The organism is Pseudomonas sp. B19125 (assembly GCF_044218855.1).
In the GTDB taxonomy this organism is placed as follows: domain Bacteria; phylum Pseudomonadota; class Gammaproteobacteria; order Pseudomonadales; family Pseudomonadaceae; genus Aquipseudomonas; species Aquipseudomonas edaphica.
In genome coordinates, this window is the sequence record NZ_CP162589.1 from 4419155 (window position 1) to 4475040 (window position 55886).

General features: G+C 57.9%; 57 protein-coding genes (2 of these 57 running past the window's edge). 28 read left to right on the top strand and 29 right to left on the bottom strand.

The window, feature by feature from the left end:
* Both AB4P96_RS19770 and AB4P96_RS19775 read right to left on the bottom strand, forming a co-directional pair.
* On the bottom strand, positions 1 to 127 hold the 5' end (the start) of the coding sequence (locus tag AB4P96_RS19770) for a putative natural product biosynthesis protein (protein ID WP_017134492.1). Its footprint begins 416 nt before the window's first position; 127 of the gene's 543 nt are visible here — the first part of the coding sequence; the start codon lies at positions 125 to 127; its stop codon lies off the left edge, out of view.
* A gap of 62 nt (positions 128 to 189) precedes the next feature.
* Positions 190 to 573 (bottom strand): DUF2946 domain-containing protein, encoded by a 384-nt coding sequence (locus tag AB4P96_RS19775; RefSeq protein WP_017134493.1) that lies wholly within the window; start codon positions 571 to 573, stop codon positions 190 to 192.
* A gap of 180 nt (positions 574 to 753) precedes the next feature.
* Between AB4P96_RS19775 and AB4P96_RS19780 the strand changes: the two genes are divergently transcribed.
* From AB4P96_RS19780 to AB4P96_RS19795, 4 genes are all read left to right on the top strand, one after another.
* On the top strand, positions 754 to 1362 hold the full coding sequence (locus tag AB4P96_RS19780) for an SCO family protein (protein WP_017134494.1): 609 nt from the start codon (positions 754 to 756) through the stop codon (positions 1360 to 1362).
* Positions 1362 to 1838, top strand: a complete 477-nt coding sequence (locus AB4P96_RS19785) for a copper chaperone PCu(A)C (protein ID WP_395599964.1) — start codon at positions 1362 to 1364, stop codon at positions 1836 to 1838. Before AB4P96_RS19780 ends, AB4P96_RS19785 begins: the two co-directional genes overlap by 1 nt.
* A gap of 281 nt (positions 1839 to 2119) precedes the next feature.
* A complete protein-coding gene (locus AB4P96_RS19790) occupies positions 2120 to 3748 on the top strand; it encodes an argininosuccinate lyase (protein WP_395599965.1) in 1629 nt (542 codons plus the stop codon).
* A gap of 91 nt (positions 3749 to 3839) precedes the next feature.
* A complete protein-coding gene (locus tag AB4P96_RS19795) occupies positions 3840 to 4754 on the top strand; it encodes a LysR substrate-binding domain-containing protein (RefSeq protein ID WP_395599966.1) in 915 nt (304 codons plus the stop codon).
* Here the strand turns inward: AB4P96_RS19795 and AB4P96_RS19800 are convergent.
* Positions 4708 to 5643, bottom strand: a complete 936-nt coding sequence (locus AB4P96_RS19800; protein WP_395599967.1) for a LysR family transcriptional regulator — start codon at positions 5641 to 5643, stop codon at positions 4708 to 4710. The genes AB4P96_RS19795 and AB4P96_RS19800 overlap by 47 nt on opposite strands.
* A gap of 86 nt (positions 5644 to 5729) precedes the next feature.
* Between AB4P96_RS19800 and AB4P96_RS19805 the strand changes: the two genes are divergently transcribed.
* Complete coding sequence (locus AB4P96_RS19805; RefSeq protein WP_395599968.1) at positions 5730 to 6761, top strand: NADP-dependent oxidoreductase; 1032 nt, start codon at positions 5730 to 5732, stop codon at positions 6759 to 6761.
* Here AB4P96_RS19805 and AB4P96_RS19810 read toward each other — a convergent pair.
* A complete protein-coding gene (locus AB4P96_RS19810; protein ID WP_017134500.1) occupies positions 6748 to 7077 on the bottom strand; it encodes a DHCW motif cupin fold protein in 330 nt (109 codons plus the stop codon). The two genes, AB4P96_RS19805 and AB4P96_RS19810, sit on opposite strands and share 14 nt — an antisense overlap.
* 140 nt (positions 7078 to 7217) lie before the next feature.
* Between AB4P96_RS19810 and AB4P96_RS19815 the strand changes: the two genes are divergently transcribed.
* Positions 7218 to 7700 (top strand): HIT family protein, encoded by a 483-nt coding sequence (locus AB4P96_RS19815; protein ID WP_395599969.1) that lies wholly within the window; start codon positions 7218 to 7220, stop codon positions 7698 to 7700.
* A gap of 1903 nt (positions 7701 to 9603) precedes the next feature.
* Here the strand turns inward: AB4P96_RS19815 and AB4P96_RS19820 are convergent.
* A complete protein-coding gene (locus tag AB4P96_RS19820) occupies positions 9604 to 10068 on the bottom strand; it encodes a GNAT family N-acetyltransferase (protein WP_017134556.1) in 465 nt (154 codons plus the stop codon).
* 176 nt (positions 10069 to 10244) lie between these two features.
* Here AB4P96_RS19820 and AB4P96_RS19825 point away from each other — a divergent pair, with 176 nt between their 5' ends.
* Positions 10245 to 10580 (top strand): hypothetical protein, encoded by a 336-nt coding sequence (locus AB4P96_RS19825; RefSeq protein ID WP_017134555.1) that lies wholly within the window; start codon positions 10245 to 10247, stop codon positions 10578 to 10580.
* On the opposite strand, the gene AB4P96_RS19830 is transcribed toward AB4P96_RS19825, so the two are convergent.
* Positions 10570 to 12183: a hybrid sensor histidine kinase/response regulator gene (locus AB4P96_RS19830; protein ID WP_170038491.1), complete on the bottom strand. Its 1614-nt coding sequence runs from the start codon at positions 12181 to 12183 to the stop codon at positions 10570 to 10572. The two genes, AB4P96_RS19825 and AB4P96_RS19830, sit on opposite strands and share 11 nt — an antisense overlap.
* A 114-nt stretch (positions 12184 to 12297) precedes the next feature.
* Here AB4P96_RS19830 and AB4P96_RS19835 point away from each other — a divergent pair, with 114 nt between their 5' ends.
* Positions 12298 to 12900: a LuxR C-terminal-related transcriptional regulator gene (locus tag AB4P96_RS19835; protein WP_395599970.1), complete on the top strand. Its 603-nt coding sequence runs from the start codon at positions 12298 to 12300 to the stop codon at positions 12898 to 12900.
* 116 nt (positions 12901 to 13016) lie between these two features.
* On the opposite strand, the gene AB4P96_RS19840 is transcribed toward AB4P96_RS19835, so the two are convergent.
* From AB4P96_RS19840 to AB4P96_RS19855, 4 genes are all read right to left on the bottom strand, one after another.
* The gene (locus AB4P96_RS19840) at positions 13017 to 14507 is read right to left on the bottom strand and encodes an aldehyde dehydrogenase (RefSeq protein WP_236462669.1); all 1491 of its coding nucleotides are present in this window, start codon (positions 14505 to 14507) and stop codon (positions 13017 to 13019) included.
* A 39-nt stretch (positions 14508 to 14546) separates the two neighbouring features.
* Complete coding sequence (locus AB4P96_RS19845) at positions 14547 to 15926, bottom strand: APC family permease (RefSeq protein ID WP_395599971.1); 1380 nt, start codon at positions 15924 to 15926, stop codon at positions 14547 to 14549.
* Between the two features lie 120 nt (positions 15927 to 16046).
* Complete coding sequence (locus AB4P96_RS19850) at positions 16047 to 17429, bottom strand: aspartate aminotransferase family protein (RefSeq protein WP_099548717.1); 1383 nt, start codon at positions 17427 to 17429, stop codon at positions 16047 to 16049.
* Between the two features lie 45 nt (positions 17430 to 17474).
* Entirely contained in the window at positions 17475 to 18314 is an 840-nt protein-coding gene (locus AB4P96_RS19855; protein ID WP_026013485.1) for a helix-turn-helix transcriptional regulator, read from the bottom strand.
* Between the two features lie 153 nt (positions 18315 to 18467).
* On the opposite strand from AB4P96_RS19855, the gene AB4P96_RS19860 reads away from it, so the two are divergent.
* From AB4P96_RS19860 to argE, 4 genes are read left to right on the top strand one after another with little or no spacing between them, the layout of a single operon-like run.
* Positions 18468 to 19799 carry a flavin-containing monooxygenase gene (locus tag AB4P96_RS19860; protein ID WP_395599972.1) on the top strand — a complete coding sequence of 444 codons (1332 nt, stop codon included), beginning with the start codon at positions 18468 to 18470 and terminating at the stop codon, positions 19797 to 19799.
* A 23-nt stretch (positions 19800 to 19822) separates the two neighbouring features.
* Entirely contained in the window at positions 19823 to 20233 is a 411-nt protein-coding gene (locus AB4P96_RS19865) for a RidA family protein (protein ID WP_003207327.1), read from the top strand.
* Positions 20234 to 20243: 10 nt separating this feature from the next.
* Complete coding sequence (locus tag AB4P96_RS19870; protein WP_056859544.1) at positions 20244 to 20921, top strand: DUF1028 domain-containing protein; 678 nt, start codon at positions 20244 to 20246, stop codon at positions 20919 to 20921.
* On the top strand, positions 20918 to 22063 hold the full coding sequence (gene argE, locus AB4P96_RS19875; RefSeq protein ID WP_395599973.1) for an acetylornithine deacetylase: 1146 nt from the start codon (positions 20918 to 20920) through the stop codon (positions 22061 to 22063). The genes AB4P96_RS19870 and argE overlap by 4 nt, the downstream gene beginning before the upstream one ends.
* 1046 nt (positions 22064 to 23109) lie before the next feature.
* Here the strand turns inward: argE and AB4P96_RS19880 are convergent.
* Positions 23110 to 24021, bottom strand: coding sequence for a LysR substrate-binding domain-containing protein (locus AB4P96_RS19880; protein WP_010171799.1), 912 nt, complete (start codon positions 24019 to 24021; stop codon positions 23110 to 23112).
* A gap of 250 nt (positions 24022 to 24271) precedes the next feature.
* On the opposite strand from AB4P96_RS19880, the gene AB4P96_RS19885 reads away from it, so the two are divergent.
* Entirely contained in the window at positions 24272 to 25687 is a 1416-nt protein-coding gene (locus AB4P96_RS19885) for a cytosine permease (protein WP_017139661.1), read from the top strand.
* A 29-nt stretch (positions 25688 to 25716) separates the two neighbouring features.
* Here AB4P96_RS19885 and AB4P96_RS19890 read toward each other — a convergent pair whose 3' ends face one another.
* The gene (locus tag AB4P96_RS19890; RefSeq protein ID WP_099548759.1) at positions 25717 to 27249 is read right to left on the bottom strand and encodes a sensor domain-containing diguanylate cyclase; all 1533 of its coding nucleotides are present in this window, start codon (positions 27247 to 27249) and stop codon (positions 25717 to 25719) included.
* 181 nt (positions 27250 to 27430) lie between these two features.
* Complete coding sequence (locus AB4P96_RS19895) at positions 27431 to 28324, bottom strand: LysR family transcriptional regulator (protein ID WP_395599974.1); 894 nt, start codon at positions 28322 to 28324, stop codon at positions 27431 to 27433.
* Between the two features lie 94 nt (positions 28325 to 28418).
* Here AB4P96_RS19895 and AB4P96_RS19900 point away from each other — a divergent pair, with 94 nt between their 5' ends.
* Positions 28419 to 29600 (top strand): MFS transporter, encoded by a 1182-nt coding sequence (locus AB4P96_RS19900; RefSeq protein WP_017139664.1) that lies wholly within the window; start codon positions 28419 to 28421, stop codon positions 29598 to 29600.
* Here AB4P96_RS19900 and AB4P96_RS19905 read toward each other — a convergent pair.
* The 5 genes from AB4P96_RS19905 to AB4P96_RS19925 all read right to left on the bottom strand — a co-directional run bounded on the left by AB4P96_RS19905 (position 29597) and on the right by AB4P96_RS19925 (position 32527).
* On the bottom strand, positions 29597 to 30079 hold the full coding sequence (locus AB4P96_RS19905; RefSeq protein WP_017139665.1) for a GNAT family N-acetyltransferase: 483 nt from the start codon (positions 30077 to 30079) through the stop codon (positions 29597 to 29599). The two genes, AB4P96_RS19900 and AB4P96_RS19905, sit on opposite strands and share 4 nt — an antisense overlap.
* An 82-nt stretch (positions 30080 to 30161) precedes the next feature.
* Entirely contained in the window at positions 30162 to 30521 is a 360-nt protein-coding gene (locus tag AB4P96_RS19910; RefSeq protein WP_017139666.1) for a hypothetical protein, read from the bottom strand.
* Positions 30522 to 31496 (bottom strand): hypothetical protein, encoded by a 975-nt coding sequence (locus AB4P96_RS19915; RefSeq protein WP_017139667.1) that lies wholly within the window; start codon positions 31494 to 31496, stop codon positions 30522 to 30524.
* Between the two features lie 314 nt (positions 31497 to 31810).
* Positions 31811 to 32185 (bottom strand): tautomerase family protein, encoded by a 375-nt coding sequence (locus tag AB4P96_RS19920; RefSeq protein WP_176991120.1) that lies wholly within the window; start codon positions 32183 to 32185, stop codon positions 31811 to 31813.
* 6 nt (positions 32186 to 32191) lie between these two features.
* Complete coding sequence (locus AB4P96_RS19925) at positions 32192 to 32527, bottom strand: carboxymuconolactone decarboxylase family protein (RefSeq protein WP_395599975.1); 336 nt, start codon at positions 32525 to 32527, stop codon at positions 32192 to 32194.
* Positions 32528 to 32636: 109 nt separating this feature from the next.
* Between AB4P96_RS19925 and AB4P96_RS19930 the strand changes: the two genes are divergently transcribed.
* The 4 genes from AB4P96_RS19930 to AB4P96_RS19945 all read left to right on the top strand — a co-directional run bounded on the left by AB4P96_RS19930 (position 32637) and on the right by AB4P96_RS19945 (position 36212).
* A complete protein-coding gene (locus AB4P96_RS19930; RefSeq protein WP_395599976.1) occupies positions 32637 to 33524 on the top strand; it encodes a LysR substrate-binding domain-containing protein in 888 nt (295 codons plus the stop codon).
* A gap of 138 nt (positions 33525 to 33662) precedes the next feature.
* A complete protein-coding gene (locus AB4P96_RS19935) occupies positions 33663 to 34457 on the top strand; it encodes an aminoglycoside phosphotransferase family protein (protein WP_395599977.1) in 795 nt (264 codons plus the stop codon).
* An 86-nt stretch (positions 34458 to 34543) separates the two neighbouring features.
* Positions 34544 to 35509, top strand: coding sequence for a tetratricopeptide repeat protein (locus tag AB4P96_RS19940; protein WP_236462178.1), 966 nt, complete (start codon positions 34544 to 34546; stop codon positions 35507 to 35509).
* Between the two features lie 217 nt (positions 35510 to 35726).
* Entirely contained in the window at positions 35727 to 36212 is a 486-nt protein-coding gene (locus tag AB4P96_RS19945; protein WP_395599978.1) for a MarR family winged helix-turn-helix transcriptional regulator, read from the top strand.
* Here AB4P96_RS19945 and AB4P96_RS19950 read toward each other — a convergent pair.
* From AB4P96_RS19950 to AB4P96_RS19965, 4 genes are all read right to left on the bottom strand, one after another.
* Positions 36204 to 36614: an ester cyclase gene (locus tag AB4P96_RS19950; protein WP_017139675.1), complete on the bottom strand. Its 411-nt coding sequence runs from the start codon at positions 36612 to 36614 to the stop codon at positions 36204 to 36206. The genes AB4P96_RS19945 and AB4P96_RS19950 overlap by 9 nt on opposite strands.
* Before the next feature lie 231 nt (positions 36615 to 36845).
* Positions 36846 to 38060: an aldose 1-epimerase family protein gene (locus AB4P96_RS19955; protein ID WP_186618315.1), complete on the bottom strand. Its 1215-nt coding sequence runs from the start codon at positions 38058 to 38060 to the stop codon at positions 36846 to 36848.
* A 280-nt stretch (positions 38061 to 38340) separates the two neighbouring features.
* Positions 38341 to 39414, bottom strand: a complete 1074-nt coding sequence (locus tag AB4P96_RS19960; protein WP_395599979.1) for a hypothetical protein — start codon at positions 39412 to 39414, stop codon at positions 38341 to 38343.
* A gap of 134 nt (positions 39415 to 39548) precedes the next feature.
* Entirely contained in the window at positions 39549 to 40439 is an 891-nt protein-coding gene (locus AB4P96_RS19965; RefSeq protein ID WP_219268428.1) for a hypothetical protein, read from the bottom strand.
* An 857-nt stretch (positions 40440 to 41296) separates the two neighbouring features.
* Between AB4P96_RS19965 and AB4P96_RS19970 the strand changes: the two genes are divergently transcribed.
* Positions 41297 to 41881: a hypothetical protein gene (locus tag AB4P96_RS19970; protein WP_219268429.1), complete on the top strand. Its 585-nt coding sequence runs from the start codon at positions 41297 to 41299 to the stop codon at positions 41879 to 41881.
* Positions 41882 to 42294: 413 nt separating this feature from the next.
* On the top strand, positions 42295 to 43779 hold the full coding sequence (locus AB4P96_RS19975; protein WP_395599980.1) for a hypothetical protein: 1485 nt from the start codon (positions 42295 to 42297) through the stop codon (positions 43777 to 43779).
* Here the strand turns inward: AB4P96_RS19975 and AB4P96_RS19980 are convergent.
* A complete protein-coding gene (locus AB4P96_RS19980) occupies positions 43771 to 44706 on the bottom strand; it encodes a reverse transcriptase family protein (protein ID WP_395599981.1) in 936 nt (311 codons plus the stop codon). The two genes, AB4P96_RS19975 and AB4P96_RS19980, sit on opposite strands and share 9 nt — an antisense overlap.
* A 312-nt stretch (positions 44707 to 45018) precedes the next feature.
* Here AB4P96_RS19980 and AB4P96_RS19985 point away from each other — a divergent pair, with 312 nt between their 5' ends.
* Positions 45019 to 45975, top strand: a complete 957-nt coding sequence (locus AB4P96_RS19985) for an endonuclease domain-containing protein (RefSeq protein WP_256344534.1) — start codon at positions 45019 to 45021, stop codon at positions 45973 to 45975.
* Between the two features lie 305 nt (positions 45976 to 46280).
* Positions 46281 to 46811: a hypothetical protein gene (locus tag AB4P96_RS19990; protein WP_395599982.1), complete on the top strand. Its 531-nt coding sequence runs from the start codon at positions 46281 to 46283 to the stop codon at positions 46809 to 46811.
* 203 nt (positions 46812 to 47014) lie between these two features.
* On the opposite strand, the gene AB4P96_RS19995 is transcribed toward AB4P96_RS19990, so the two are convergent.
* The 3 genes from AB4P96_RS19995 to AB4P96_RS20005 all read right to left on the bottom strand — a co-directional run bounded on the left by AB4P96_RS19995 (position 47015) and on the right by AB4P96_RS20005 (position 48397).
* Positions 47015 to 47320: a hypothetical protein gene (locus tag AB4P96_RS19995; protein ID WP_039011496.1), complete on the bottom strand. Its 306-nt coding sequence runs from the start codon at positions 47318 to 47320 to the stop codon at positions 47015 to 47017.
* Between the two features lie 116 nt (positions 47321 to 47436).
* Positions 47437 to 47985 (bottom strand): hypothetical protein, encoded by a 549-nt coding sequence (locus tag AB4P96_RS20000; RefSeq protein ID WP_395599983.1) that lies wholly within the window; start codon positions 47983 to 47985, stop codon positions 47437 to 47439.
* The gene (locus tag AB4P96_RS20005; RefSeq protein ID WP_395599984.1) at positions 47942 to 48397 is read right to left on the bottom strand and encodes a hypothetical protein; all 456 of its coding nucleotides are present in this window, start codon (positions 48395 to 48397) and stop codon (positions 47942 to 47944) included. The genes AB4P96_RS20000 and AB4P96_RS20005 overlap by 44 nt, the downstream gene beginning before the upstream one ends.
* A 598-nt stretch (positions 48398 to 48995) precedes the next feature.
* On the opposite strand from AB4P96_RS20005, the gene AB4P96_RS20010 reads away from it, so the two are divergent.
* From AB4P96_RS20010 to AB4P96_RS20030, 5 genes are all read left to right on the top strand, one after another.
* Complete coding sequence (locus AB4P96_RS20010) at positions 48996 to 49289, top strand: hypothetical protein (protein ID WP_056859523.1); 294 nt, start codon at positions 48996 to 48998, stop codon at positions 49287 to 49289.
* A 445-nt stretch (positions 49290 to 49734) separates the two neighbouring features.
* Positions 49735 to 50226, top strand: a complete 492-nt coding sequence (locus AB4P96_RS20015; protein ID WP_395599985.1) for a GNAT family N-acetyltransferase — start codon at positions 49735 to 49737, stop codon at positions 50224 to 50226.
* Positions 50227 to 50401: 175 nt separating this feature from the next.
* Positions 50402 to 50947, top strand: a complete 546-nt coding sequence (locus AB4P96_RS20020; RefSeq protein WP_395599986.1) for a hypothetical protein — start codon at positions 50402 to 50404, stop codon at positions 50945 to 50947.
* 193 nt (positions 50948 to 51140) lie between these two features.
* Entirely contained in the window at positions 51141 to 51560 is a 420-nt protein-coding gene (locus AB4P96_RS20025) for a GNAT family N-acetyltransferase (protein WP_177034989.1), read from the top strand.
* Between the two features lie 63 nt (positions 51561 to 51623).
* Positions 51624 to 52517 (top strand): AraC family ligand binding domain-containing protein, encoded by an 894-nt coding sequence (locus AB4P96_RS20030; protein ID WP_017139682.1) that lies wholly within the window; start codon positions 51624 to 51626, stop codon positions 52515 to 52517.
* On the opposite strand, the gene AB4P96_RS20035 is transcribed toward AB4P96_RS20030, so the two are convergent.
* Both AB4P96_RS20035 and AB4P96_RS20040 read right to left on the bottom strand, forming a co-directional pair.
* Positions 52459 to 53046 (bottom strand): LysE family translocator, encoded by a 588-nt coding sequence (locus AB4P96_RS20035; protein ID WP_017139683.1) that lies wholly within the window; start codon positions 53044 to 53046, stop codon positions 52459 to 52461. The genes AB4P96_RS20030 and AB4P96_RS20035 overlap by 59 nt on opposite strands.
* 321 nt (positions 53047 to 53367) lie before the next feature.
* Positions 53368 to 53802, bottom strand: coding sequence for a helix-turn-helix domain-containing protein (locus AB4P96_RS20040; protein WP_138453489.1), 435 nt, complete (start codon positions 53800 to 53802; stop codon positions 53368 to 53370).
* 107 nt (positions 53803 to 53909) lie between these two features.
* On the opposite strand from AB4P96_RS20040, the gene AB4P96_RS20045 reads away from it, so the two are divergent.
* On the top strand, positions 53910 to 54608 hold the full coding sequence (locus AB4P96_RS20045) for an SDR family oxidoreductase (RefSeq protein ID WP_170038540.1): 699 nt from the start codon (positions 53910 to 53912) through the stop codon (positions 54606 to 54608).
* Positions 54609 to 54798: 190 nt separating this feature from the next.
* Here the strand turns inward: AB4P96_RS20045 and AB4P96_RS20050 are convergent, their stop codons facing one another.
* On the bottom strand, positions 54799 to 55886 hold the 3' portion of the coding sequence (locus AB4P96_RS20050) for a mechanosensitive ion channel domain-containing protein (RefSeq protein WP_395599987.1). The gene runs 358 nt beyond the window's last position; only the last 1088 of its 1446 coding nucleotides appear in the window; its start codon lies off the right edge, out of view; it ends in the stop codon at positions 54799 to 54801.

The window sequence follows — 55886 nt, forward strand, 5'->3', positions numbered from 1 at the left end:
GACGTGCATCCAGGTGCACGAAGCAGCGCGAATTGCTTGGGTATTCGGGGCGCAAGGGTTCGGCGCGCAAACGCCGGGATGCCTTGCTGACCAGGCGGCTGGCGCCTGCTGGCAAAGGTGGGTTCATGAAACGCACTCACAGTCGTGACGATAGAACGCCTCCTGATCACAGGAAGCCCAAGGCACACGTCAGAAAGTGGGGGAAGCGCGAGGGTTGGCCGACGGCCAGCAATAGCGTGGCGGTGCCTTGTTGCGCCGTTCATGGGCCGGGCGCGGGGTTTGCCCAAGGCCGAGCAGCCAGGCCAGGCCGATCATGAATACGATGGCCACGGTCACGGCCGCGCACACCGGGCAGGCAAAGTAGTTCGAGATGTTGCTGGAGGCCGTGTTTCCTGACCCTTTGTCGGAAAGCGGCGCCTGGCTGCCGTCCACCGAACAGAACGCCCCGCCGATACCATTGAGCTGCAGGCCCATCATCTGCCCATGCCCCAAACCGCAGACGAACAGGTTCATCAGCACGCAGAAGTACAGGGCCCAGGCGATCAGTGAACGGTCGGGGTGGCTCAATTTCATGGCGGCGACTCTACCACCGAAGCCGCAAAAGGATGAAGCGCCACGCGCCCCTGTGGCAGAACGTCGCAGATTACGTGGGCTGGCCGGGGTTGGTAGACTGTGCGCCCGCATCATTACTCCTTTTCAAAGCCTGAACTGTAGATCCAGAGCAATGCAGGCGTTTCACAGGATGCACAGTTGATGAGTACGTTATTCACCCGCCGCAAAGTGCTGACCGGTATGGGCCTGCTGGGCCTGGGCAGCCTGCTGGGCGGCTGTGACTACAGCCCCAAGCTGAACTTCAAGTACGGCAAGGACCTCAGTGACAAGATCATGGGCCGCACCTTCAAGCTCAAGAACACCGACGGCGAAACCGTCACCCTGAGTTCGTACCGTGGCCTGATGCCGGTGGTGTTCTTCGGCTTCACCCAATGCCCGGCCGTGTGCCCCACCACCCTGGCCCGCGCCGCCCAGGCCAAGAAGCTGATGGGCCGCGATGGCAAAATCATGCAGGTGGTGTTTATCACCCTCGACCCCGAGCGTGACACACCCGAATTGCTCGACCGCTACGTCAAGGCCTTCGACCCCAGCTTCGAAGCGCTGTATGGCACCCCGGAAGAAATCGCCGTGGCCGCCAAGGAGTTCGGAATCTTTTATGAAAAGATCCCGGCCGGAGACACCTACACCCTGTCCCACACCTCCACCAGTTTCGTGTTCGACACCCGCGGCAATCTACGCCTGGGCCTGTCGGCATCCCTTACCGCTAAAGAGTGCGCAGAAGACCTGCTCACCGTCATGGAGGTCTGCTAATGACTGCCGTTCAAACCCTCAAGCGCCTGACATTCGGCCTCACCTTGCTGGGCCTCGCGGCGCACGCCAGCGCCCAGGTTCAGGTCAGCGATGCATGGGTACGCGCGACCGTGGCGGGCCAGACCTCCAGCGGCGCGTTCATGACCGTCACCGCCGACAGCGACAGCAAATTGCTCAGCGTGAAGTCGCCTGTGGCCAAGGACGTGCAGATTCATGAGATGAGCATGAAGGACGACGTGATGCGCATGGGCCCGGTGGATTCGGTGGCCCTGCCTGCCGGCAAAGCGGTCAAACTCGACCCGGAGGGCTACCACGTGATGCTCATGGGCCTCACCGGCCAGATCAAGCAAGGCGACCAGGTGCCGTTGACCTTGACCGTGGAAAACGCCAAGGGTGAGAAGCAGACCGTTGAAGTAACAGCCCCTGCCCACGCGCTGACCGATATGGGTGACATGGACCACAGCAAGATGCACTGAGAACCGCTGATGAATGTGGGAGCTGGCTTGCCTGCGATGCAAACACCTCGGTGTGTGAGGTAGACCGCGTTGATGCCATCGCAGGCAAGCCAGCTCCCACAGAAAAGCAGTTCGCGGCGCACACAAATGTGCTTTTGATCTTAATCTGGCAAGCGCTATTAGCCATATCCAAAACCTCTGCCATCAACACTTTCTATATATTTTCAATCTACTCAAACACCCGCTAGCCTGATTGCGCCGCAACGTCGGCCCATAATTCCAACAATAAATCAGGTGTCTCTGTGAACAACACATCCCCCCAACGTGCTGTGAAAAGCCTGCTTTCCCTTGCCGTGGCCTTTGCCCTGTTCAACAGCCTCAGCGCCTATGCCGCCAACACTGGCGAGCTGCCCTGCACCACCACCGAACAATGCGCGGCCCAAGCGGCCAAGGTCGGCGCCACGCCCGACAGTTCCCAAACCGGACACAAGGCCAAGGGCGACCCCACCCAGACCCAATTCGCCTGGCTCAACCGCATCAACAAAGCCTCGATCGTGATGCTCACCGAAGAAGGCATCGTCAAGCCCGAGATGGGCCAGAAGATCGCCGGCGGTGTGCGCTACGCCATCGCCCAGGCCGAGCAGCCCGGCGGCACGCGCCCCAGTGATGTGCTGCAACTGGAAAAAATCATGACCGACAAGATCGGTCCCGAAGCCTCCTTGATCCACTCCGGCCGCAGCCGCCAGGACATGCTTGCCACCTACCGCCTGGCCGCCCTGCGCAGCCAGGTGCTGGCCTACAGCGAAGCGCTCAACGCCACACGCCAACGCCTGCTGAACATCGCCGACAAAAACGTCGACACCCTGGTGCCCGCCTACACCAACGGCGTGCAGGCCATGCCCATCAGCTATGCGCATTACCTGCTGGCCTTTGAAGCCGCGTTCGACCGCGACGGCCAGCGTATCCGCGAGCTGTACACACGCCTTAACCAGAGCCCGATGGGCACCGCCGTGCTGGCGAACTCGGCGTATCCGCTGAACCGTGAGCGCCTGGCCGAGCTGCTGGGCTTTGATGGCGTGCGCGAAAACTCGCTGGATTCAAGCCAGGTCTCGACCTATGACATTCCCATCGAAGCGGCCAATATGGCGTCATCGTCCGCCATCCGTGTGGGCGCGATGATTGGCGATATCCACACCCAGTATCATCAGATTCGCCCCTGGCTGTTGCTCGATGAGGAAGCCACCTACACCAGCAGCGCCATGCCGCAAAAACGCAACCCGGGCTTGCTGATGCGCGCGCGTGAGAGTGCCTCTGACGTGGTGGGTCTGGCCCAGGCCGTCACCTTGCGCGCGCATAACGTCACCACCGGCATGACCGACTACAAGTTCGCCTTCGACTCGCTGGGCGTGTTCCGCTCGACTCAGGAGATGTTCCACAGCCTCGACGCGGTGCTCGACGCGCTGCAGATCAACCCGCAGCGCGCGCTCGAAGAACTGGAGTCGGAATGGACCACCTCGATGGAACTGGCCGACACGCTGGAGCGCCAGTACAAAGTGCCGTTTCGCATCGGCCACAGCTTTGCCTCGCTGATCGTCACCGAAGCGCGCAGCAACGGCACCACGCCGAAGACCTTCGCCTATGCCGACGCGCAGAAGCTGTATAGCCAGGCGGCGGACAAGTACAAATGGACGCCCAATACCCTGCCGCTCGATGAAGCAGGTTTTAGAGCGGCGCTGTCGCCCACCAACATGGTCCAGACCCGCAAAGGCACCGGCGGCCCGCAGCCACAGGAGGTCAAGCGCATGCTGGTAGAGGCGCGCAAGACGCTGCAGGCTGATCAGCAGTGGCTCAAGGAGCGGCGTGAAAAGCTCAAAGGCGCCGAAACCCATCTCGACCAGGCCTTCGACAAGCTGGCCGACAGCAAACGCTGAACGGATTGTGGTGGTCGCAGGCTTTGGGCATATTGACGGCCGGGCCGCTTGCGGCCGCCCACCACTGCGTCTTGTCACGGGATAGGCCACCATGGAACTTCGCCATTTACGCTATTTCATCATGGTGGCCGAAGAACGACATTTCACCCGTGCCGCCGCACGCCTGAACATGCAACAACCGCCCCTGAGCCAGCAGATTCGCGCCCTGGAGCAGGAGCTGGGGTTCGATCTTTTCAAGCGCCACCCCAAGGGCGTGGACCTGACGGCCGGTGGCCTGGTGTTTCTTGAAGAAGCCCAAGCCATTTTGGCGCGTGTTGAGCATGGCGCACTCAAGGCCTCCCGCGTGGCCCAGGGCATCGAGGGCACCCTGGCCATCGGCTTCACCAGTTCGGCCGCCGCCCACGCGCTGATCCCGCGCATCATCCGCGCCTACCGCGAGCACTACCCGGCGGTAGAGCTTTCGATCAATGAAGGCAGCGCCCGGGAATTGACCGAGGACGCCATCGAAAAGCGCATCGACGTCGGCATCCTGCGCGCCCCGGTCAGTACCCATCAAAGCCTGACCTTCCACCGCCTGCTCAACGAAGAAATGCTACTGGTCCTGCCCACCGGCCACCCATTGCTGGCTGCCGCCGACAGCGCCATCCCCATTGGCGCACTCAAGGACGAACGCTTTATTCTGGTACGCCGCCCTGGCGCGCCGGGCATGTACGCCAACTTGATCACCGCCTGCCAGAACGCCGGTTTCGAACCCAGGATTGCCTTTGAAGTGGAACGCATGCTGACCAACGTCAGCCTGGTGGCGGCTGGTGAAGGCATCTCCGTGGTGCCGGCGTCGATGCGCGATGTGCACCGTGACAGCGTGGTGTATTGCCGAATAAAAGACGCCAGGCCCAAGCTGCTGGCGCCGATTACTTTGGTGCGGCGCACGTTTAATCCGTCGACGCCGTTGCAGAATTTTATTGGGCTGGCGCGGGAGTTGGGGGCGGTGTATCGCAAAGGCTGAGACCCTTCACCCTAGGTTGCGTCATCAAATGAAACCCCTCGCTGAGCAATTCGACCGTGGCACGGATGCTTTCGGTCTGGCGCGGCACCGCGAACAACCCATAGTTGACGCTCAATGCGGCATTGCCAGCGGGCGCCAGCGCAATCACGCGCATGGTGTGCGGGTTGATATTGTCGGCAGGCAACAGGGCAACGCCCAAACCGTTTTCGACAGCCGCGCTGATCACACCGACGTTCGGGCTGGTGACGGTCACGCGAAAGTCGCGACCGGCCGCCAGTAATGCGTCGAACATCAAGCGTCGCAACGCGCAAGGCTCGGCGTACACGATCACGTCCAGAGGCAGCGCTGGATCGACTTCATCGTCAATCGCGCACACCCAATAAAGCGGCACATTCCAGGTGCGCACCGGGTCGGCGGCGAATACCGAGCTGACGCCGATGGCCACATCCAACAGGCCGTCGTGCCAGCGCTGCGCTAACGCATCGCCGTGGTCCACGGTGATTTCCATGTGCATATGCGGGCAGGTGCGGCGCAAACGGCCCAGCGCCGCCGGCAAGGTAGTGACCGCCACGTCTTCGGACAAGCCCACGCGCACAGTGCCCATCACCGTACGCTCCTTCAGGCGTGTGGCGACCGTTTCACCCAGGGCCAGGATGCGTGTGGCGTAGCTGAGCAACAACTCACCCTCGGTGGTGGGCACCACACCACGCCCAGTTCGGCGCAGCAGGCGTTGCCCAAGCAGCTCCTCCAGACGGCGAATCTGCGCACTCAGGGCCGATTGCGCCCTGCCCGCCTGCTGGGCGGCGCCACTGAGGCTGCCGTGGTGGCACACCGCAACGAAAGTGCGCAGCAAATACGGTTCGAAGGCATCGGATATCATGTTTGGCATAACTCTGAATCAACTGTTATGAGCCTACCTTGATAGCTTGCCCATGGCTACGCTGCTCAGCCTGTTCAATCAGTGAGTAATACGCCATGAACCACACCGAAAACACACGCATCGTTTTGGCCGCACGCCCCGACGGGCGCCCGACAACCAGCGACTTCCGCCTGGAACACTCACCGGTCCCCGAACCCGCCGACGGCGAAGTGTTGCTGGAAAACCTCTACCTGTCCCTCGACCCCTATATGCGCTGGCGCATGAGCGCGGCCAAATCCTATGCCGAGCCGGTGGGCATTGGCGAAGTGATGGTGGGTGGCACCGTCGCGCGCATCAAACAGTCGCGTCACAGCGATTGGCACGAAGGCGATACAGTGCTGGCCTACGCCGGTTGGCAGCGTTTTGCCTTATCCAACGGCCAGGATTTGCGCCGCCTCGACCCCAGCATCGCCCATCCCACCACTGCGCTCGGTGTACTCGGCATGCCGGGGTTTACCGCCTACGCCGGGCTGCTGAATATCGGTAAGCCAAAACCGGGCGATACCGTCGTGGTGGCAACGGCCAGTGGCGCAGTCGGCTCGGTGGTCGGCCAGATCGCTCGGCTGCAGGGTGCCCGCGCCGTGGGGATCGCCGGCGGCGCCGACAAGTGTGCTTTCGTGAAGGATGAACTGGGCTTTGATGCAGTCATCGACCACCGCGCGCCGGACTTTGCCGAGCAACTGGCCAAGGCCTGCCCGGACGGCATTGATGTGTACTTCGAAAACGTCGCCGGGCCGGTGTGGGACGCGGTGCGCCCACTGCTCAATAACTTCGCGCGGATTCCGGTGTGCGGGCTGATCGCCCACTACAACGACGGCGCTATCCAGCACGCACAGGCCGACCGGCTGCCGGCGACGATGCATGACATCCTCGCCAAGAGCCTGACGGTGCGCGGGTTTATCCAGACCGAATTTGTCGACCAACAACAAGACAGGTTCTTGCAGGAAGCTGCGCAGTGGATCGCCGAGGGCAAACTGAAATTTCGCGAAGACATCATCGACGGTCTGGCCCAGGCACCTGAGGCGTTTATCGGGCTGCTGGAGGGGCGTAATTTCGGCAAGTTGATCGTGCGCCTCAATCCACAATAAACAGCTTCGCACCACTGTGGGTGGATGAGCGATGGCCTTCCATGTCATTGCCCACCTGGTAACTCATCCCGGCCGTCAGCGTGAACTGGCGGCCGTCTTCCAATTCCGTGTGCAATTCCCCTTCAAGACACAGCAATACATGCCCGCGCCAGCACCAGTGATCGGCCAGATAGCCAGGGGTGTACTCGACCATGCGCACGCGGGTGGTGCCGAAGTGGCAGGTACGCCACAGGGCATTGCCGGTAATGCCCGGGTGAAGTTCCGGCTCGACGGTGGACCAGTCGGTGGTGCCAAACGGGACAGCGGTGAGTTCCATGGTGGGCTCGGTTGTCAGTTAACGTGGCACGACACTATCCGCCTGGCACACGCAGCGACAGACACAGATCACCAGCTTTTGTGAGATACAGCCGCCCATGCTTGTTATCCTGCCCGCCCGGCTCTCATGGACGCATGCGCATGCAGATCGACCCCGCCTTCATCCTTCATGAAACCGAGCACTGGTTGCTCAATCATCATCTGACCTCAAAGCTGCCGGGTTACCTGATGCTGGGCGCCAAAGCGCAGATCGACTCCCTGGCGGCTATGCCCGAGGCCGCGTTGGCTGAACTGGGTGGCCTGCTCGCCAAAACCCAACGGGTGATGGAGGCACAGCTGCGGCCGAAGTGGCTGTATATCAGCCGCTACGGACACATGCCGGGCTTGCCGCTGCACTTTCACTTCATCCCGGTGCATGACTGGGTGGAGCAGGCGTTTTGGCGGGATGAGCGCTATCGGATGCTGCAAGGTTTTGGCTCAAAGGAACAAGGGCTGACCGATGGGGCTGAGCTGACGCTGTTCGTATGGCGCGAATTTGGCGAGAGCCTTACACCGCCACCCGTCCAAGGTCCCACCGTGGAACAGGTTATTCAAACACTGTGCACAGCCTTCGGCGCCGAATGAAATCAACGATGGGAGCTGTCGAGCCCCGGCGAGGCTGCGAAGGCGGCGGCACTGGCGATACATAAGTTGCCTGACCCACCGCTTTCGCAGCCTCGCTAAAGCTCGACAGCTCCCACAGGGGATCGGCTGTGTTGGTTAGATCTCAGTTCGCAGGGCCATCGCGCCATACACCCCCCCAGCAACAAAGATCCAATGTGGGAGCTGTCGAGCCCCGGCGAGGCTGCGAAGGCGGCGGCACTGGCGATACATAAGTAGCCTGACCCACCGCTTTCGCAGCCTCGCTAAAGCTCGACAGCTCCCACAGGGGATCGGCTGTGTTGGTTAGATCTCAGTTCGCAGGGCCATCGCGCCATACACAAATCCCCCCAGCAACAAAGATCCAATGTGGGAGCTGTCGAGCCCCGGCGAGGCTGCGAAGGCGGCGGCAATGGCGAAATATTAGCTGCCTGACCCACCGCTTTCGCAGCCTCGCTAAAGCTCGACAGCTCCCACAGGGGATCGGCTGTGTTGGTTAGATTTCAGTTCGCAGGGCCATCGCGCCATACACAAATCCCCCCAGCAACAAAGATCCAATGTGGGAGCTGTCGAGCCCCGGCGAGGCTGCGAAGGCGGCGGCACAGGCGACATATAAGTAGCCTGACCCACCGCTTTCGCAGCCTCGCTAAAGCTCGACAGCTCCCACAGGGGATTGGCTGTGTTGGTTAGATCTCAGTTCGCAGGGCCATCGCGCCATACACAACCCCCCCAGCAACAAAGATCCAATGTGGGAGCTGTCGAGCCCCGGCGAGGCTGCGAAGGCGGCGGCAATGGCGAAATATTAGCTGCCTGACCCACCGCTTTCTCAGCCTCGCTAAAGCTCGACAGCTCCCACAGGGGATCGGCTGTGTTGGTTAGATCTCAGTTCGCAGGGCCATCGCGCCATACACCCCCCCAGCAACAAAGATCCAATGTGGGAGCTGTCGAGCCCCGGCGAGGCTGCGAAGGCGGCGGCACTGGCGATACATAAGTAGCCTGACCCACCGCTTTCGCAGCCTCGCTAAAGCTCGACAGCTCCCACAGGGGATCGGCTGTGTTGGTTAGATCTCAGTTCGCAGGGCCATCGCGCCATACACAAATCCCCCCAGCAACAAAGATCCAATGTGGGAGCTGTCGAGCCCCGGCGAGGCTGCGAAGGCGGCGGCAATGGCGAAATATTAGCTGCCTGACCCACCGCTTTCGCAGCCTCGCTAAAGCTCGACAGCTCCCACAGGGGATCGGCTGTGTTGGTTAGATTTCAGTTCGCAGGGCCATCGCGCCATACACAAATCCCCCCAGCAACAAAGATCCAATGTGGGAGCTGTCGAGCCCCGGCGAGGCTGCGAAGGCGGCGGCACAGGCGACATATAAGTAGCCTGACCCACCGCTTTCGCAGCCTCGCTAAAGCTCGACAGCTCCCACAGGGGATTGGCTGTGTTGGTTAGATCTCAGTTCGCAGGGCCATCGCGCCATACACAACCCCCCCAGCAACAAAGATCCAATGTGGGAGCTGTCGAGCCCCGGCGAGGCTGCGAAGGCGGCGGCAATGGCGAAATATTAGCTGCCTGCCCCACCGCTTTCGCAGCCTCGCTAAAGCTCGACAGCTCCCACAGGGGATCGGCTGTGTTGGTTAGATTTCAGTTCGCAGGGCCATCGCGCCATACACCCCCCCCAGCAACAAAGATCCAATGTGGGAGCTGTCGAGCCCCGGCGAGGCTACGAAGGCGGCGGCACTGGCGATACATAAGTAGCCTGACCCACCGCTTTCGCAGCCTCGCTAAAGCTCGACAGCTCCCACAGGGGATCGGCTGTGTTGGTTAGATCTCAGTTCGCAGGGCCATCGCGACATACACAAATCCCCCAGCGACAAGCTCAACTGTGGCAAGAGTCAAAGCCGTTTTACCATTGGGATACACGCCAACGCCAACCCCGAAGGCGAGTGATACACCGCCTGCTCCTCACCCACATACCCGCAGGCCCGGTAGAAACTCGCCGCATTCAACGTCGCGTCCAGCACGACCTCTTCAATCGCCAGTTCCCGCGCGAGCTTTTCCAGGTGATCCAGCATGGTCTTGCCGTAACCTCGGCCAGTAAACGCCGGCAGCACAAACAGGGCGCCCACTTCGTTGTTGTCCAGATCGAGCATGCCGGTGGCGACCGGTACGTCATTGACCCAGCCCAGGTAAAACGGCTTGTCCATCAGTGTGTCGTAACCGTCTTCGGCGCTGCCGCGTGTCCACAGCGCCATTTGCTCAGCGGTGTAGGCGCCGATGCATTGGCTGCGGATGGCCAACAGACGAATGTCGAACGCCGCCTGGGCGTCCGCTTGGGTGGCGCGTTTGATCGCTAGCATTGCTCTCTCCATCCATGACCTCACCGTGCCATTAGCACACTTGTGCTAATCGACCCCTTTACCCGGCGGCGCTATATTCCTCGGCACTTCCAACGCTCCCCCCGGCACCGCACACCTGTTGCGCGAGGGTGCATTGCGCGTTGGAAAAACCAAAACAATCCCAAGGAAGAAGCATCATGAACCTGCACGCTCCCGTTACCCGTCTCACCCTGCTCGGCGCCCTGATCATCGGTGTCGCCGGTTGCAGCAACGTCAAGCCCAGCGAAGACCATCTCAAGACGCTGTCGGAAACCAACCTCGGTGAACCGGTCAAGCGTATCTCCAATGTACGCAGCGACTCCATGACCACCTACTACATCGCCAGCGCCGCCTCCGGCGATTACAACTGCTCCGTGCCCAGCGGTGCCAGCGGTGGCATGTTTGCCGTGGCCAGCTTTGGCCTGATGAAGCCTGCCGCCTACTGCCAGCCCAAGGGCGCCCGGGGCAATGGCCTGACGCCGTTTAACCAGTAACGCCCGATTGGCTGAGGTCACGCAGCGTGCCGCGCAGTTCTGCAGGCCGCACCGGTTTGGACAGAATCGCGATCTGGCGGTCGTGCAAGGCCGCCTGGATTTTCTCCACGTCGTGGCCGGTGAGGATCAGCGCCGGCACCGCCCAGCCGCGTTGCTCGCGCAGGGCGTCGATGCACTCGATGCCGGTGGCGTGGTTGCCCAGGTCGTAGTCGGCGACGATGATGTCGCAGTCGCTGGCCAGGCCTTGCCCGCTGGATTCGGCCTGCACCTCGCAACCCCAGCGCTCCAGCAAGGCCTGGGTGGCCAGCAGCACGTTGTGGTCATCTTCCACCAGGCAGACTTTCAACCCCGTCAGCAGGCCGGCCTGGCGCGCGTCGTCGCGCGCAGCCGGTTGGCGTGGCGCCGTCGCCAATGCCAGGCCATGCAGGCTCACAGAGGTGCCATGGCCCACCCGTGATCGCAGGCTCACTTGCACCCCCATCAATTGCCCCAGGCGCTTGACGATGGACAGCCCCAGGCCCACGCCTTCGACGTCCTTGTCGCGCAGTTGGCGGACCCGATAAAACTCTTCGAAGACCTTCACCTGATGCTCCTCGGCAATACCGCGCCCCTGGTCATGCACCTCCACCGACAAGCCGCCGTCGCGCACGCGCACGCCGATCAGCACGGGCCGTTGTGCGCCGTATTTAAAGCAATTGGAGAGCAGGTTTTGCACCATCGTCGCCAACATCGCGGGGTCGACCTGTACCCAATGCGCACACGGTCGCAGGCGCAGTTGCACCCCGGCCCAATGCGCCGCTTCGGCGTGTTGGCGCACCAGGTCGGCGAGGAATTCGCCCAAGTGAATCACCTGGTACTTGGGCAACAGCCTGCCGTTGTCGAGGGTGTAAAGGTCGAGAATCGAACGGAACAGCTGCGACACGTTGAGCAGCGAGCGGTCGATATTGTCCACCAAGCGCTGCTCAGCCTCGCCCAACTGCGCTTCACGCAAACAGGCGGTGAACAGGCCGATGGAGTGAATAGGCTGGCGCAGATCGTGGCTGGCCTGAGCCAGGAAGCGCGATTTTTCCAGGTTGGCGGCGATGGCTTCTTCGGAAGCCTTGCGCGTGCGCTCAAGCAAGATATGCGCGTACACCGGGATCACCGTGCTGGTGATCATCAGCATCAGCACCATGAACGGCTGCGCCTGCCACAGTGGCGTCAGCCGATACACGATCAGCAGCGCGAGCAAGGCCAGGCCGGTGGCAATCGCCAGGTAGCGCGAGCCGTAGCGCATGCCGTTGCCCAGGTTGACCCACACCATCACCGCATACAGTGGCAATGCCGGTTCGCCGCCCACCACCAGCCCGAACGAGGTACCGGTGTAGTCATGGATCATGCCGAATATCCGCCGCGCCGGGTAATGCCCTGGCCAGCGCGCAATCACCTGACGCAACGCGATGGAGACCAGCAGGAACGCGACGATATACAGGATCACCGGCAAATAGGTGTCTACCGACTGGCCCGGCAAAAAGCCCAGCGCGCCGATGTAGACAATGGCGATGGCGGCCACCACGATGCGCAGGTTGGCCTGGTCGAGTTCGGAATTGGTCTCATGACTCATGGGGGACGTCCTTGTGCGGCATTCGGTCTATCCTTTGCGCGCCAGAGGCGTCCCTGTGGCGCGGTGCTAAAGTAGCATGCCAATGCACACCCATGCCCCAGGAAGGAGCACGCCATGACCGGCCGAATCATCATAGCCGACGACCACCCGATGTTTCGCGAAGGCATGTTGCGCACCGTGCAGCGCCTGTTGCCCGAGGCCGTGGTGCAAGAGGCCGGCGACCTCGATGCGGTGCAGGCGCTGATCCACGCGTGTGGCGACATCGACATGCTGATCCTCGACCTGCGCTTCCCGGGCCTTACCTGCATGAGCCAACTGGCCGACCTGCGCCAGCAACTGCGGCGCACCACCTTGATCGTGGTGTCGATGGTCGATGACCCGGCGCTGATCGATCAGGTCATGGCCCTGGGCGCCGATGGCTTTATCGGCAAGAACATCAGCCCCGATGAAATCGGCCAGGCCCTGTTGGCGATCCGCGAAGGCGAAGTGCTGGTCAAGTTTTCTCCCTCCGGCCTGCTGCCGCTGGGCACCCACAGCCTCACCGCGCGCCAGCAGGAAGTGCTGCGCCTGATCGCCCAAGGCAAGACCAACAAGGAAATCGCCAAGGCCCTGGCGATCTCGCCGTTCACCGTGCGCATCCATGTGTCGTCGCTGCTGCGCAGTTTGAAAGTGCCCTCGCGCGCCGCGGCGGCGGTCAAGTATTCCGGGGAGTTCTAGGCGTTTTCATGGCCTGGGCGATGCCCTGGCGGCGGTAGTCCGGCAGCACCAGCAGGTGTTGCAGGAAGCTGCGCCGGCCACGCACCCATGAATACACGACCGGCTGACCGCTTCGGCTATCGCAGCGCAAACCAGGTGGTTTTCAGCTGCGTGTACTTGTCGAATGAGTGCAGCGACAGGTCACGCCCGAACCCGGACTGCTTGCCACCGCCGAACGGCACCGCGACATCCAGGGCGTCGACGGTGTTGACCGACACCGTGCCGACATTCAACGCTCGCGCCACCCGATGCGCGCGATTGAGGCCATCACTCCAGACCGAGGCCGCCAGCCCGTAGACGCTGTCATTGGCTTGCTGTATCGCTTGCTCCTCAGTGTCAAAGGCGCTGATCGCCAACACCGGGCCAAACACTTCATCGCACGAGAGCCGCATGTCGCCGGTCACCTCAGCAAAAATCGTCGGCTGGATGAAGTTGGAGGAGCCATTAATGCTCACTTGCTCGCCACCCGCCAGCAGCTTGGCGCCCTCGCCCTGGGCCTGATTGATCGCCCTCATGATGCGGGCGGTTTGCTCACTGTCGACAATGGCACCGGCAGCGCTGCCAGGGTCCAGCGGATCACCCGGCATCCAGGCACGCGCCTTGGCAATCACACGCTCGACAAATTCATCATGGATGGAGCGTTGCACATACAGCCGCGAGTTGGCCGAGCACACTTCGCCCTGGTTGAAAAAAATCCCGAAGGCCGCTTTCTCGGCCGCCAGGTCCAGGTCCTGGCAGTCGTCAAACACCAGGTTCGCGCTCTTGCCGCCACACTCCAGCCACACCTGCTTCAAGTTGGACTGCGCCGAGTACTGCATAAAATACTTGCCGACCTGCGTGGAGCCGGTGAACACCAGGCAATCAACATCAGGGTGCAGGCCCAACGCCTTGCCGGCACTTTCGCCGAGGCCCGGCACCACATTCAAAACCCCTTCCGGGATACCCGCTTCCAGGGCCAGTTGGGCCAGGCGCAGGGCCGAAAAGGGTGACTGCTCGGCGGGTTTGAGCACCACGCTGTTACCCGCCGCCAACGCCGGTGCGAGCTTCCAGGCCGCCATGTCGAGTGGGAAATTCCACGGCACCACCGCCGCAACGACGCCCAATGCTTCACGGGTGATGGTCGCCAGTGCGTTGTGCGCGGTGGGCGCGACTTGATCGTAAAGCTTGTCCAGCGCCTCGCCGTACCAGGCAAATACATTCGCGGCGCCGGGCACATCAATGTTGTAGGCGTCCATCACCGGCTTGCCCATGTTCAGCGAATCCAGGAGGGCCAGCTCTTCGCGATGGGTCATCAGCAACTCGGAGAGCCTGATCAGGATTTTCTTGCGCTCAACCGGCGGCATACGCCGCCAAGGGCCGCTTTCGAAAGCCTGGCGGGCGCTGCGCACGGCCAGGTCTACTTCTGCGTCACCACAGGCGGCCACACGCGCCAGCAGCTGGTGGGTGGCGGGGTTGATTGCATCAAAAGTCGCCCCGCTGGCTGCGCTCACGGGCCGACCACCGATCAAGGCGGTGTCGATAAAGGTCTGGCGGGCAACGCGTTGTTGCCAGTAATGAAGGTCGAACACGGTGTACTCCCAATGAAGGTCGATGGACAGGCGAAGGTTTTATTCCGCGATCTGCAGTTCAGGCATCTTCACGCGCAAGCCGCGCGTGATCCCCAGCAAACAAATAAGGCCAACCCCCATCCAGCACAGGCCGATGGTGAAGGACAAGCTCGACAGGCTGGTCCACAGCCAGACCGTGCTGAGGAACCCCAGCGCCGGCAGCGCGGCGTACAGCAGGTAATTACGGGTGCCGCGTAACTGCTGGTCGACCACGTAATGCTTGATCACCGCCAGGTTCACCGCCGAGAACGCGAACAGCGCGCCGAAGCTGATCATGTTGGCCACCGTGTCCAGGGTGATAAACAGCGCAATCAGCGAGAACAGGCTGACCAGCACAATCGCCGTAGCCGGCACGCGCTTTTTCGTCACCAGCTTGCCGAGCACGCGGGGCAGCGCGCCGTCGCGGCCCATGGCAAACAACACCCGCGACACACTGGCCTGGGAGACCATCGCCGAGGCGAAACAGCCAGCTACGTAGGTCGCGGTAAACGCCGTCACCAACAGCTCGCCACCGACCCGGCGCATCACATCCACCGACGCCGAATCCGGGTCGGCGAAGGTGTTCCATTCCGGGAAGACCATTTGCGCGAAATACGACACCAGCAAAAACAGCAAGCCGCCAAATAGCGACACCACCATGATCGCCAACGGGATGGTGCGGCGCGGGTTGGGGGTTTCCTCGGCCATGGTCGACACCGCATCGAAGCCCAGGAACGACAAACACAGCACCGCCGCACCGGCCATGATCAAGGGTGCGCTGAAGCCTTCATGATGGAATGGCGCCAGCAGCGAAACGGGCGCCGGCTGACCGTTGAGGTTGTGCACCGACAGCGCCACGAACACCACGATGAACACCAACTGGGCCACGATCAGGATCCAGTTGACCCGCGTGATGGACTCGATACCGACCAGGTTCAGCGTGGTTACCAGCGCAATCGAGCCGAGCACCCACACGGCGGTCGGTACAGCGGGGAAGTACTCGGACATGTAGATGCCGATCAACAAATAACTGAGCAGCGGCAAAAAGATGTAGTCGAGCAGCAAGGTCCAGCCGGCGATAAAACCGAAGTACGCACCAAACGCCTTGCGCGTATAGGAGTAAACCGAGCCGGAAAACGGATGCGCCTGGACCATGCGACCATAGCTGTAGGCGGTCAGTAGCATGGCCGCCAGAGTCAGCATATAGGCGGTCGGCAAGTGCCCCTTGGTCATCTGCGTGACCAGCCCGTAGGTGGTAAAGACCGCCAGCGGCACCATGTAGGCCAGGCCGAACAGCACCAGCCCGACCAGCCCCAGCGGCTGGCGAAAGCGGCGCGTTGAAGCGGCTTTGGTTGAGGTGTGATGGGAGGGAGTTTCGGCCACGCTTGTTATTGTATTCATGGGTGACTCCTGGAAAGAGGGATGCGGGCCATCGCGGCAGTCGATAACCTCGCTGCCGTTCAAGCCGTGTCTGATGGAGATTGCCCGCCACCCGCACCTGGGGGTGGCGGGCAGGTCACTTCAGAGTTTTCCCGCGATCCGTGCGGTGCGGTCTACCGCAATGCGGGTCTTGTCGACCAGCTCATCCAGCTCTGCGCGCGTGGCCACCAGGGCCGGCGCCATGATCATGCGGCCCAGGGTCGAGCGGATGATCACGCCCTCTTCAAAGCCAAAGGTGCGGCACTGCCAGGCCAGGTCGTTTTCGTTGGCAAAGCGTTTGCGCGTGGCCTTGTCTTCGACGAACTGCAACGCCCCGAGCAGGCCTGTGCCCTGGATCTCACCGATCATTGGGTGGTTGCCGAACACGTCGTGCAGCAGTTGCTGCAAGTACGGCCCGGTGTCGTCCTTGACCTGGCGCACGATGCCTTCATCGCGCAGCGCCTTGAGGTTGGCCAGCGCCACCGCCGCCGCCACCGGGTGGCCGGAATAGGTCAGCCCGTGGGCGAACACACCGCCCTGCTCCACCAGCGCCTCGGCGATGCGTTTGCTCAGCACCAGGCCGCCCATCGGCAGGTAGCCCGAGGTCAGGCCCTTGGCGATCGACAAGGTGTCGGGTTCGAAGCCGAAGTGCTGATGGGCGAACCATTCGCCGGTACGGCCAAACCCACCAATCACCTCATCGGCGCACAGCAGCACATCGTATTGGCGGCAAATGCGCTGGATTTCAGGCCAGTAGCTTTCTGGTGGGAAGATCATGCCGCCCGCACCCTGGAACGGCTCGGCGATAAAACCGGCGACATTTTCGGCGCCCAATTCCAGAATCTTTTCTTCCAGTTGCAGCGCACAACGACGACCAAATTCGGCCGGTGTCAGCTCGCCGCCATGGGCAAACCAATACGGCTCGTCGATGTGCGCGACGTCGGGAATCATGCCGCCCATGTCGTGCATGAACTTCATGCCGCCCAACGCAGAGGCTGCCAGGGTTGACCCGTGATAGCCGTTCCAGCGGCCGATCATGATTTTCTTCTGCGGTTGCCCGACCACTTGCCAGTAACGGCGCACGGTACGGATCAACACCTCATTGGCCTCGGAGCCGGAGTTGGTGTAGATCACATGGCTGTAGTGCCCCGGCAACAGGCTGAAGAGCAGCTCCGACAGCTCGATCACCGCCGGGTGGGTGGTGTGAAAGAACATGTTGTAGTACGCCAGCTGGTCCATCTGCGCGGCGGCGGCGGCGGTCAGATCCCGACGGCCATAACCGAGCTGGGTACACCACAGGCCGGACATGCCGTCCAGGTAACGCTTGCCTTCGCTGTCCCACAGGTACAAGCCCTCGCCGCGCACCATCACACGCGGGCCTTCGGCGTTCAGCGCCTTCTGGTCGACAAACCCATGGATATGGTGGGCCGCATCAGACTGCTGGTAATCCTCGGTGCGACGGTTGATTTGGGCGGGTAGGTTCATGGTTTCTCTCTCTTATTGGTCGTGACGCAAGGGCTGGCAAGCCACTCAGCGGTGCTTGCTCATGTAACTTTCAAGCGGGTCTTTGCTCAGCACGCCCTGGGCTTCGGCGAGCGAGTCGATAAACAAGGCAAACAGTTCCGACTGCGCGCCGATATCGAGCTTGGTGTAGATGTGTTTGCGATGGGACTTGATGGTGTCTTCCGCCACCTCAAGGCGCTCGGCCAGCGAGCGGGTGGAGTGCCCACGCAAAATGAGTTGGGCAATGCGGCATTCACGCTCGGTCAGGATCGACGAGCCGAAGTTGTTCAATGCCGCGTGAATACGTTGCTCCAGCAGGTTTTCGAAGCGTGCGCCGTGGGCATCCAGGCCGACAAAATGTTTGCCCAGCACGGCCAGTACCCAAGGGGTTATGCGCTTGAATTGCGCGATGGTGGCGGCGTCGAGCTTTTGCGTAAACGCCAGGGACACCGCCAGGCTGGAGCCTTTGCTCGACTGCAGGATGTAATTGAGCTCGTCTTCGAGCTGAGAGTGGCGGTAGAACGACTGGAAGTATTCGCTCAATTCGAAGTGGTCAGGCGCAACGTCGGCCAAGGCATAGCAGCCTGAACTGACGCCTTCCACACAGGCGTCGTAAAACGGGTCGAGCAAGTAAAAGCCCGACAGGTACTGGCGCACATTGCCTTGCGGCAACCACGGCCCATCCAGCTCGAACAGTGCACTGGGCATGCCGCCACGCGGGTAAAAATACAGCGTCGTGGCCTGTATCGGCTGCACACACCCGAGCGCATCGAACAAGGCGGCAGCGAACCCCGATTGCCCGATGTTATCGGTCACCAGGGCCATCTGTTCGAACCATTGCGCAGAAGAAAGCCGGTCGTTTTCCACGTCGAAGCCTCGCTCAAAGAACTGCAAGGATGGTCACACACCCGCTCAGTCCTCGAAATCACCCGATAGGGTGAGCTTGCATCCGATATTTATGCTCACTCCAAAGCTTAATAATATTTTATTAAAAAACGCCCTCCCCCTAGCCTTGAAGCCATGCCCAAGCTGAATCCAACTGCATTACGCAAGGACAGACACATGACTCAAGCCATAACAAAAACAGACACACTGGTAGTGGGAGCCGGCCAGGCCGGTGTGGCCATGAGCGAGCACCTGAGCAAGCAAGGCGTGCCGCACCTGGTGCTGGAGCGCAGCCGTATCGCCGAGCGCTGGCGCACCGGGCGCTGGGATTCGCTGGTCGCCAACGGCCCGGCCTGGCATGACCGCTTCCCCGGCCTGGAATTTGATGACGTTGCCGCCGATGGTTTTGCGCCAAAAGAGCGCGTGGCCGATTACTTCGAAGCCTATGCCCGCAAGTTCAATGCACCGATCCGCACCGGCGTGGACGTGACCTCTGTGGTGCGTAACGTGGGCCGCCCAGGCTTTACCGTGCACACCAGCGAAGGCGTGATCGAAGCCAACCGTGTAGTCGCCGCCACGGGGCCGTTCCAGAAGCCGGTGATCCCGGCCATCGCGCCTGAAGACAGCGCGCTGCACCAGATCCACTCCGCCGACTACCGCAACCCCGCACAACTGCCCGCCGGCGCCGTGCTGGTGGTGGGCGCCGGTTCATCCGGCGTGCAAATTGCCGATGAGCTGCAGCGTTCCGGGCGCCGGGTGTACCTGTCGGTCGGCGCCCACGACCGCCCGCCGCGTGCCTATCGCAACCGCGACTTCTGCTGGTGGCTGGGCGTGTTGGGTGAGTGGGACCAGGCCGCGATGAAACCCGGCCGCGAGCACGTGACCATTGCCGTAAGCGGCGCCCACGGCGGCAAGACCATCGATTTTCGTGAGCTCGCCCAGCAAGGCATGACCCTGGTCGGCCTCACCCAAGCCTTCGACGGCAACGTCGCGCGCTTCCAAGCCAACCTGGTTGAAAACCTGGCCCGTGGCGACGAGAACTACCTGGCTTTGCTGGATGCGGCGGACGCCTACATCGAGCGCAACGGCCTCGACCTGCCCGTGGAGCCCCAAGCGCGCCGCGTATTCCCGGATGCCGAGTGCATCAAAAACCCGATCCTGGAACTGGACCTGGCCAAGGCCGGTATCACCTCGATCATCTGGGCCACCGGGTTTGCCGTGGATTACAGCTGGCTGAAAGTCGACGCGTTTGACGCCGCCGGCAAGCCGCAGCACCAGCGCGGTGTGGCCAGCGAGTCGGGCATCTACTTCCTGGGTTTGCCGTGGCAGTCGCGCCGGGGTTCGTCGTTTATCTGGGGCGTGTGGCATGACGCCAAATACGTGGCCGACCACATCGCCATCCAGCGCCAATACCTTGAATACCGCGAAACCGCACCGGTTGCTCACCCGTCGCCGGTCCTTGCCTGATCACTTTTTTCGGAGTTTTTTTGATGCCTACTCACACTCGCATCCGCATGTTCAACACCAAGGAAACCTACCCTAACCAGAGCCTCGACAACGACCTGTGCCAGGCCGTGCGTGCCGGCAACACCGTGTATGTGCGCGGCCAGGTCGGCACCGATTTTGATGGCAACCTGATTGGCCTGGGCGACCCGCGCGCCCAGGCCGAGCAAGCGATGAAAAACGTCAAGCAACTGCTCGAAGAGGCCGGCTCCGACCTGAGCCATATCGTCAAGACCACCACCTACCTGATCGACCCGCGCTACCGTGAGCCGGTGTACCAGGAAGTCGGCAAGTGGCTCAAGGGCGTGTTCCCGATCTCCACCGGGCTGGTGGTGTCGGCCCTTGGCCAGCCACAGTGGCTGATGGAAATTGACGTGATCGCCGTGATCCCCGAATAAGGAGCTGCCCATGACCTTTTCAATCGTCGCCCGTTGCGCGGACACCGGCCAACTGGGCATCGCCATCAGCTCCTCGAGCATCGCCGTGGGCGCCCGCTGCCCATGGCTGCGGCCCGGCGTGGGCGCAGTGTCGACCCAGAACATCACGTTACCGGCCCTCGGCCCGGACGTGCTCGACCTGCTGGAACAAGGCCTCGATCCTGCGGCCGCCGTCGACAAAGCCCTGACGAGCAACGGCTACAGCCAATACCGACAACTGACGGCGATTGATCACCTGGGCCGCAGTGTGCATTTCAGTGGCAGCGAAACCCTCGGCACCCACCATGCCGTGTCGGGCGAACAGTGTGTGGCGGCGGGCAATATGCTCGCCGACCGCGCAGTAATCGAAGCGATGGTGCATGCCTTCGAACACGGCGAAGGCCAGCTCGCCGATCGACTGCTGGCGGCGATGCACGCCGCCATCAACGCCGGTGGCGAAGCCGGGCCGGTGCATTCCGCTGCACTGGTGGTGGTGGGCGAACTGACCTGGCCGATCATCAACCTGCGCGTGGACTGGGCCGATGAACAGCCCATCGCCGAACTGCAAAAGCTCTGGGATGCCTACCGCCCGCAAGTGCAGGACTACATCGACCGCGCCCTCGCCCCCGACCGCTCACCGGGCTACGGCGTGGCCGGAGACGACCGATGAGCCGCAGCCGCGAACTGCTGCAGACGCTGGTGGGGTTTGATACCACCAGTCGCGAGTCCAACCTGCTGCTGATCGAATTTGTGCGCGATTACCTGACGGGTTACGGCGTGGCCAGCGAACTGGTCTACAACGAGGAACGCAGCAAGGCCAACCTGTTCGCCAGCATTGGCCCGGTGCAATTGCCGGGCATTGTGCTGTCGGGGCACACCGATGTGGTGCCGGTGGACGGCCAACCGTGGACTGTGCCGCCGTTTGCGCTGACCGAGCGCGACGGCAAGCTGTTTGGCCGCGGCACGGCGGATATGAAGGGTTATATCGCTTGTGTGCTGGCGTTGGTGCCAGCGTTGGTGAAAGCCAACTTGCGTATCCCGGTGCATATCGCCCTGTCTTACGACGAAGAAGTCGGCTGCCTGGGCGTGCGCTCGTTGCTCACGGTGCTGGAGCAACGGCCGGTCAAACCGATGCTGTGCATTATCGGTGAGCCGACCGAGCTGAAACCGGTGCTCGGCCACAAGGGCAAACTGGCGATGCGTTGTGATGTGCATGGCGAGGCGTGCCATTCGGCGTATGCGCCCTATGGGGTGAATGCGATTGAGCATGCCGCCGAGTTGATTGGCGAACTGGGGCGCATTGGCCAGCGCCTGCGCGAGCAGCAGGACCCGCGGTTTGACCCGCCGTTCAGCACGGTGCAGACCGGCGTGATTACGGGCGGCAAGGCGCTGAATATCGTACCTGCCGACTGCCGCTTTGATTTTGAAGTGCGCGCACTGCCGTCGATGGACCCGGGTGAAGTGGCTGAGGAGCTGCAAGCCTATGCCATGCAGCAGGTGTTGCCGCGTATGCAGGCCGTGAGTAAACAGAGCGCGATTCGGTTTACTGAGTTGTCGGCGTATCCGGGGTTGGTGACCGATGAACGCAGCCAGGCAGCGGAGTTGATCGCAGCGTTCAGTGGCTCGCGGGACTTCGGCACCGTGGCGTTTGGCACCGAAGGTGGGTTGTTTGATGCCGTGGGCATTCCCACGGTGGTGTGCGGGCCGGGGAGCATGGACCAGGGGCATAAGCCGGATGAGTTTGTGAGTATTGAACAGTTGGCAGGCTGTTATGCCATGCTGGAGCGCATGCTCGACTCGATCCGCGCCTGAGCCAGCTCCCCACCAAACACCACAGTTCAACTGTGGGAGCCGGGCTTGCCCGCGATGGCGGTGTATCAGGTGGCACATTTGCAGCTGGCCCACCGCTATCGCAGGCAAGCCAGCTCCCAAATTTTTTGCCCTGTGTTCCAGTCCAGGCACCGCACAACCTGTGGGAGCCAGGCTTGCCCGCGATGGCGGTGTATCAGGTGGCCCATTCTCAGCTGGCCCACCGCTATCGCAGGCAAGCCAGCTCCCACATTTTTTGCCCTGTGTTCCAGTCCAGGCACCGCACAACCTGTGGGAGCCGGGCTTGCCCGCGATGGCGGTGTATCAGGTGGCACATTTGCGGCTGGCCCACCGCTATCGCAGGCAAGCCAGCTCCCAAATTTTTTGCCCTGTGTTCCAGTCCAGGCACCGCACAACCTGTGGGAGCCAGGCTTGCCCGCGATGGCGGTGTATCAGATGGCCCATTCTCAGCTGGCCCACCGCTATCGCAGGCAAGCCAGCTCCCACATGTTTTGCCCTGTGTTCCAGTCCAGGCACCGCACAACCTGTGGGAGCCGGGCTTGCCCGCGATGGCGGTGTATCAGATGGCCCATTCTCAGCTGGCCCACCGCTATCGCAGGCAAGCCAGCTCCCACATTTTTTGCCCTGTGTTCCAGTCCAGGCACCGCACAACCTGTGGGAGCCGGGCTTGCCCGCGATGGCGGTGTATCAGGTGGCACATTTGCAGCTGGCCCACCGCTATCGCAGGCAAGCCAGCTCCCACATTTTTTGCCCTGTGTTCCAGTCCAGGCACCGCACAACCTGTGGGAGCCGGGCTTGCCCGCGATGGCGGTGTATCAGGTGGCACATTTGCAGCTGGCCCACCGCTATCGCAGGCAAGCCAGCTCCCACATTTTTTGCCCTGTGTTCCAGTCCAAGCACCGCACAACCTGTGGGAGCCGGGCTTGCCCGCGATGGCGGTGTATCAGATGGCCCATTCTCAGCTGGCCCACCGCTATCGCAGGCAAGCCAGCTCCCACAGGTGATTTTCAGTGTTTATCAGAAGGTATTCAGCCAAGGAGTCTTGCGAGTTCTTCGCGGCAGTAATCCACAAACAACTGCACCGGCTTGGTCAACGGTGCCCGTCGCAACCAGACGGCGGATAATCCTGAACCGGTGACCGTTTCCGCCAACGGCACACACACCACCTTCTGCCCGTCATAGGTGTACTCGGTAAACGGCTTGGTCACCAAGATCGAAAAGCCAAACCCGCGCCCTACCATGCCGCGCACCATCTCGATGGACGGCGAGCTGAACACGATATTCGGCGTTAACCCGCGTTCTTCAAAGATGCTCACGAAGTAGGTCCGGCTCGGCAGCACATCGAGCAAAATCATCGGTTCCAGCACCAGGTCCGCCAGCGACACCTTGGCCTGCTGCGCAAAGCGGTGATCGGCCGGCAACAACGCATAGGGCTGCTGCGGCGGCATCAATGGCGTGGTTTCGATGGTGCCGCCCAGGTCGTGCTCAAACAGCATCGCCACATCGATACTGCCGGCAGTCAGCGCCTGCACCAGCTCTTGCTGCTCGCCGTCGCGAATGCGGATTTCCACCCCAGGCCACAGCGCCTTGAACCCCGCGATCAAGCGCGGCAAATACAACGGTGCCACCGTCTCAAAGCAGCCGATATCGATCTGCCCCGCCACCACATCATTGTCGGCCAGGGCGTTTTGCTCGAACTCATGGGCTACCCGTAGCAACTCCAGCGCCTTGCGATAAAAGCGCGCGCCGCTGGGGGTGAGTGAAACGCCCTGGGCGTGATGACGGATAAACAGCTGCACACCAAAGCTGTCCTCCAGCTGCTTGATCGCGGTCGACACCGAGGGCTGGGCGATATACAGCTTGCGCGATGCCTCGGCAACGCTGCCGCACTCGGCCGTGGTGACAAAATATCTGAGCTGGCGCAGGTTATAGGCAGCCATCGGGACCTCCAGAAACGTGGGACTTCGCCCCAAACAAGTGCGTAAAAATCGGCTTTTTCACACTGATTCAAGACCATGCAACATACCGGAGCAAAAATTCCGGTGAGCTATATTTTTTAAGGTCTATAGCAACAAACTTACTAATTTACCTCCCTGCGCCCATTGCAGATGATCACTCCAACAACAAAGCGCCGCCCACGCTGCGCACAGCGAAGTACGTCAACGTACTCACCTTGCCTTGGAGTTCGTCATGGTCACCACTGCAACATCCTCCGCTCCGCTTATCGAAAAACACACGATCGGATACGTGCCCCCCGAAGACCGCCATGGAAAGGTAAGAGACCTGTTCACCCTGTGGTTCGGCGGCAACATCGCGCCGTTGCCGATCGTGACCGGCGCGCTGGGCGTGCAATTGTTCCACTTGAACCTGGTGTGGGGCATCGTCGCCATCCTGGTTGGCCACCTGGTCGGCGGCGTGCTGATGGCGCTGCACTCGGCCCAAGGCCCGCAAATGGGCATCCCGCAAATGATCCAGAGCCGCGCGCAGTTCGGCTCCTTGGGTGCCCTGCTGGTGGTGGTGATCGCCGGCGTCATGTACATCGGCTTTTTCGCCTCCAACATCGTGCTGGCGGGTAAATCCCTGCACGGCGTGGTCGACAGCGTGCCCGTGCCCGTCGGCATCGTGATCGGCGCCATTGGTTCCGGCATCATCGGCATCATCGGTTACCGCTTTATCCACGTGCTCAACCGCATCGGCACCTGGGTGCTCGGCGCCGGCATCGTGCTGGGTTTTGGCTACATCTTCACCCATGTGCAGACCACCGACTTCCTGACCCGTGGCAGCTTCAACATCTCCGGCTGGCTGGCCACCGTATCCCTGGCGGCGTTGTGGCAGATTGCTTTTGCGCCCTACGTGTCCGACTACTCGCGCTACCTGCCGGCCGACGTACCGGTGGCATCGACCTTCTGGACCACCTACCTGGGCTCCGCCCTCGGCTCCAGCCTGGCCTTTATCTTCGGCGCCGTCGCCGTGCTTGCCACTCCGGTGGGCATGGACACCATGGACGCAGTAAAACTCGCCACCGGCGCCATCGGCCCGTTGATGCTGGTGCTGTTCTTGCTCAGCGTGATCAGCCACAACGCCCTCAATTTGTATGGCGCGGTGTTGTCGATCATTACCCTGATCCAGACCTTCGCCTACCGCTGGATCCCCACCGCCAAAAGCCGCGCAGTGATCTCCACCCTGGTGCTGGCCGCGTGCGCCATTGCTGCCGTGTTCGCCTCCAAAGACTTCATCGGCCACTTCGTCGACATGGTGCTGGTGCTGCTGGTGGTGCTGGTGCCGTGGACGGCGATCAACCTGATCGACTTCTACGCGATTCACAAAGGCAAGTACGACATTGCCTCGATCTTTCGCGTGGATGGCGGGATTTATGGCAAGTACAATCCACAGGCGCTGCTGGCCTATGCGATCGGGATTGCAGTGCAGATTCCGTTTATGAACACGCCGCTGTATGTAGGGCCGATTTCCGAGCACATCAATGGCGCGGATTTGTCCTGGGTGGTGGGCCTGGTGGTGACGTCACCGCTGTACTTCTGGTTGGCCAGTCGAGACAGTGCTTATAAGCGCCGGATGGACGGCGGGAAATTGGTGAGCGGGGTTTAAGCAAACCGACTGAAGCGGGCTGGCCCCGTTCAACTGGGGTTCAATGGTGAACCCCAGTCACCAGCCCCCGTCACACACTGGTTACGACCCGCCGCCTTGGCGCTGTACAACGCCTGATCCGCCACCTCCACCAACCCTTGCAAGTCCTCCAACTGAACCCCGGTGGCCGTCGCAATGCCGATGCTTGCCGTCAGCCGCCCGAACGGGCTGGTGCTGTGCACGATGTTCTCTTGCTTCAACAGGTCGAGAATAAGCTGGGCCACCACGGCGGCGCCGTCAGCGTCGGTGTCCGGCATGATGATGCCCATCTCCTCGCCGCCATACCGCGCCACCAGGTCTAACGGCCGCCTTACGCACGCCTCGAAGATTCTGCCCACCGTCTGCAGGCATGCGTCCCCTGCCACATGCCCGTAAGCGTCGTTAAAGCGCTTGAAATAGTCGATATCGATCATCAGCAATGCCAGCGTCGTGCCCTCACGCTTGGCGCGCAGCGCCTCCCTGGCGAGGCTCTCATCAAAGCAGCGCCGGTTTGCCAAACCCGTCAGCGCATCCTTCATCGCCAGCAACTCAAGCTGCCCGTTGGAGGTGAGCAACTGCCGCTGGGTTTCACGCAACTGATCTTCAGCCTCGGTGCGCCGACGGATATCCAGGATCAAAAACCAGCCGATAAGACCGGTAAGCCCCAGCAGCCCCGCCACTACCACCGCTGACAAGAGCGCCTCGGTGCGCCACGCGGCGAGGGCTTCGTGCTTGCCGATTGCCACCGTGGTGATCAGCGGCAGCCGGTCGCTCTGGCGAAAGGCGTAGAGCCTCTCCACGCCGTCCAGGCTGGAGGTAAATGAGGCGGTGCCGACTGACTGATCAACCAGGTACTTCACATAGATGGGCGACTTGGAAAAGTTGCGCCCCATGTCCTGCTCGCGAAACGGATAGCGAGCCAGCAACGTACCGTCTGTATGGGACAAGCCAATCGCGCCGTCCTGCCCGACATCGATCTTGCCAAACAAGCGCAGGAAATTTTCGATGCCTAAGGTCACCGCCACAACACCGGCAAAATCACCCTGCGAATCATTGAAACGCCGGCTGATGGTCATCACCCATTCCTGATTCGACCGGCTGATAATCGGCGGGCCGATAAAGATCTCGTGGGAAGGATCGTCACGGTGATGAATGAAATAGGCACGGTCTGTGCTGTTGGCGCCCGCAGGAATCGGCCGGTTGGAGGACATCAACCAGTGCCCCTGTTTATCGTAGATCGTGACACCACTGAGCTGTGGCATCAGCGGCTGCTGGCGGTTGATCAATGTACTTAGCCGCTGAATCTGCACCGGGCCGCTGCCTTCGGTTTCCAGACGCTCGACCAGCCCGAGCAACAGCAGCGCACTTTGGCGCACGATGCCTTCGGAATAAGTCGACAGCGCCTGGGTAAGGTTCAGGCCATGGACGTCCACCTCCTGCAGGGCGCGATCTCGAGAGGCAAACACCTTCCAGACCGTCAATGACCCCAGGGAGCAACCGATAACGGCCAGCAAAAGCACAACCAGGTGGGTATCACGCTTCACATTGCTACCTTTGGAACCTACGGTTTTCCGTAACAGCGGACAGTGGACCTGGGCACTGGCGGCAGCCATTCGCCCTTATTCGCGGGCAAGGATACAAGCAGTTATAAACCGGCGCAGCAACAGATTATGCGCACGAGAACGGTTCATATTGCCGCGCCTCATGGCGCCCCCGAGCCGACGCTTACAGCTGATGATGCTCGAGCAAAAAGTCCACAAACAAGCGCACCCGCGCGGGCATCGCCGCGCCGCCGACGAACACCGCGTGAATCGGCTCAACGTCGCCGGGGTTCCAGGCTTGCAGCAGCGGTATCAGCTCGCCACGCCGCAGGTCTTCGCTGACGGTGAACTCGCCGATACGCGCAATACCGGCGCCCACACGCGCAAGCTGTGCCAGCGCTTCACCACTGCTGCATTCGATGTTGCCGCTGACCTTGAGGGAAAACCCCTGGCCGTCGCGCATAAACGGCCAGTTGGGTTCGGCACGCCGAAAGTTGAAGCGCAGGCAATTGTGTCGCAGTAGGTCTTCGGGTTGCTGCGGGGTGCCGTGGCGCTGCAGGTACTCGGGCGAGGCCACCACCACCTGGCCGGTTTCGCCGAGCCTGCGCGCGGTCAGCGGGCTGTCGGGCAGAAGGCCAAAACGTATCGCCACATCGGCCTGGCCGCCGAGGATATCGACCACTTCGTCGCCCAGGGTCAGGTCGACCACGATGTTCGGGTAGCGCGCACTGAAGGCGGCCACCAAGGGCACGATCGTCATACGCCCGTGGCCCAGGGCGGCACTGACCCGCAACCGGCCCCTTGGCACGCCTTGGTCGGCAATCGCCTCTTCCACCTCGTCCATGTCGGCCAGGATACGCCGGGCACCGCGCAGGAACGCCTCGCCCTCGGCGGTAAAGGTGATCGCGCGGGTGGTGCGCAACAGCAGCCGCGTGCCAAGGCGTTGCTCGGCGCGCGCGATGATCCGGCTGACCGCCGACGGCGTAAGCCCCAACGCCCGCGCGGCCGCCGACAGGCTGCCCTCCTGCGCCACGCTGGCGAATACCAACATCTCACCCGACCTGCCGTTGAAGTCCATTTGTGCCCCTTACGCAAAGGTGATTGGCAAAAACGCCATCTACCGCCTTCAAAGGCTGGATCGTAGCATTGGCGGCATAGATAAGGAGCCTTCCATGCGTATCAATCCACCCCTCGTTGCACTCGCCATGGGTGCCTTTGGCATCGGCGTCACCGAATTCGCCCCCATGGGCATGTTGCCGGGCATCGCTGCCGACCTCGGCGTCTCAATTCCCGCCGCCGGCCTGCTGGTCAGTGCTTACGCCATGGGCGTACTGCTCGGCGCGCCACTGATGACCCTGACCACCGGCAAGATCCCCCGGCGCTACCTGCTGATCGGACTGATGGCGATTTTCACCCTGGGCAACCTGATGTCCGCCCTGGCCACCGACTATTACAGCCTGATGATCGCCAGAGTCGTGACCTCACTGAACCACGGCGCGTTCTTTGGCGTGGGCTCCGTGGTCGCCGCCAGCGTGGTCGCCCCGGAGAAACGCGCCGGCGCGGTGGCCGCCATGTTTATGGGCCTCACCCTCGCGACCATCGGCGGCGTGCCGCTGGCCGCCTGGTTCGGTGAACTGTTCGGCTGGCGCACCGCGTTCTGGGGCATTACCGGCCTCGGCGTTGTAGCCATGGCCGCGCTGTGGTTCGCCTTGCCCAACCTCAAGGCGCCGCCACACGTCAGCGTGATGGCCGAAATCCGCGTACTGGGCCGTGGCCCGGTGCTGGGCGCACTGGCCCTCACCGTCATCGGCTCGGGCGCCATGTTCACCGTCTTCACCTACATCGCGCCCATCCTCAGCAGCGAAACCCACGCCTCTACCACTTACATAACCGCCATGCTCGTGCTGTTCGGCGTGGGCCTGACACTCGGCAACCTGTGGGGCGGCAAGGCTGCGGATCGCTCGATAGATCGCACCCTGATCGTGTCGCTGAGCGTGCTGATTGTGGTGTTGCTGGCGTTTACCGTGCTGATGCGCTGGCCGTTGCCCGCGGCTGTGGCCATCTTGATATGGGGTGTCGCGAGCTTTGCCCTGGTGCCGCCGTTGCAGATGCGGGTGATGGAGGCGGCCAAGGACGCGCCTAACCTGGCGTCGGCGGTGAATATCGGGGCGTTTAATTTTGGCAATGCGATTGGGGCAGCGTTGGGGGGTGTGGTGATTAATGCCGGGTGGGGGTATCCGGCGATTTCGTTGGCGGGTGCGGGGATGGCGGGGTTGGGGTTGTTGATGGTGGTGGGGTTTGCTTGGCGGTCGAGGGCGAGAGGAGTGTTAGCCGTCAATCAGGCGTCCAGCTAGCCAGCTGGGCCAATCGCCGGAACACTCCGGCGAACGTAATAATTGTCGAATTCACTGCTTTCGATGAATTGGAAACCATGGCGGATATAAAAGCGATTCGACGCGCTTTCTTTGAGAGCCCCCACTTTAATGGGGAGCGCAGCCGCATCCGCCTCTTTGAAAATCTGAGTAAGCACCGCAGACCCTACGCCGGATCCTTGCGCGCCCGGCCGCACATACAAATGGTCAAGCAAGAGCTCATTGTGGTGATGCTTGACCACTACGAAACCAACCCGCTCGCCAGATGCCTCGATGTAGCGTGTGTTGCGAGCTTCAAAACCCCCAAGAAACCGCTCGCGCGCGCGCACTGGATCAAATCGCCCAACACGCTCCAGGCTTTCACGCATGGCCTCGATTCGAATGGCGACCAGATCATCCAAATCACTTTCTTGAGCCTGGACCAACCTGATTGGGGAATTTTGATTGGGTGTGACGGGCATAGTCTGCGCTCCAGCTAGCGTCCTGGGACGGCCAGTATAGAGAGCCTGGCATTAGGTGCCCAGGTTCAGGGATGCGGGGCGGTTAGTTTTCTATGAAGAACCAGCTGATAGCCATTCCTATGATGGATACAACCGCTACGAGTAGCGGCATGACCATCCAGAACTTGAGACGTCGTGGGATTTTTTCAACGTCCCCAACCTGTACCAAATGCCGCCACTGAAACACTTTAGGGATAAGAATGATGATAGCCATGGCGACTACACGCACGTGCCGCCCCTCAAAATGAGCATTACGGAAAATATGCCTGTACCCGAGTACATAGTCGCTGTGTTGCACGTAGTGCTCTGCGGCATCGAGTTTTTTGAACATCACGTAAAAAGTGAGCGGAATGCTGAGTACCATGAGGATGAGGGAGCACGTGCCCAGATATAGCCAAGCCATTTAATTACTCACGGTCTTGTAGATAAACTTGCCTGCGCTTTCCGCCAGTCCGCTTCCGAGCGCCCCTGTAGCGAACCCACCTGCTGCACCGCCTACGATTGCACATGCCAAGGCTCCAGCACCCGCTGTAGGTATGCCAAGAACAACTACACAGGCGCTGATACCAATACCAGCCCCAATGCTCCCGCCAACTGCTGCGCCCGTAACTCCGGCTACCAATTTACCCCCTTCAACATACTTTGCCTGCGTACACTCTTGCTCACGCCCTGTGGAACACGCCTCCGTTATCTCCAGCGCCGTCGCCCCAACATCCAGCGCTATGCCAATGTAAGTCCCCTTCTTCAATATTTGCGAGGCCTTGGCTAAACGTTTAACCCTTTCCTCATACCCACGAATGTCTCCATGGTGCCAATAGCTTTTACTGGAAATCCCCAACATCTTTTTAATCGAACCTTCGTTTCTCAACCCCGTACCAAAGCGCGCCATGCCCGAGATTTGGCTATCCAACTTGGCAAACAGCGCCCTTCGCTTAACCAAAAACTCCTCCCTTGCCCCAGTGGTGCCTTTGCTCAAGTACTGCTTATGCAAACTCTCGATTTCGACAAGGGTCTTCTCGACTTGCGCCAAATGCTTGCTCCATGCACTGCTGGCACTGCCGATGCCAAGGGACGAATAGCTCAAGATAGCCTGCACCTGATCATAGTTTTTGATCAGGAACTGGTCAGTTGCGGAGTACGCCAACAGGGCGAGCTTTATATTTTGCGCCGATCGCATCAGCTGTGCCTCTTCAGCGGTGCAAGCGGCGGTTCGGCTATCCCCGATGATCACCAATTGCCCCGGCAACACCACCGTGTTGCGGATGTGCTGGTTGAGGGTGTCGAACTTGGTGTGTGAATACGGATCAAGCGCCAAGCTTAGTTTAAGCAATGGATAAGGCTGGGGATGTTCATTGATAAATGCGTAGGGTCCCTGCATGCGTGCACCTCCAAGTGGCTGAGGCGCACGACTATAAGAAGGCGCCACAGCGGAGGTAAGACGTGTATAGGGGTGTTTTTAACGTTTCAGAAACGGACCACTTCACTCTAAGTACATGCCTACGCACTGGACGCTCCGGGGCTCGCTGAGCCGTTGTTACATCGACATATTCAATGTCGATACGGGCGTGCGCGTGCCCACGGCCAATGAGCCGAAAATAGAACGTACTTGTGTGTTGGATCGGTTACCGACGCTGTAGCGTAAAAACGGGATCATATTTAACTGTGGTATGACCCCGGTTTTAATGAAAAAACCTAGTTGCCCCGCCCTCCCCCAAACGACCACTCATCACCGGCCGTCGTGGCGATCACCACCATCACGTCTTCCGCGTTCAACCCCGTCGCCCGCCCCAATTTCTCGACCAGATCACGGTAAAAATGCTGTTTAGTCGTAACACTTCGAGCACGCCCGGCAGTAATCGCGATCAGCACAAAGTCATGGCTACGCGGCCCACCCAGATAGTGGGGATCGAATATCAGCTCGCCGACCTCATGTTGGTGAATGACCTGGAAGCGATCTGTCTTCGGCACTTCGAAGCTCTCGACCAAAGCGTCGTGCAACCCCTGCGACAACGCCTGTAAATACTCGGCCGACTTACCTCGGTGCAGTGAAATCCGTGCAAATGGCATCAGCGCTTACTCCTGGCGTGCTGAAAGGCAAAGCTGTAGTTCGCTCAGCACATTCAGCGCCGAAGCAGCCGTCGGCCAACCTGAATAAAACGCCAGATGGGTGATGACTTCGGCCAGTTCGTCGGCACTCACGCCGTTATCCAGCGCTCGTTGCAAATGAAACGGCAGTTGCTCAAGACGGTACATCGCCACCAGCGCAGCCACCGTCACCAAACTGCGTTCACGGGGCTTGAGTTGCGTACGCGTCCACATGTCGCCGAACAATACGTCGTCGGTCAACTCGGCAAACTTCTGCGGATAGTTGCCCTGTGGCTCTCCCCCAGTGGCCATAGCTGTATTCATGATGTTTTTCCCTTCAATGTCCCGATCTGAAGGATGAAATTATCAAGTCGCAACCCTTCCGAATATCAGATTTAATGGCACCGATCATCCGGAATTAGTGGACTATTGAATGCGCCGCCCCACCTTCGATCTTGATGTATTGCGCACCTTCGTCACGGGTGTGGAGTTCAACAGCTTTGCCAAAGCTGCGGATCGTCTCGGTCGGTCGACGTCTGCCGTGAGTGCTCAGTTAAAGAAACTTGAGGAGCAGATAGGCACGCCGGTACTGGCTAAGTCCGGGCGCGGGCTGGTCTTGACCCCCACAGGCGAATCACTGCTGAGCCATGCCCGCCGGTTACTGGAGTTGAACGACAGCATTTTCCACAGCGTGCATCAAAGCCAGACCGCCGGAACCCTGCGCCTGGGGCTTCAAGAGGACTTTGGCGAACATTTCCTGAGCGATATCCTGCGACGCTTTGTACAGACTTACCCGAGGGTGAGCCTCGAAGTCAGGATCGCCCGTAATGCCGAACTGCTGACGCTGATCGAAAGTGCAGCCCTGGACCTGGCCCTGACCTGGGACACCGGGCCTATGTCGCCCTATGCCACGCGCCTGGGCGAAACACCGATGCACTGGATCGGGCCGCGCGATACGCCATTGCTGACCGCCGCTGACGACTCACCACTGCCCTTGATAATGTTCGACGCGCCTTGCGTACTCCGCAGCGCCGCCACCCAGGCGCTGGACGCCGCGCAAATACCCTGGCACATCGCCCTCACCAGCCCCAGCGTGGCGGGTATCTGGGCAGCCGTCGCCGCCGGGTTGGGCGTGACGCTGCGTACCCGCATTGGGCTGCCGAGCCATCTCAGTGTGGTTTCTGGCTTACCCGTCGTGCCAAGCCTTGGTTATGTGCTGCACAGCGGTGGCAGCGAGCCCACTGCGGCTGCCCGACAATTGGCTGCTTTGATCAAGGCGGGGCTGCAAGAACAGGCGTTTCGGTTCACGGTTACGCAATAATCGAAAGTACGTAAGGGCTCAGTTCGAGTGATGTGGATGGGGAGCGTAATTGGGCAGAATCGGCCAAGAGCAGACATTTAGACTTACGCCCCCGTCATTCATAATGATTGTTCCAGTAAGAGCGAGAATTAAGCGCTGATGTTTGATCAATACTTGAAACGATGGGCGTTGACGATCGACGGTGACGCTTTCGGCTCATTGAATGGCAACCTACTACCTGTTCGTCACCATGGCATGCCAGCCATGCTCAAAATCTCGCAAGAGCCGGAGGAGCAAGCAGGCAATTTACTCATGGCTTGGTGGGACGGTGAAGGGGCGGCGCCCGTGCTGGCACATGATGGCGAGGCCTTACTGATGGAGCGCGCGATCAGCCCGATCTCACTTACGCAAATGGTGAACTGCGGCGAGGACGACGAGGCTACTCGCATACTCTGTGCTGTGGCTGGCCGCCTTCACACACCCCTTGCAAAACCGCTTCCTGCGTTAGTCCCACTGGAGCTACGGTTCGAAGCCTTATGGAGCGCGGCGGCAACCCACCGAGGGATCTTTGAACAATGCGCCAAAACCGCTCGCGAACTTCTGGATGCCCCGCGTGACATCAGGGTATTGCATGGTGATATCCACCACGGCAATGTGTTGGACTTCGGAGCTAAGGGGTGGCTCGCTATCGACCCTAAGGGACTCTACGGTGAGCGCGGCTTCGATTACGCGAATATTTTCTGCAATCCCGATTGCAAAAGCGCTTTGGCGCCAAGTTGTTTCGCGCGCCGGATCGGTATCGTGACACAAGCCTCCAACATTGATCGCCACCGATTATTGCAATGGGTGCTTGCCTGGGCCGGATTGTCAGCAGCCTGGATGCTCGAGGACAACATGGAGCTGGATACCCCCATTGGCGTGGCAAAGCTTGCAGCGTTGGCCCTGGACTTGTGACTTTTACGGCCGGGCACGGCCAGCATCATTTTTTGTCAGTGATGGGTTGGTTGTGCCCGTTCTCCGTTTCAAACAAAAGGACTTCCATGCACATTCGTGGGCTCAAAGCGCTATTAGCGTTACCACTGCTCTTCATCATGTTTTGTGCTGAAGCTGCCTCAGTAGTGGCGAGCGACAAAGTAGTAAGCCTTTTCGAGGCGGAACAATACCAGGCGACCATTGAGGAAGCGGACCGCGTGCTTGAAACCGACCCCGACAACTCCGAGGTATTGAATATCAAGGCGCTGGCAGTCTACGTGCTGGGCGATGACCGCACCGCGATCCACCTGGTCACCCAGGCAATAGAGGCGGCCAAACAAAACGGGCAGGCATCCATCGCGCAACAGGCGACCTACTGGAACAACCTCGGCTATTTTCACGAACGACAACGCAATCTCGAAATTGCTCTTGGCTACTATGAAAAAGCCTTGAAAATGCGCCTCGCGGTACTCGCCGCAGATGACCTGCAGATTGCCGACAGCTACAACAACATCGGTACCGCGCAGAGCAAATTGGGCAGGTATGAAGAGGGTTTCGAAAACCTGCGCAAAAATATCGCGTTAAGAAAGCGGCTGGGAGAACACGACGCTTCGGTAGCCACCGCCCTGAACAATCTGGGAAACGCCTATAACGTCCAGGGCAACCACAAGGCCGCGTTGCCGCTTTTTCAACAAGCACTGGATATCGACATGGCCCTGCGTGGCCCCAACCATCCAACGGTCGCCATCCGCTGGAACAACCTCGGCGACGCCTATCGCGGCCTGGGCCAGTACGACAAAGCTGAAGCCTTTTTGACTAAGGCCCTGAACAGTGACCGCGCAACGTTCGGAGAGAACCACCCCAAGGTGATTTTGCGCTACTTCAACCTTGCAAGAGTTTATGAGGCTCAAGGCGACACCGCCAAGGCGCGCGATGCGTATACAAAAGCGCTTCAGCTACTCAGGCAGGTCGACCCCGATGATGCTGCGCAAATTCGCTACTTCGAGGAAAAACTGCGAACGCTGGAAGGCTAGTGCAGGAGCGACTGCGGGAGGTCTTCGGCAACGTCAATTCACTCGGTAATGTCGGCAGCCCCCAACAATCGGTGCTTACGCCTCGGTCGGTTACGGCCCATTGTGACTGGCTGAAACCGGCCCAAAAGCAGTCGTTGACGATGGACAGCTCCTGATCAGAAGCGGTCATTCTGAACTCATGTATGCTCGTCTGCTCAACCACATCTGAGAAAGCCCATTGACCTCCCCTTCAGAATCTCCCAATCATCACTCTGCTTCTTTTGAAGAGACCGTTGAACAGTTAGCCGAAGATCTGCGAAGAGTAGTCGGCAATCTTGTCCGGGAAGTGCGCAGTGGGTCGGACACACCGTCCTCGGCACAATCTGAAACGCTAGGTTTGCTTGACCGTCATGGCCCCGCGAGCATAAGCGCGCTTGCTGCACATCGTCACGTCAAGCATCAAAGCATGCGGCTGGTTATCGCCCAGTTGGAGCAGCAGCAGCGGGTTACACGAGGTCCTGATCCGAGCGATGCACGAAAGCAGCTCTTTGAGCTGACGCACGCTGGTCGAGCTGCGCTTGAACACAGTCGTCTTCAGCGCAGTGACTGGCTGGCACGCCAGCTTAAGGAAAAAACCACCGCGTCACAGCTGCAAACACTCGAAGCTGCGGTCAGAATCCTGGAGCAATTGATTGCCGCCGCCCCAAACGGTCAATCAACCTGAGCGCAAAGCCGCCAGCACACTCGGCAACGAATTGACGCCCCAGTGCTCGACATATTGGCCGTTGCGGATGCGAACGATGTCGATGATATCAATGGACACTGCACGTCCCGTTGCCTGTATACCGGCAATCACCCCGGAGTGGCGGCCGGTAATGCGCTTTCGGGTCGTCACCTTGTCGTCTTCAGCAACCTGATCCAGCACCTCGACCTGGAGGTCGGACAAGCCCGGATGCAGAACATTGTGAAAGGTATGCCATAGACCTTCCCGACCGCCGTCTTGCCCCGCCGCCGCTGAATGGTTTATGAAATCTTGCGCCACGAGCACTTCAAATTCGTGGCGGTCGCAGTTCTCAATAACCTTCTGATTGAAACGACGGACGATAGCTTTGTTCACTGCTGACATAACGCCACCTGATGCTTGAATGCGTAGAATCCCGAATATATACAGTTAGACTGTACATATCCAGAGCATCAGTGAGCGCTGTCCGGTGACATCCGCAGGGCATTGATCTATTGCTGCCAGTCGCAGGCCCAAGGTCGCGCGCTCGCGGGCGGACCTTGAACAAGCCAACGGAATCAGACGCGACACTTGGCCGAGGAGCTGCAATATCGGCCGACAATGCTCCAGCCGGTGTCACTCCTTGGTCAGATCAACCAACGGCGTCTGCCGCACTTCAGTCTCCCGCCCATCCTGAATCTCGCTCACCTGCTTCAAGGCCTTATCCACCGCGGCCTTATCCGCTAACAAGCTGTAGCTGATGCGGAACTGCTTGTGTTCCTTGGGCCCAATTGTCGGAACCAGGTTCAGTGGCCGCTGGTAACGGCGGTTGTAGGAAAAACTTGTCCCCGGCTCCAGCCCCGTGACATAGCCCTGGCCTTGGGTATCGGTGTTTTTCCACAGGGAAAACACCGGCAGTGTCTGGGTATTGAAGCCGACCGAAACGCCCAGGCTGCCGGCCTTGTTATGCAACACGGTCAACGTATCGCCCTTGGCATCGGCATACGGCACCACGTTGTAAACCGTTTCGTCGTAGTCCTTGGTCGGTGCGCGGTAGGTTTGCCAGTCGGGCAGATCGCCCTTGGCCTTGTCGTTGAACGGCGACACCTGTTTCACCGGCGCGACGAAACGAGCGCCCTGCTCCAGGAACGGGGTGCTGAAGTTGCTGTGATACAGCGCCTGGTATTCCTTCGGATAGTCGCCGTTGTTGGTCAGGGTATCGTTGAGCGCGAACACGACGCTGCCGGGTTCGGTGACCAGTTCGGTCGCGACCGAGAAGTCGACCTTCTTGAACGCCTGCTCTTTCAATTCGCCGCGCAGGGTGATGGCGTACGGTGGTTTTTCATCGATATGCAGGGTGACTTTGTTCGCAGGAATGTTGGCGGCGCGACCGTGCAGGGTCAGCAGTTCGCCGTTGTCGACGCCGGGGTGGCCGACCCATTCGTAGCCGCAGCGGGCGACCAGTTCATTAAAGCCTTCCAACCAGCCCAGACCACCGCGGCCATTGAGTTCAATGAAGGACGGATTGACCACTTCCTTGACCGGAGAATCCCAGCCCATGCGCACACTGCCGACCGAGGCCTGCAAGACGTTCATGCCGCGAGTCGGCACTACCGAGAGCTTCATCGTGCCGTTATCAATGTCGACGATGCTGACGCCCTCCTGGCGACCGCCGTGCAAGGTGCGCAGGGCAACGCTGAAGGGCTTGTCGGTTTTTATCCCGAGTTGCTGGCTGGTGATCTGCCAGCTCTGGGCGGCTTTGTCGGTGTCGAGCAGAACGTAATCCCAGGCCATGGCGTGGGAGGCAGCGGACAGTGCGCTGAGGGCAACGAAGAGTTTGAGCGGGGTCATGGCGACAGCCTTTCTTGGAGTTGTGCCATTTTTATAAACTTGATGAAACGTTTCAGCAAGCTAAAAAATTGACTTTACTCCGACGAGGTTGGCAGCGGGCAGTGGGCGTAAGGCAAGAAACGGTAATGTCGTTGATAGCCGCTTGCGGCCCTTCGTTACGGTCAGCAATCGGCCAGAAGCGGTCAGTCATGAACGGTTGTTATCGACCCATAGCAGACGCTCAGCGGTATCCAGGAAAGTCAGGGTGATTCAAACGATAACCTTTTGCGGGCTAGTACTTTTAATTGTTTATATACACATCTGTTAAAAAATCACCAATTTGTTTTCCCGCTTTCTCGGAATACCAAAAATCGAAGTTGTCGTCGATCACGCTAAATTCAATGGGAGGGGTGTCGGATTTTATAATTAATGATATAAGTTGGTTGCCCAGGAATTTGAAATTGTCGACAAATACAAAGCAGGCCCAGTTCAGTCTAGAATTGCGTGATGGGTTATGTGGTTCGGTAGCGCGATTAAGGAGCGGTGGAATTTCTATCATCTCATGGCGAGCAATCTTATCATCGTAGTCACCCTGTGGTGATACTGCTTGAAAGCGAAGTTCGTCTTTGGAGTAAGTCTGGCTTATTATTAGTCTTGGATTGCCAATTTTTAAGAACCCATTCAGTATGTTGACATTGTGGAAGACAAAATTTGACGTTATTTTTTGGAACTTTCCATCGTAAAAAGCTGCGATCTCATATCCGCCGCCAAAAAACTCAAATATACTTTCCGCACCGCTGCCTTTCCTAAATTCGGCATTCAACAAGTGTGCAACTTGAGTTAGGGCTAGTGAAGCGCCGCGCGCGCATATGTCATCTATTTTTGGTTCTTTTAACGCCATTTCCTTTACAATGCCAATATACTCTTCAATGACAGAGGCGCCTGAGCCTGCGTAATGAACTTCGCCCAGAGTGGGGCATTCAAGCTTGTGGCAATCGAAACCAAAGGTCTGCATCTTTTCGTTTTCGTATATAGCTCCTACGATCGAAATTTCATCTGAGTCGCACTTGACGAAGATACGTTCAATTATTCTTTTTGTTATTTTTATTCTTTTTGATAGCTTGCTGATTCGCATAATGAATACACGAGCATGCAACTGGCTTCCTGCCCAGGCCAATGCGCAATAATCCGATACAATACAAACTTTCTGTGACGATTTGTGAATCCCCCAAGCGCCTCCAAAAAAGTCTTCCATGTTGCCTAGGGTAGGGAGACTGGTTCTTGGAGGTTTTTCCTCATTAACAGGACCGTTGATAAGAATATCTCCGATTACGATGCCACAACCGAAATGATTGTATGAGGCGATGACAGTCATCAGTAACTCCTGTTATTGCATGGTGTGAATGGATTTAAATTTCTGGTTTATATAAATTGAAAGTTGCGTAAAGAGGTTTGGTGTCGGTCGTTCCCTGTGCGCAACTTTCAAAGTGGAAATTGTTCCAAGAGTTGCTATATTATGTCTTGGTTGCTGATTCTTGGAGCGAGTTCTTCAAGAATTCTACTTTTGCAGTAAGGGATGAATTCCGTGTGTCGTGAGTAAAATAAGCCGGGGGTGTTGGCGTCCACTAGTAGGTGGGTCATCACTTCGCTTACGCACATAACCCCTAGAGATTTGCCTTGTCTTTCAGATGTAATCTGCTCAAGATTTGTTCTTATGAAATTATTTGATATTGCCCGATGTATGGCTGTCCCTTCTTTCATCGAGTTAGGTCTGAGTGTTGACGAACTAGGCAGAAGGTCGGATACGTTTATGGCTATAAGTCCGTATACTTTAGAGGAGGCATCAGTTTTCACTCTAGAATATATCTGCTTGCTCGCCTTTTTTATATTTGTGCCTATTTTTGCTTGGGATTTAATTCTCTTGCACTCAACGAATAGTTTTCCATCGCCAACTAAGTCTACCACTACATCGCATATGCCAGTTAGCGAGGTGCTAAAGCCTGCTTTCATGAATCTACTTGCAATTGAAAGCTCGAAAAGAAAATCTCTGGCTTGGTCATTTTCGCTATTGGCCCTGAATTCTTGACCTGAAGCCACCTTCCGGATTTGCTCTGTGAACTCTCCAGAGTCAATTTCTTTTAAGCGGTCGTATATTCTGATGAGCTGATTTACTTCAAGATAAGCGTTGTCAAATTTTTTCTTGAAACTCAGCAGGTCTTCATTTTCCAGGTTGTTGTGGTTGTTTGCGATTTCTGTAAATTTCTCGAAATGCTGCTTGTATACGCCATATCTGTTTTTGGAGTAGGCTATTCCAAGTTCACCAAGCCACTCACAAGCCTCGGCATATAGAGAAATCAAATTATCTAGCTGGTGTGAGTAATGTTTGTCGTCACTTTTCATTTTTTGTCTTAAGGGGTAGGTGGGTCAGTCTTAAGTTTCTGGTTTTGCTAGACTTTAAAGGGCAGGCTAAAACTGATTGTATTCTAGGCCCAAAACTCTTTCTGTTTGAGCAGCTTACCCCAGTGAGTATCCAGTAATCAACGGATTACGGTCTCAGTGCAACCAAGCTTTTGGCTGCGAAATTTCGTGCCGTGAAATAGGCTATTCCCAAGGGTTCTGCGCTAACACTTTAATATGCATGGTGTAATTCTGTTTGGCATTACCTGTATGCGTAAGTATGTATAACTCCTCGCGGCGAGAATACCGATGCTTAATTCAAATATCTGAGGCCTGATAAAAGTGGGGACTACCGTTCGCCACAATCCGCTTTCGATCCAAATTTGTCAGTCGACCGACCACTTCTGGCCGAAAGCAATCGGTCGCACAAATTAATATTGCCCATCGCTTCGCATGCCTGATACGACCGCAAACTCTGGGCGTAGCGGCGGGCTGATCAAGAGATGATTACTTAGAAATTGCTACGGGAGCCGGGGCACAGGGGCCTGAATGCAGAGCCTGCGAGAGTTTTAGGGCGGCCTACGTCCAATCCATTATCGAGCGGATCGTTCCTGTGGAGCTACGAGCGTCGGACGTTGGGGCAAAAATGGGGCAAACCGCACGCCAATCTATGCCCTTCAATGCTAATTATGCAGTTTTGCAACCGTCTGTATGCACGCATTAAAGCCAGCAACCACGGGCCTTTCCCCCCAAATCCCCCACATACCCCTACACAATCGGGGTGTGGCAAGGTATGACTGCGAAGCAGTCCGAGCTGGAAAAGGCTAGAGCTACATCGGCTCACAGAGCAGGAAAAGGAAATGATCCGAAAGCATTACCGAATCGACCAACAAAAATTGCCGGCCGGCTACCCTACGCACCGACACTCGAACGAATTTTGGGAGCAATTGGGTCGTACCGTTGCTACCTACGGATTCTTGGAGCAAGTATTGGGCCGCGCCATCTTCGCTCTTACCGCCACACGCAAGTATGCTCAGGATGAGCTGGAGGAGGCATACGGCAAATGGTTGGGGCAGCTTGAGAGGGCCTTGTCCGATTCTCTTGGCGGGCTCATCAATGCGTACGACAACGCATTGCGAAAGCACCATGAGTCGCCAGTCTATAATCTCGAACAGTTGATCGGGGACCTCCAATGTGCTGCCCAATTACGCAACGTGCTTTGCCACGGATCCTGGCAGGCACCGGATGGCGAAGGTAAGTCGTTTCCGCTGTTTGTCGATAAAAAGCAGAGAGTCTTTGCCACCGCTATTGATGCCTCCTACCTACAACAGGTTCGTGTCGACTTGACCGGCCTGATTTGTGCGGTCATCGATTCCATCAGCGGCCTGGGCTTGCAATTCCCAGGATCGGGTGGGCCGGGTGAGGTCATCTGGACTAACGGGTGATCGCTTGTTTCAAGTGCGCATTCAGCGTCGGCGAGATCCCTGACGAAGCTGCGAGTAAATACACAGCTTGCATAAAAATTGCTACATAGCGAGCTACAGCGAAATAGCTAGCCAAGCTGGGACCTGATGGGGCCCTACGTCCAATCCATCATCGGACGGATCGTTTAGCTAGCTTCCCTGCGGTCGTATGGGATCCTAAGGTGCCTTCCGCGAAGGGCAGCAGTCGGCCAGAAGCGGACTTCCGACTGCGTCCGTGGTAAAAAAGCATTCGGCAAGATCTGGAGCGCCAAGCCCCAAGCCATTTGGAAGTCGGCTCTCGACAGAATTGATGGTACTAGAAATTGGTCAATTCGCGGCGTAGAAAAGTCGGAATCATATAGAATTGGCCTTTTAAGCATCTAGATGGATCTATTATGTCTCAGTCAACCGAATTAACTGGTGGCGCCGGGTTTGTCTATGAAAGCCATGTTGCTGCATATTTCATGTCTGCCCTTCTTGCGGAGACCGTCAGGCCTCCATTACAAAGTAAAATAAAGAGCGTACGTCTTCAACAAGCTGCTATGGGTGCTCCTCTTGATGATGTCATTATCGAATTTGATACTTTAATTCAGATGAAGGCGCACTTCCAAGTCAAGCGCAGCCTCATCATATCCTCATCTAAGACCAATGAAGATTTCAAGGAGATTGTTGTTAATTCCTGGAAGACCTACATTAATTCAAAAAAAGAAAATCGTAATGACATTTATGGAGCGCTAACGGACGAAATAGCAAGCTCATCCCTGAGAAATGTTCAAACTGTCTGTGAAAGCGCACGAAGTAGCGAGAGTAGCGAATCATTTTGGGCTATTGAAGCTCAGGCCAGCGTAAAATTCAGAGAGTTCATTGATGTACTACGTAACATCTTAGATGGCGCACAGATCCGGAGGACCCCGAACGAATTATATGAATTTCTCCAAGGGCTTCATATAGAGTCTTTAAGAGTCATGACATCGGGCTCTCCATTGCTCACGTCAGCGATAAACGAACTTAAGACAGTGCTTAGGGCAGAACATCGCGCGACCGACCTATGGGAAACTCTTAAAGGAATAGCAAGAGAAGGAGCGGGCCAAGCTGCCACTTACAACAAACGGTCACTTCAACAAAAATTGGTATTGTTTTCCTTCAAAGACATAGCTGTTGAGCAAGAAGTAAAGACGGAATTAGGACCGTCAAGAATTGGAAACTTGGAGGCCACCCCAATTACGTGCTCTCTTGCCTTTTCGCATATTAGTATCGAGCAGAGCGATGTCGCACTTACCGCATTAATTGTAACAGACGAACCTGAAGCGTTATCTAATCAGATACAGTCTTGGAAAGAGCTCGTTGCTCGGAGCGCATTAATCCCTGATGCGAATAGGTCTGAGATTGCTCGAGAACCACTAAAAAATATAGTCGCGCAGCCTGTATTAGCACATATCCTCCTTCAGAACTTGGCTGTGGCAGACTTTTCTGCCTATGTTTATTATGCGCGAAAGATAAATATTGAAAATTGGGATGAAACCAGATACGAACTTGAATTTAAGACACTGCCCTTGCTTCACAGATTGAGCAGCAAGCGCGAATTGATTGATGAGCTTCTCACTACTGAGGTAAACGCCAAACGATTTTCAGACGCTGCCATAAAACTTGTAGCTGAAAACTATCACCGTGAAATCGAAAGCCCTACACTAAAAACCAGTACTGGAAAAACTTCAGCAATTAAAGAGCTTGCGGATATTGTCGCTAAAATAACTGCTAGCTTCATCGCGGGTGATCAAGTTGCAGTTGCCCAGATTGGCTATATTAAGACGAGAATTAGATATGGCGAGAATGTTGTCACGAGGGAAAAACACTTGCGAGATCGTAATCCGCTAGCGTAACTGCCTCAAAAGTCTCCATAGCTTTTTAGCGAACTCTGGCTCAATTGAGTATGCATAAGCTATCATGCCTTTCATTTGGGCCCAAGAAGGTGTAATTGAATCTACTCGTCGACTTCTTTCAAAGTGCTCTTTTCCATATTTGCTTGCGTAGTAGACTGCAAGCCTAAGCCTCCTTTTCAATTTTTTTGGAAGTCTTGGTTTTTCTCGATCAACTACAGATAGTCCTGTGACAAACTGTCTCGAACCACGTCGCTGGACATAACAGCCGCTGTCTCTAAGTTCAAAACCGTTGTATTTAACAATCTGGCTAATAGCGCTAATATCTGGCGTTTCCTCCCCTGACATGGTCATATTGTCCGCGTAGCGACTATATATGCAGTCATGGGTGGAGGCTAAATCTAGCATCGCTTGATCCAACCCCTTGCAAACTAGATTCGAAATTGTTGGACTGCAGCGAGTTCCTTGACGCAAGAATCCGTCAATGGTTGAAATCCGTGCTAGCAATTCTGAAATTTGAGGGGTCGCTCCAATTGTTAAAAAAGCTTTCGCAATTTGTCGTTCTGTAATTACGTTGAAAAAATTTCTTATATCCGCGTGAAGGATTAGGCTTTTACGGAGATGGAGCTCAGCGTTTGTTAGGGTCGAGCGTCCCTTGAGAAACCCTTGTACGTGCGTACCAAAGCTAGCGCTGTTCGTGACCAACATCGAAACAGATCGGTGGAGCTGGGTGACCCACTTATGGTTTGCCTTATAGACCTCTCTAAATTCCCCTTTACGGTTTTTTCCGCGTTTTGGGATTTCGAGCTTCTCGTAAAACCCTTCCTGGCAATCCGAAACTGCGTATTCGATTATTTTTGACTCGCTCACACCTGCCGCTTGAGCTAGCTCTTGGGTGGAATGAATGTCTTTCAGGCGTCTTGTAGTCATTAGAGGCTGCAGAGAATGAGGGGCGGCTGGATGGAATATGTAAGACCTCAAAGATCGGGCACGGACTCATGCCCACGGACATAACCGCGGTCAGTCATCCAGCCGCCACTGTGAATCTACCATACCTTGACTGGAATGTGGATGTCGTCTCCGATTCGCTCTCCTTCTTTAGTCGTATGCCTCATAAGAAATGCTAGGAGACTGGCTCAAAAACGAAATCCTGAACAGATCCCAAAGCAACACATGAGCCTCAGCCACTAGACATTGATCACCTGAAAGTTGAAAGTGCGTTTTTCGCAATCGGAAAGCTACATGATGAAAAACTTAGGTCATCCCATGTCGACACCGCCGAGTTGGTTTCACGATCGAGGGCCATCCCCTATTGAGGACGAGTTCAGCAAGGCTGCTTCTGACTTCGCGGGCCTGATTGAAAGAGAACATTGGTTTGGTGACGCGGATAAGCACCATCGTTATCGGGTGGATTTCATATTAAAAGATGCGCGACTCATCATTGAGCTTGATGGTCATTCATCACATTCAACAAGAGATCAGTTAGAGAAGGATGCTGTCAGACAACGCTATCTAAGCCGAGCCGGCTACACTGTGATCCGTTTCACAGGACGAGAAATCGTCAGAGACGCGCAGGGGTGTGTTTCAGAGGTGCGTCAGATGTACGAAGAGCGCATGCAGCGCGCTCCTGCTAAGTTTCGAGTCATGTACATTGACTACTCATTTGTCAACAAGCAGATGAATGAGGCTCTAAAATTTTACCGGGGAATTCACCCTAGCAAGGAACTCACCTTCCAGCCGCTTGAAAAAATCATCCCTCATGCAATTGAGTGGTTGCATGAAAAGTCATTTGTCACGGCCTTCGTATTCTGTCCTGCTGAACTACGCAGTGAAATAGAACATTTGAATGCAACTATCTTGGAATATGACAAGGGTGAAATCAAATTCAGCATTTTGGCAAGTGAATTTTACTCGCTGGACTTGGGCGAACACCTAGAAAGTTTTGCTCACTTTTTTGACGAGTTCATGGTGATCGCTGATGATCCAATCTATCGAGACCCCATTCGTGCCGTACTGCCAGCGAAGATTACTGAAAAAACCGTCGGAGCTTACACTCACAAATATCTTGCGAATGCTAAACTTTTACGTTTAGGCAATGACGAAACCTCCTTCGCCGGTACCGAGTTGGCTTACGTACGCTGGCAAGACATATTCTACCCAATCGGATTCGCTTTGGGGCTGAGCAGATACGAACTTTAGTTATTTGAACGATAGTTTTTCGAGGCGAATGGTACGCAGAGGATGGGGTAGTCATGAGCTGCTGGCTTATTCCAATCTCTGCAATAGCAGGCGACCGCTTTTGGCCCTTTCCAGGCTATCGCTACCGTCAGCGTTTGGATGGAAGCAGCTCCCGGGTCGCAACTCCGTTTCTAAACGTAAGATGCCCTTTGCAAAAGTTAGGGGGGGCAAGCGTGAGTCGGCTAAAGCGTAATGCCGCAAGCTCTGCCATTCACTAATTGGAAAAGGAGAACAGCGCGATGGAGATGGCCGGTAGTGGAGGAATCATGACCTACGTGAATGCAGCGATAGCTTTAGTGGCGCTGTACCTGAGTATACGTAACCGAAAAACTCAGATAGCGATGTATCGGCTGACTCAGTCGACGCACTGGAGCAGCACGAACGATTTTCATGTGATCAGCGCCGAGCAACTAGATGACTCGGTTTTAGTTAAGTTGGTTTTCTTTAACCCCGGGTCGGTGTCAGCAGTGATACAAAGCTTAGCTGTTTATGAAATCCCCCGCCCAGTCTGGTGGTTACCACGCCGACTGGATTGGTTACGAAGGAAACGTCTAGAACTTGCAAAATGGTGGCCTACCAGAGACGAGGAGGAGAAAATACCTCGCTTATTTGCAGATAGGTATCAGGAGCTGATGGTGAAAGAAAATCGAGTAATCCTTGTGAGATTCCCTGGCATGATCAATCGGCTTACTCATGCGTTTGAACTGAAAACCAATCATGGTTTGATCACGACGTGGTATGCCCTTGACTTCGTAGAAAAGGGATTTGCGTATCAATCCCATCGAAATTTCAAATAATGATAAACGATGGTCAGTATTTGCTTGGAAAGGCAGCCGCGTCGATGATTAGAAATGCGCGTATGAAGTGAGGGATGTAGCTTGCGGAACGCCGAGCAACCCTTATTTTGCCCGAAGCGGACTATACGCGAACGTCCGCTATTGGCCGATAGCCGTCTTCCGCTCCGACGATGGCGCGTCCTGTTCTACTCTCCGATCAGACCTCATGCCCTCCAGCTCAAGGGCATTTCGAACACTTTGGCAAGCCGAGCCAGCTTCTCGGCAGATCTGGCTGAGATAGCGAGAGGGGGCTCCTTGATCATGTAGAACAGATGATCGAGTGCGACACCCGCTTCGCCGTGCGCGATGTAGTCCAGAACGATTTCTGCCCCATTCTCAAGACCTGACTGTGCCAGTGGATGATCATCAGGCAAGGGGCCAAGCTGCGCATATTCAGCGGACATCAGTGTAGAGACCTCATCCAGCACTTCGAGGAGATCTTCACGCAGATCGGGACTCAGCTGATTCATATCACCTCAATCCAAGTCGTCATATGCTCAGTTTGTACCACCATTTGCCGAAGAGTCGCAGCGCTGACTCCATGACGGACAGCTTTCGACCCAATGTGGATACTGCAGAGATGAAATCACGCTCGCTTAAAAGCAACCTTAATCGCCGCACCAGCTTGACCAGCGAGCAAAGCTATCTCAGAGTTGATGACAACCTCGCTCCAAGACAATTTGGTTGCGACGCACACTATTAAATACAGCTCACAGTAGCGCCCCCCGAGTTCGGTTTTGACCCAAGCAAGGGTACCCCCTAAGGCAGCCATCGTGACTGGGATAGAGATATACCGGCTTCCGTCCGTCACTCGCATGCCGCCACGACGACATTCGAAGTGAACGGCCAGTCGTTCGTAGGTCTCAATGTCAATGCCATGCACGACGACGAAATAGCTTAAGCAATCATCTTGGTTCACTGTAGTGATCATATTTTTACAGCCTACCTCGCAGGCCAACTCGTCATTGGTGTCATAGCAGATAAATTCCGCTTTTGGCCCACTTCTGCCAGTGTCGACCGGCTGTATTGGGTCGTTTTCTTCCATCTCGCGACGGGCCGAAGACGACCCAAAGCCGACATAACTCCGTGCATTATCGTTTTTCCACAACAACCACATAATCGGAGAAGTCGACATCACCCACCCCGTCGCTACATTCCAACGTCATCGTGCCATCGGTCCCGTGGACGTGAATTCCAGCATTGCCAACCCATGCATTCATGCCAAAAGCGCTCTTCCAGACGTTCCAGATTTTTAGAACGTTTCCACCTTTAGAAAACACTTCTATCTCCAAAGCATCGGGACTGGTATCAGACCGCAAAACTATTTCGGGACAGCCGTTGCCAAAGCCTTCGACGACGATTTTCCCGCCCATCATCTTTAATGCCAATCCTTGCACTCGACCGTTCGTAGCGCCCAATCGACGAACTGAAAAGACGGTTCTAGGCTCTGTGATCTTGATCTCCATGATCGCAACGATAGTTTTTCCATTGAAACTTATGGGCTTCCCTTTGGTGCCCATAAATGTAGAGGAGAGTGTTTCTTCCATTTTTTGATCCCAGGAATATCTCAGGTGCCTTGCCTCAGTTTGGCCTAGCGAGGTTAGCATCCCTATACCTTAAGGGATTATGAATGGCTGCTTCTGGCCGATTGCTGCCATTTACGGTGGACGAATCTCAGCTATTTGCGCCCGGTTATGCTCGTAGGCAATCGGAGAATTTCTGCCAGCTATGCACACAGACCTACAGAAGCTCCCGCTGCAAACGACTGAGCAGGACTAACGCGCATGGCTGCCCAGGCCTGTGAATCTAGCCAAATCTTCCAGACCTAGGGGTGGGGAAATTATGACTGAGGTTGATACATCCTCTCAGTTGCACCCTAGCTACCCACACCTTATAGTTCGCCCCGTCGCCAGCCATGGCCAGCGACAGGGTTTCGCAGCCCTAAAACGATTCACACCAGCACCGTCAGACATACCCCAGCCGGCTCCCGGCTGCCGAATGTTTTATGGCGGTTGTGCGTGGGAGACCTTCGGGTCTGCCGGGTTTTGGTGTAAATCGTCCGGTCTGCGAACCCGCGCACAGCTGCCACCCAATCTGTTTCGCAGCAGAGCCGGTGGTAAATCTTTTTTCTTGAGGATTTACACCATGACTACTCAACACCCGCCCCGCCGCTTCACCCCCATGTCCCAAACCGCTACCGAATACCCTGTCCTGCTCATCGACAGCGACGCCCCGCTCAGCGAGCTCCATGCCTGCGCCAGCGAGCGTCTCAATGCTGCCCTCGCCTACCTGCACCTGATGGCCTGTTCCAATGTGTCCGACTACGCCGAGCATGACGTTAATACCGTCGCCAATACCGCGCGGATCATGATCCAGGACGTGTCGGATGTGTTTACGGTGATGGAGCGGCGCGGTTTTGATGTGCCTGCTGTGAGTTGACGTGATGTGAGCTGTGAGGAAACCCGCTTTGGCGGGTTTTCTGGTTTTTGGGGCGGCTACTGCCTGCCGGTCTTGATGTTCACAACGTTCTTTCTAGGCGGCTCGCCAAACTGGCGCTTGTATTCTCGACTAAGGTACGCGGTGATAGGCGTGATGCTCGATTCACACTCCCCTCTTTTATTGGCGAAAATGGCTGTTGGAAAACCCGGCTTCTGTGGCGAGGGAGCTTGCTCCCGCTGGGCGCGAAGCGGCCCCAAAAATGGGACTGCTACGCAGTCCAACGGGAGCAAGCTCCCTCGCCACAATTACCGGCTATGCCTTAACTGACTGGCATTAGCGCAAGCCCGCTCGCCACAGTGGGCTGTTTGCCGTCACCACAATCTGTGTCAGGCACTGGATGTTTCTTTATGATGTGGCCTTTCGCTTAATGCCCCAGGAACCTCCCATGCCCCCCCTCACCTTCCGCAACGCCCTGCCCGCCGACGCCGCGCGTTGCTTTGAAATCGAAACCAGCGCCTACGAAGGCGATGAAGCGGCGACGCTGGAGAAGATCGCCACGCGTATTGCGCAGTACCCCGAGGGCTTTTTGATTTTGGAGGCGGATGGCGCGGTGGTGGGGTTTATCAATTGTGGCTGCGCCCATCAGGTGGTGATGTCGGATGAGGCGTTCAAGGAGTTGGTGGGGCATGCGGCCGAGGCGCCGAATGTGGTGATCATGTCGGTGGTGGTCGACCCGGCGCAGCAGGGTAAGGGCTATTCCAAACTGCTGATGACTGAGTTTGTGCAGCGCATGCGCGCGATGGGCAAGCAAACGATTCATTTGATGTGCAAGGAGCAGCATGTGCCGTTGTATACGCGCATGGGTTACGGCTATGTGCAGCCGTCGCCGTCGGAGCATGGCGGGATGGCGTGGCATGAGATGGTGATGGGCCTTTAGGCCGTTAACTTTCTGGTCGTGTTTATGTAACGGGATTTACGCCCGTCAGCCATCATTGAACGGGCAACTGTGTTGCAACAGGTAAGAAGCGCGCCTCTATTGCCTTTTCTGACAGCCAAGTTGAAACGTCATACGCGGTTTTGAGCCACGGCCTATAGACCGCACCCATCGTTACATGAGCGCAGTCACCAGCAGTTTTGAGCAGTTACATCTGCAAAAAATCACCTTATTGAATGCCTTGGCAGGGCTCTGTAGTTTTCGAAAGGAATCGCCGGATCAGGTTCTGGCGATACTTTCTCTTAAAGATCGCCGAGGTACGTCCATGTTTCCAATCACCCGTACGCCCTACACTCCCCCTTCGCACATCCAACACATGCATGAGGCAGCTCACCGTGATCCCTTGGATCGCGAGCCCCAGGCCTCGCATACAATCATGTCCCCAAGGGGCAAGACGGCAAACCAGGCAGATTTCCCGCTGGTCAATTCGAATACCAAACTCTGGGCCAGCCTCGAACACCGAATTGATAACGACACCCCCTTGCGCAACAAGATGGATGACACTGCCGGTGACGATGCCGAAGTGTTCGATCCAGAGACGCAAACATGGCAGCCTACCCAAGCACTCGGCGGGGGGCTGCACGCCAATCTTGGCGACGCTTACCGCGAAGCCATCGATTTCGAAATCAAGGCCGACAACATGGGCGGCTGGCAGCGAGTGTGAGTCGCTGACGGTGTTAGGCTCCGTGGAGGGTGTTCTAAGCGCTAGACGAACCCGGCCCACACCTTCGGCCGCTCGCAGGAGCTGTCTCTGCTGATGGAAGGCGCACAGGTGGTGGCGCAGAACAAAGGCTTTGATCAGGTGGGTGAACGGCTGATGCACATGGTGCGCCAGCGGCTTTGAGGAGCGAGAACGCATGAGCATGATTGAAATCAGCGACCAACCCAACCCCGACGCCGAGCGCCTGCTGGGCGATGGCCTTGCCGCCTTCAATGAGGCCGTCACCGGCGGCAATGATCGTCGGCCGTTGATGGTGTTGCTCAAAGACTCGGACACTCAGCAGCTGCTCGGTGGCATCACGGGTAAAACCACCCTGGGCATGGCCTTCCTCGACCTGTTCCACTTGCCCGACGCCCTGCGCGGTTCGGGCCTGGGCAGCCGGTTGCTGCAGGCCTTCGAAGACGAGGCGCGGCGCCGGGGCTGCCAGCATGCGGTGCTGTACACCCTGAGTTTTCAGGCACCGGGGTTTTACGAGAAACAGGGGTGGGTGCGGTTGGGTGAAATACCCTGCCAGCCCGAAGGCAGCAGCCGGGTGTTTTTGTCCAAGCAGCTTTGAAGCTGACGACTCCGGCGCTCTGTGCAATGATCGCAACTCGCCTCAAGGGATGGAGCCACCGCCATGTCGCTGAACACCCCGCCTCACCTCGCGCACGCGCCACGCTTCTGGCGTGACGAGCGCTTGCCGTTCATTGAGGCACGCACCATCGCCGACGGGCGCAAGGTCACTTACACCCGTCACGCCCACGAGCATTTTTCCATCGGCGCCATCACCCGCGGGCGCAGTTATTACCACTATGGCGCGCAGACCTTCGAGATCAGCGCCGGCACGGTGGTGTTGATGAACCCCGGTGATGTGCACGCGTGCAACCCGATCCACGACCAGCATTGGTCGTATCACATGATTTACCTCGACACACCGTGGCTGACGGACCTGCAATACCAGCTGGGTTTCAGTACCGAGCAGGGTTATCGGCCTTTCAATACGCCGCATACCCGCGACACGGTGTTGTATAACGGCCTGATCGAGCTGTACGGCATTCTGCTGGATGAGCAGGCCGAGCTGCTGCAAAAAGAGAGTGCGCTGGTGAGTTATTTCACCGAAGTGCAGCAGCGCCTGAACCCGTCGCTAACGCCGCTGCGTGAGGTCAACCACAAGCTGGAGCGCGCCGCGGAGTACATCCGCGCGCACTGCACCGAGGCGTTGAAGCTGGAGGATATTTGCCTGGCGGCCGAGCTGTCGCCGTCGTATTTGATTCGTGCGTTCAAGCAGTATTACGGGCTCACGCCCCATGCGTTTCTGGTGAACCGGCGCATTCAGTTTGCCCGCACGCAATTGCGCAATGGCGAGCTGATCGCCGATGTAGCCCTGGCCGCCGGGTTTGCCGACCAGGCGCATTTTCAGCGCACCTTCAAACTGCATTTCGCCGCCACGCCGGGCCAGTACCGCGACTTGCTCAAGCCATCAGCAAATAACCCACACTGGCCACCAGCAACGCGGCCATTGAGCGGTTGAACAGGCGCACACCTTGGGGGTTGCTCAGGTAGCGCCGCAAAAACGTGCCGGCGTAGGCCCAGCACGCCACCGACAGGTAGCAGATCACCAGGTACAGCGCCGCAAACAGCCACACTTGGCGCGCATCGCCATCGGCCACGAACAAGCCCATGCCCGCCACACAGGCCAGCCAGGCTTTGGGGTTGAGCCATTGCATGATCGCGCCGTAGAGCATCGATGGCGCGGTGGCAGTGCCTTCGGCGTCGAGTCGGCCATCGTCGACCGCGAGTTTCCAGGCCATGTACAGCAAAAAGGCGACCCCGCCCCACTGGATCAACTGGGTGAGGATCGGCCAGCGCACCAGCACTTCATGCAGGCCCAGGCCAATCAGCACCAGCAGCAAGGTAAAACCGACGGCGGCGCCGACTACGTGTTTCTGGCTGGCGGCAAAGCCAAAGCGCGCGCCGGAGCTGAGCGCCACCACATTGACCGGGCCGGGGGTGATGGAAGTGGCCAAAGCGAAGGCGGCCATGGAGATGATCAAGCTCATTGCAGTTCCTTTTGGTGATGCCGAGTGACGATGGCTTCACGGTAAAGGGCTGAGCTGCGGTGGTATTGAAGAAAATGCCCCTGAGGTCTTGGAGGCTTTGCCTGAGAGCGTTTCAGGTCGCCATGTTCCCTTTGTGGCGAGCAGGCTTGCCCTGCGTTGGGTGGCGAAGCCGCCCCAATCCAGGCGGCGCGGTGAGTCAGGCAGAAAGAGCTGGGGCTGCTTCGCAGCCCAACGCAGGGCAAGCCTGCTCGCCACAACAAGCCTGTTTTCCATAACAAGCCTGTTTGCCACAACAGCCTGCTCGCCACAATGGCCCAGTCTTTATGCCGCTGGCATCTGGGTGATGATGTCTTCCAGGCCCAGCACCCGGCCATCCTCGGACACGATCTCAACCTTGCGCAGCGGCTTGAGCAAGCGCGCATCCAGCAAGTGGGTGGCGCCATCGGCCGGCTGCGTGAAGGTTTCGCCCCATTGCGCCAGGGTTACCAGCACCGGCATCAGCGCGCGGCCTTTGTCGGTGAGTTGATATTCGCTGCGCGCGCCCACTTCACTGGTTTGCAACAGACCTTGTTCGACCATGTCCTTGAGGCGCGTGGCGAGGATGTTTTTCGCTACGCCCAGGTGTTTTTGAAAGTCGCCGAAGCGCGTCACCCCGGCGTAGGCGTCGCGGATGATCAGCAGCGTCCACCAATCCCCCACCACGTCGAGTGCGCGGGCGACCGGGCAACAGTCGCCTTCCAGGCATTTGCGTTTCATCGTCGGGCCTCCGGGCAATCAGAAATATTAGGTTGCATTATAGGACCAACAGGCTCAAGATAAAAACGGTTTCATTATTAAACCTAACTCGTCGCCTGGAGTGCATCATGGATATTCGTGGAAAAGTGGTGTTGGTTACCGGTGCCAATCGTGGCCTGGGCAAAGCGTTTGTCACCGCGCTGCTGGCAGCGGGTGCGGCCAAGGTGTATGCCGGTGCGCGCGACCCGGCCAGTGTGGATATCCCCGGCAGCACGCCGATTGCCCTGGACATTACCGACTCGGCCAGCGTGCAGCGCGCCGCCGAGCAGTGCGGCGATGTCAGCGTGTTGATCAACAACGCGGGCTGGCTCAAGTACGGCTCGTTGCTGGCCGAAGACAGTATTGAAAACCTGCAACAGCACTTTGAGGTGAACACCTTCGGCACCTTGCGCCTGAGCCGCGCTTTTGCGCCGATCCTGGCCCGGCACGGTGGCGGCGCGTTGATCAATATCCTTTCGGTACTGAGCTGGCTGAGCCCTCCCGGCTCCGGCGGCTACAGCACCTCCAAGTCGGCGCAATGGGGTCTTACCAATGGCCTGCGTGGTGAATTGCGCGAGCAGAACACCTTGGTGATCGGCGTACACCCGGCCTATATCGACACTGACATGGTGGCGGATGTGCAGGCGCCAAAAAGCACCCCGCAGGAAGTGGTGGCCATTACCCTCAAGGCATTAAGTGAGGACCGCGAAGAAGCGCTGATCACCGACATGACCCACGCGGTAAAAGCTTCGCTGTCCACCGACAGCCCGGTGTATTTGAGTCATTGAGCAACCAGCAGTGCGCGCCGAACCCGGTGCGCACCTTCCAACTGAAACAACTCAGTCTGAATGTGGGAGCGGGCTTGCTCGCGAATGCGTAGTGTCAGTCGATGCATAGGCGACTGACCCACCGTATTCGCGAGCAAGCCCGCTCCCACATTTAGATCGCGTTATATCCCGAAGATATGGCGTTACGGCCTCACAACCCGCGGTTACGCAGCCATTGCAAAAAGCCTTTCTTGACCGGCACCACCGGCGCGTCCTGGGTCAGGGCTTGCGCGGCGTGCACACGGAAATCCAGCAGTGCCTTCATCGCTTCGCTGATGTCGTGGCGCGCGTCCAGGCAGGGTTTTAGGTACTCATTTTCGATCCGATACAGCGTGCAGAAGGTCTTGGCGGTGAAGTCCGCCAGCGCCGCTTGATCGGACAAAATCCCCGACTCGCCAATCACCTCGCCCGGCCCCATGCGCCCGGCTTCGAACGTGTGGCCATCCTTGATCAACATCACCGAGACCACGCCGGACTCGACGATAAACAAATGGTCGCTGACCTCCCCCGCCGGCAGGATCATCTCGCCGGCACGGTAGGTGTGCAGGGTCATGTTCTGGCTGAAGGTGTCTTTTTCCTCTTGGCGCAACGTGGAGAAAATCGACGAACGCTCCAGCAATGCCCGTGCGTGTGACATCACCGGCGGCGCGCTGCTTTCAGTGGCCGACAGCAGGCCCACGCCCGCTGCTTGCAGGTGACGGAACGCCAGGTCGTAAAGCTGGTTACGCACTTCGCGCTTTTGGCCCATGGCCGGCACGAACCCGCTGATCTCGTATTCCACGCCGCCACTGGCCGAAGCCTTGAACGCCACGCTGGGCGCGGGTTTGGCCAGCAATGGCCGGCAACCTTGCATCGCGCGCTCCAGCGCTTCGATCACGGTTTGCGGGCGCGCATGCGGGCTGACTTGCAGGCTGACCGCCAGGCCGAACATGTCCGCCGGGCGTGAGAAGTTGATGATCTTGGCCTTGGCCGCCAGGGAGTTGGGGATCACCGCCATGCTGCCCTGGGAGGTTTGCAGGCGCGTGGCGCGCCAGTCGATGTCGGTGACGCGCCCTTCGGTGCCGTCGATGGAGATCCAGTCATCCACCTGATACGGCTTGGTGGTGTTGAGCACGATCCCGGAAAACACGTCGCTCAAGGTGCTTTGCAGCGCCAGGCCGACGATGATCGCCACCGCGCCGGAGGTGGCGAGCACGCCCTTGACCGGCAGGTCGAGTACGTAGGCCATGGCGGCGATGA

Bases quoted from the DNA above. Each gene is read 5' to 3' on its own strand.
- AB4P96_RS19865 (WP_003207327.1), top strand. From the start codon at position 19,823: ATGCCTACTCACACTCGCATCCGCATGTTCAACACCAAGGAAACCTAC.
- AB4P96_RS19820 (WP_017134556.1), bottom strand. From the start codon at position 10,068: ATGCTAGCGATCAAACGCGCCACCCAAGCGGACGCCCAGGCGGCGTTC.
- AB4P96_RS19995 (WP_039011496.1), bottom strand. From the start codon at position 47,320: ATGAATCAGCTGAGTCCCGATCTGCGTGAAGATCTCCTCGAAGTGCTG.
- AB4P96_RS19975 (WP_395599980.1), top strand. From the start codon at position 42,295: ATGTCTCAGTCAACCGAATTAACTGGTGGCGCCGGGTTTGTCTATGAA.
- AB4P96_RS19800 (WP_395599967.1), bottom strand. From the start codon at position 5,643: ATGCCAAACATGATATCCGATGCCTTCGAACCGTATTTGCTGCGCACT.
- AB4P96_RS20045 (WP_170038540.1), top strand. From the start codon at position 53,910: ATGGATATTCGTGGAAAAGTGGTGTTGGTTACCGGTGCCAATCGTGGC.
- AB4P96_RS19920 (WP_176991120.1), bottom strand. From the start codon at position 32,185: ATGCCATTTGCACGGATTTCACTGCACCGAGGTAAGTCGGCCGAGTAT.
- AB4P96_RS19905 (WP_017139665.1), bottom strand. From the start codon at position 30,079: ATGCCCGTCACACCCAATCAAAATTCCCCAATCAGGTTGGTCCAGGCT.
- AB4P96_RS20000 (WP_395599983.1), bottom strand. From the start codon at position 47,985: ATGTCGACTTCTCCGATTATGTGGTTGTTGTGGAAAAACGATAATGCA.
- AB4P96_RS19885 (WP_017139661.1), top strand. From the start codon at position 24,272: ATGGTCACCACTGCAACATCCTCCGCTCCGCTTATCGAAAAACACACG.
- AB4P96_RS19895 (WP_395599974.1), bottom strand. From the start codon at position 28,324: ATGGACTTCAACGGCAGGTCGGGTGAGATGTTGGTATTCGCCAGCGTG.
- AB4P96_RS19780 (WP_017134494.1), top strand. From the start codon at position 754: ATGAGTACGTTATTCACCCGCCGCAAAGTGCTGACCGGTATGGGCCTG.
- AB4P96_RS20015 (WP_395599985.1), top strand. From the start codon at position 49,735: ATGCCCCCCCTCACCTTCCGCAACGCCCTGCCCGCCGACGCCGCGCGT.
- AB4P96_RS19805 (WP_395599968.1), top strand. From the start codon at position 5,730: ATGAACCACACCGAAAACACACGCATCGTTTTGGCCGCACGCCCCGAC.
- AB4P96_RS19955 (WP_186618315.1), bottom strand. From the start codon at position 38,060: ATGACCCCGCTCAAACTCTTCGTTGCCCTCAGCGCACTGTCCGCTGCC.
- AB4P96_RS20035 (WP_017139683.1), bottom strand. From the start codon at position 53,046: ATGAGCTTGATCATCTCCATGGCCGCCTTCGCTTTGGCCACTTCCATC.
- AB4P96_RS20040 (WP_138453489.1), bottom strand. From the start codon at position 53,802: ATGAAACGCAAATGCCTGGAAGGCGACTGTTGCCCGGTCGCCCGCGCA.
- argE (WP_395599973.1), top strand. From the start codon at position 20,918: ATGAGCCGCAGCCGCGAACTGCTGCAGACGCTGGTGGGGTTTGATACC.
- AB4P96_RS19785 (WP_395599964.1), top strand. From the start codon at position 1,362: ATGACTGCCGTTCAAACCCTCAAGCGCCTGACATTCGGCCTCACCTTG.
- AB4P96_RS19815 (WP_395599969.1), top strand. From the start codon at position 7,218: ATGCAGATCGACCCCGCCTTCATCCTTCATGAAACCGAGCACTGGTTG.
- AB4P96_RS19960 (WP_395599979.1), bottom strand. From the start codon at position 39,414: ATGACTGTCATCGCCTCATACAATCATTTCGGTTGTGGCATCGTAATC.
- AB4P96_RS19990 (WP_395599982.1), top strand. From the start codon at position 46,281: ATGACCTACGTGAATGCAGCGATAGCTTTAGTGGCGCTGTACCTGAGT.
- AB4P96_RS19810 (WP_017134500.1), bottom strand. From the start codon at position 7,077: ATGGAACTCACCGCTGTCCCGTTTGGCACCACCGACTGGTCCACCGTC.
- AB4P96_RS19910 (WP_017139666.1), bottom strand. From the start codon at position 30,521: ATGGCTTGGCTATATCTGGGCACGTGCTCCCTCATCCTCATGGTACTC.
- AB4P96_RS19795 (WP_395599966.1), top strand. From the start codon at position 3,840: ATGGAACTTCGCCATTTACGCTATTTCATCATGGTGGCCGAAGAACGA.
- AB4P96_RS20010 (WP_056859523.1), top strand. From the start codon at position 48,996: ATGACTACTCAACACCCGCCCCGCCGCTTCACCCCCATGTCCCAAACC.
- AB4P96_RS19830 (WP_170038491.1), bottom strand. From the start codon at position 12,183: ATGAGTCATGAGACCAATTCCGAACTCGACCAGGCCAACCTGCGCATC.
- AB4P96_RS19930 (WP_395599976.1), top strand. From the start codon at position 32,637: ATGCGCCGCCCCACCTTCGATCTTGATGTATTGCGCACCTTCGTCACG.
- AB4P96_RS20030 (WP_017139682.1), top strand. From the start codon at position 51,624: ATGTCGCTGAACACCCCGCCTCACCTCGCGCACGCGCCACGCTTCTGG.
- AB4P96_RS19915 (WP_017139667.1), bottom strand. From the start codon at position 31,496: ATGCAGGGACCCTACGCATTTATCAATGAACATCCCCAGCCTTATCCA.
- AB4P96_RS19985 (WP_256344534.1), top strand. From the start codon at position 45,019: ATGATGAAAAACTTAGGTCATCCCATGTCGACACCGCCGAGTTGGTTT.
- AB4P96_RS20020 (WP_395599986.1), top strand. From the start codon at position 50,402: ATGAGCGCAGTCACCAGCAGTTTTGAGCAGTTACATCTGCAAAAAATC.
- AB4P96_RS20025 (WP_177034989.1), top strand. From the start codon at position 51,141: ATGAGCATGATTGAAATCAGCGACCAACCCAACCCCGACGCCGAGCGC.
- AB4P96_RS19935 (WP_395599977.1), top strand. From the start codon at position 33,663: ATGTTTGATCAATACTTGAAACGATGGGCGTTGACGATCGACGGTGAC.
- AB4P96_RS19925 (WP_395599975.1), bottom strand. From the start codon at position 32,527: ATGAATACAGCTATGGCCACTGGGGGAGAGCCACAGGGCAACTATCCG.
- AB4P96_RS19940 (WP_236462178.1), top strand. From the start codon at position 34,544: ATGCACATTCGTGGGCTCAAAGCGCTATTAGCGTTACCACTGCTCTTC.
- AB4P96_RS19870 (WP_056859544.1), top strand. From the start codon at position 20,244: ATGACCTTTTCAATCGTCGCCCGTTGCGCGGACACCGGCCAACTGGGC.
- AB4P96_RS19965 (WP_219268428.1), bottom strand. From the start codon at position 40,439: ATGAAAAGTGACGACAAACATTACTCACACCAGCTAGATAATTTGATT.
- AB4P96_RS19880 (WP_010171799.1), bottom strand. From the start codon at position 24,021: ATGGCTGCCTATAACCTGCGCCAGCTCAGATATTTTGTCACCACGGCC.
- AB4P96_RS19980 (WP_395599981.1), bottom strand. From the start codon at position 44,706: ATGACTACAAGACGCCTGAAAGACATTCATTCCACCCAAGAGCTAGCT.
- AB4P96_RS19950 (WP_017139675.1), bottom strand. From the start codon at position 36,614: ATGTCAGCAGTGAACAAAGCTATCGTCCGTCGTTTCAATCAGAAGGTT.
- AB4P96_RS19845 (WP_395599971.1), bottom strand. From the start codon at position 15,926: ATGAATACAATAACAAGCGTGGCCGAAACTCCCTCCCATCACACCTCA.
- AB4P96_RS19860 (WP_395599972.1), top strand. From the start codon at position 18,468: ATGCCCAAGCTGAATCCAACTGCATTACGCAAGGACAGACACATGACT.
- AB4P96_RS19775 (WP_017134493.1), bottom strand. From the start codon at position 573: ATGAAATTGAGCCACCCCGACCGTTCACTGATCGCCTGGGCCCTGTAC.
- AB4P96_RS19900 (WP_017139664.1), top strand. From the start codon at position 28,419: ATGCGTATCAATCCACCCCTCGTTGCACTCGCCATGGGTGCCTTTGGC.
- AB4P96_RS19835 (WP_395599970.1), top strand. From the start codon at position 12,298: ATGACCGGCCGAATCATCATAGCCGACGACCACCCGATGTTTCGCGAA.
- AB4P96_RS19850 (WP_099548717.1), bottom strand. From the start codon at position 17,429: ATGAACCTACCCGCCCAAATCAACCGTCGCACCGAGGATTACCAGCAG.
- AB4P96_RS19825 (WP_017134555.1), top strand. From the start codon at position 10,245: ATGAACCTGCACGCTCCCGTTACCCGTCTCACCCTGCTCGGCGCCCTG.
- AB4P96_RS19970 (WP_219268429.1), top strand. From the start codon at position 41,297: ATGATCCGAAAGCATTACCGAATCGACCAACAAAAATTGCCGGCCGGC.
- AB4P96_RS20005 (WP_395599984.1), bottom strand. From the start codon at position 48,397: ATGGAAGAAACACTCTCCTCTACATTTATGGGCACCAAAGGGAAGCCC.